The 44,242-nt window shown below is 48.5% G+C and carries 34 protein-coding genes and 1 pseudogene; 7 read left to right on the forward strand and 28 right to left on the reverse strand.

The window, feature by feature from the left end; genetic code table 11:
• Positions 1-260 precede the first annotated feature (260 nt).
• From argC to lpxK, 3 genes are all read left to right on the forward strand, one after another.
• A complete protein-coding gene (argC, locus tag J4G07_08390) occupies positions 261-1,430 on the forward strand; it encodes an N-acetyl-gamma-glutamyl-phosphate reductase (protein ID MCE2414008.1) in 1,170 nt (389 codons plus the stop codon).
• On the forward strand, positions 1,390-2,604 hold the full coding sequence (lpxB, locus tag J4G07_08395; GenBank protein MCE2414009.1) for a lipid-A-disaccharide synthase: 1,215 nt from the start codon (positions 1,390-1,392) through the stop codon (positions 2,602-2,604). Before argC ends, lpxB begins: the two co-directional genes overlap by 41 nt.
• Before the next feature lie 89 nt (positions 2,605-2,693).
• Positions 2,694-4,004: a tetraacyldisaccharide 4'-kinase gene (gene lpxK / locus J4G07_08400; GenBank protein MCE2414010.1), complete on the forward strand. Its 1,311-nt coding sequence runs from the start codon at positions 2,694-2,696 to the stop codon at positions 4,002-4,004.
• On the opposite strand, the gene J4G07_08405 is transcribed toward lpxK, so the two are convergent.
• The 28 genes and pseudogenes from J4G07_08405 to tatA all read right to left on the reverse strand — a co-directional run bounded on the left by J4G07_08405 (position 3,954) and on the right by tatA (position 38,948).
• On the reverse strand, positions 3,954-6,479 hold the full coding sequence (locus J4G07_08405; GenBank protein ID MCE2414011.1) for a hypothetical protein: 2,526 nt from the start codon (positions 6,477-6,479) through the stop codon (positions 3,954-3,956). The two genes, lpxK and J4G07_08405, sit on opposite strands and share 51 nt — an antisense overlap.
• Before the next feature lie 180 nt (positions 6,480-6,659).
• Entirely contained in the window at positions 6,660-7,520 is an 861-nt protein-coding gene (locus J4G07_08410; GenBank protein ID MCE2414012.1) for a sugar phosphate isomerase/epimerase, read from the reverse strand.
• A gap of 138 nt (positions 7,521-7,658) precedes the next feature.
• Entirely contained in the window at positions 7,659-11,168 is a 3,510-nt protein-coding gene (locus J4G07_08415; protein ID MCE2414013.1) for an AAA family ATPase, read from the reverse strand.
• Between the two features lie 157 nt (positions 11,169-11,325).
• Entirely contained in the window at positions 11,326-12,042 is a 717-nt protein-coding gene (locus tag J4G07_08420; GenBank protein MCE2414014.1) for a tetratricopeptide repeat protein, read from the reverse strand.
• 186 nt (positions 12,043-12,228) lie between these two features.
• The gene (locus J4G07_08425; GenBank protein ID MCE2414015.1) at positions 12,229-13,671 is read right to left on the reverse strand and encodes a trypsin-like peptidase domain-containing protein; all 1,443 of its coding nucleotides are present in this window, start codon (positions 13,669-13,671) and stop codon (positions 12,229-12,231) included.
• A gap of 34 nt (positions 13,672-13,705) precedes the next feature.
• Positions 13,706-15,085, reverse strand: a complete 1,380-nt coding sequence (locus J4G07_08430) for a M28 family peptidase (GenBank protein MCE2414016.1) — start codon at positions 15,083-15,085, stop codon at positions 13,706-13,708.
• Between the two features lie 39 nt (positions 15,086-15,124).
• Entirely contained in the window at positions 15,125-16,015 is an 891-nt protein-coding gene (locus tag J4G07_08435; GenBank protein MCE2414017.1) for a Crp/Fnr family transcriptional regulator, read from the reverse strand.
• Between the two features lie 348 nt (positions 16,016-16,363).
• Positions 16,364-16,969, reverse strand: coding sequence for a hypothetical protein (locus tag J4G07_08440; GenBank protein ID MCE2414018.1), 606 nt, complete (start codon positions 16,967-16,969; stop codon positions 16,364-16,366).
• Between the two features lie 694 nt (positions 16,970-17,663).
• Complete coding sequence (locus J4G07_08445) at positions 17,664-18,527, reverse strand: DUF4435 domain-containing protein (protein MCE2414019.1); 864 nt, start codon at positions 18,525-18,527, stop codon at positions 17,664-17,666.
• 8 nt (positions 18,528-18,535) lie between these two features.
• Complete coding sequence (locus J4G07_08450; protein MCE2414020.1) at positions 18,536-19,831, reverse strand: AAA family ATPase; 1,296 nt, start codon at positions 19,829-19,831, stop codon at positions 18,536-18,538.
• 232 nt (positions 19,832-20,063) lie between these two features.
• Positions 20,064-20,327 (reverse strand): annotated as a pseudogene (locus J4G07_08455) (site-specific DNA-methyltransferase).
• A gap of 195 nt (positions 20,328-20,522) precedes the next feature.
• Positions 20,523-21,245, reverse strand: coding sequence for a glycosyltransferase family 2 protein (locus tag J4G07_08460; protein MCE2414021.1), 723 nt, complete (start codon positions 21,243-21,245; stop codon positions 20,523-20,525).
• Positions 21,246-22,253 (reverse strand): MoxR family ATPase, encoded by a 1,008-nt coding sequence (locus J4G07_08465; GenBank protein MCE2414022.1) that lies wholly within the window; start codon positions 22,251-22,253, stop codon positions 21,246-21,248. It lies immediately after the preceding gene.
• 127 nt (positions 22,254-22,380) lie between these two features.
• Positions 22,381-25,392, reverse strand: coding sequence for a DUF3857 domain-containing protein (locus J4G07_08470; protein ID MCE2414023.1), 3,012 nt, complete (start codon positions 25,390-25,392; stop codon positions 22,381-22,383).
• 121 nt (positions 25,393-25,513) lie between these two features.
• Positions 25,514-26,005 (reverse strand): cyclic pyranopterin monophosphate synthase MoaC, encoded by a 492-nt coding sequence (moaC, locus tag J4G07_08475; protein ID MCE2414024.1) that lies wholly within the window; start codon positions 26,003-26,005, stop codon positions 25,514-25,516.
• Between the two features lie 17 nt (positions 26,006-26,022).
• Positions 26,023-27,660, reverse strand: coding sequence for a xylulose kinase (locus tag J4G07_08480; GenBank protein MCE2414025.1), 1,638 nt, complete (start codon positions 27,658-27,660; stop codon positions 26,023-26,025).
• Between the two features lie 37 nt (positions 27,661-27,697).
• On the reverse strand, positions 27,698-28,660 hold the full coding sequence (gene trxB / locus J4G07_08485; protein ID MCE2414026.1) for a thioredoxin-disulfide reductase: 963 nt from the start codon (positions 28,658-28,660) through the stop codon (positions 27,698-27,700).
• Between the two features lie 89 nt (positions 28,661-28,749).
• On the reverse strand, positions 28,750-30,945 hold the full coding sequence (locus J4G07_08490) for a hypothetical protein (protein MCE2414027.1): 2,196 nt from the start codon (positions 30,943-30,945) through the stop codon (positions 28,750-28,752).
• Between the two features lie 218 nt (positions 30,946-31,163).
• Positions 31,164-31,955, reverse strand: coding sequence for an Ldh family oxidoreductase (locus tag J4G07_08495; GenBank protein MCE2414028.1), 792 nt, complete (start codon positions 31,953-31,955; stop codon positions 31,164-31,166).
• The gene (locus J4G07_08500; GenBank protein ID MCE2414029.1) at positions 31,952-32,116 is read right to left on the reverse strand and encodes a hypothetical protein; all 165 of its coding nucleotides are present in this window, start codon (positions 32,114-32,116) and stop codon (positions 31,952-31,954) included. Before J4G07_08500 ends, J4G07_08495 begins: the two co-directional genes overlap by 4 nt.
• A gap of 110 nt (positions 32,117-32,226) precedes the next feature.
• Positions 32,227-33,063 carry a methyltransferase domain-containing protein gene (locus J4G07_08505; GenBank protein ID MCE2414030.1) on the reverse strand — a complete coding sequence of 279 codons (837 nt, stop codon included), beginning with the start codon at positions 33,061-33,063 and terminating at the stop codon, positions 32,227-32,229.
• Entirely contained in the window at positions 33,060-33,896 is an 837-nt protein-coding gene (locus J4G07_08510; protein ID MCE2414031.1) for a methyltransferase domain-containing protein, read from the reverse strand. The genes J4G07_08505 and J4G07_08510 overlap by 4 nt, the downstream gene beginning before the upstream one ends.
• 93 nt (positions 33,897-33,989) lie before the next feature.
• Positions 33,990-34,391, reverse strand: a complete 402-nt coding sequence (locus tag J4G07_08515) for a cupin domain-containing protein (protein MCE2414032.1) — start codon at positions 34,389-34,391, stop codon at positions 33,990-33,992.
• A gap of 76 nt (positions 34,392-34,467) precedes the next feature.
• A complete protein-coding gene (locus J4G07_08520) occupies positions 34,468-35,241 on the reverse strand; it encodes a LamG domain-containing protein (protein MCE2414033.1) in 774 nt (257 codons plus the stop codon).
• 50 nt (positions 35,242-35,291) lie between these two features.
• Positions 35,292-36,944 (reverse strand): CRTAC1 family protein, encoded by a 1,653-nt coding sequence (locus J4G07_08525; protein ID MCE2414034.1) that lies wholly within the window; start codon positions 36,942-36,944, stop codon positions 35,292-35,294.
• Between the two features lie 24 nt (positions 36,945-36,968).
• A complete protein-coding gene (locus J4G07_08530; protein ID MCE2414035.1) occupies positions 36,969-38,333 on the reverse strand; it encodes a tetratricopeptide repeat protein in 1,365 nt (454 codons plus the stop codon).
• Positions 38,311-38,631 (reverse strand): carboxymuconolactone decarboxylase family protein, encoded by a 321-nt coding sequence (locus tag J4G07_08535; GenBank protein MCE2414036.1) that lies wholly within the window; start codon positions 38,629-38,631, stop codon positions 38,311-38,313. Before J4G07_08535 ends, J4G07_08530 begins: the two co-directional genes overlap by 23 nt.
• A 104-nt stretch (positions 38,632-38,735) precedes the next feature.
• Positions 38,736-38,948: a twin-arginine translocase TatA/TatE family subunit gene (gene tatA / locus J4G07_08540; protein MCE2414037.1), complete on the reverse strand. Its 213-nt coding sequence runs from the start codon at positions 38,946-38,948 to the stop codon at positions 38,736-38,738.
• Between the two features lie 409 nt (positions 38,949-39,357).
• On the opposite strand from tatA, the gene J4G07_08545 reads away from it, so the two are divergent.
• The 4 genes from J4G07_08545 to J4G07_08560 all read left to right on the forward strand — a co-directional run bounded on the left by J4G07_08545 (position 39,358) and on the right by J4G07_08560 (position 44,072).
• On the forward strand, positions 39,358-39,906 hold the full coding sequence (locus J4G07_08545; protein ID MCE2414038.1) for a hypothetical protein: 549 nt from the start codon (positions 39,358-39,360) through the stop codon (positions 39,904-39,906).
• 125 nt (positions 39,907-40,031) lie between these two features.
• Positions 40,032-41,618 (forward strand): phosphoglycerate dehydrogenase, encoded by a 1,587-nt coding sequence (serA, locus tag J4G07_08550; protein MCE2414039.1) that lies wholly within the window; start codon positions 40,032-40,034, stop codon positions 41,616-41,618.
• 143 nt (positions 41,619-41,761) lie between these two features.
• Complete coding sequence (locus J4G07_08555; GenBank protein ID MCE2414040.1) at positions 41,762-43,168, forward strand: hypothetical protein; 1,407 nt, start codon at positions 41,762-41,764, stop codon at positions 43,166-43,168.
• Positions 43,169-43,223: 55 nt separating this feature from the next.
• Entirely contained in the window at positions 43,224-44,072 is an 849-nt protein-coding gene (locus tag J4G07_08560; GenBank protein MCE2414041.1) for a phytanoyl-CoA dioxygenase family protein, read from the forward strand.
• Positions 44,073-44,242 lie beyond the last annotated feature (170 nt).

A 44,242-nucleotide genomic window follows, 5' to 3' on the forward strand; every position in this document is an offset into this window, starting at 1 on the left:
CACTATTTTTTCATGCCCTAAATATCTTTTGACTGACAGCCGATAGCCGATAACCGATGGCTATTATATCGCGTATACAGTGGTCTGTCAATTTATTTCTTTGGATGCAAATCGGGCTTATAAAGCCCCCCCACAAAAACGCCTCGCGCGAATTGAATGGCTCTGGGCGTGCCCCTGCAATAATTTGACATTTCGCTCAAGATGTGCTAAAATTCCTATAGAAAATTAACACCTTCATAAAAAATATAGAGTGAGACTAAATGATGAAACTTGGAATTATTGGTGCATCGGGGTATGGTGGTAGTGAATTGTTACGCTTTCTTGTCAACCACCCTGGGGAACTTGATATTACACTCTGCACGTCCGAGACCTATGCAGGCCAATGTATTGACAGTGTTCTACCCAACCTTCGCGGGTTTCTATCGTCCAAATTTGAAGCCTTAGATCTCGACTCCCTCAAAGAGAGAGTAGATGCCGTTGTGCTCGCCGTGCCACACAGAGTAGCGATGTCTTTCGTGCCACAGATTTTGGCACAAGGTTTACGCGTCGTGGATTTCAGTGGAGATTATCGGTTTGAGGATGCCGAAACCTACGAAGCCTGGTATCACGCCGAACATACGAGCGCATCACTGATGCCACAAGCAGTATATGGGCTACCGGAGCGTTACCGCGATTGCATTCGCACCGCCCAACTCGTCGCGAATCCTGGATGTTACCCAATGAGTGCTATACTCGCGGCTCTGCCGTTAGTGGCACATGGCGGGGTGGAATTGGACTCTATCATCATTGACTCGAAATCGGGCATTTCTGGTGCCGGTCCGAAACCGAGTGAAAATACACACTACCCGAATCGAGAGTCCAATTTTGTCGCTTACAAAGTTGGTGTGCATCAACATACACCAGAAATTGAACAGGAGTTGAGTGCCGTCGCATCTGAACCGGTTCGCGTGACGTTCACACCACACCTTGTCCCGATGACCCGCGGTATCCTTAGCACTGTTTATATGCGTCTCACAGAGGAAATCTCCACAGCAGAAGCCCTCGATATGTACGCACAGTTCTATGAGAATGAACCGTTCGTTCGGGTGCTTCCAACCGGTACATATCCGCAAACGAAGGCTGTCCTTGGTAGCAACTATTGCGATGTTGGACTTGAAGTGGATGCGCGGACACGTCGTATCGTCGCAATGGCAGCAATTGATAACCTCGGTAAAGGCGCAGCAGGAGCCGTTGTACAGAATCTCAATCTGATGTTCGGTTTCAAAGAAACTGACGGACTGAAGGTGCTTAGCCGTCAGCTGTCGGCAGGCAGTCACAAAAGCGTGAAATTTGGGTTACAATCGCCTCCCACAACCTCTGTTCTGATAGTTCCGAGGACCGATAGTCGTTATGCCGAAGATTATGATTGTTGCTGGAGAACCCTCTGGTGACTTACACGCTTCTCACGTTGCACGCCAACTCACAACACTTTGTCCCGATATAACACTCTTCGGCATGGGCGGCGACCAGATGGAAGAAGCATCGGTCACACTCGATTTTCATATCCGAGATTCTGCTGTGATGGGCTTCGCGGATGTTATCACTGTCCTGCCGATGTTCCTTCGGAAACAAGCGCATCTGAAACGGCGTATCCGTGAGGAACGCCCCGATGTTCTTCTCCTCGTGGACTTTGCAGAGTTTAATATGCCGTTAGCTCAGTTCGCCCGGAAACACGGTGTTCCTGTTGTGTATTACATTCCCCCAAAAGCGTGGGCGTGGCGTGAAAACCGGGCACGGAAGTTGGCAAAATGGGCTAACGTTGTTGCCGCGATCTTCCCATTTGAAGCAGAATTTTACCGAAACGCGGGTGCAAATGCCGAATTTGTTGGGCATCCACTTGTTGATTTTGCACAGACATCCCTCACCACACAAGCCGCACGCGAGCATCTCAATCTATGTGAAACACAAGACACTGAGATTACGGCGGAGGCACGCCATCACGATGATCGTGATCGCGGGACCTCCGATCCTGTTATCGGATTGATGCCGGGGAGCCGCCGTTCGGAAATTCGACACATTTTGCCGGTCATGCTAAGTGCAGCGGCGAACATCGCTCAGGTCTATCCAAGCGCCCAATGGGTCCTCCCGTTAGCACCAGGGATTTCACACGAACTCATTGCGAAGTACCAGCAAGAGCAAAATTTGTCAGGACTGCAGGTTCCACCCATCAAAATTGTAGAAGATGCAACTTATCCGGCAATGCGTGCTTCCTCCCTGTTGCTGGTTACCTCTGGCACAGCGACACTCGAGGCGGCATGTATCGGCACACCGATGATTATCGTCTTTCGGACCGCATCACTTAACTGGCACGTCGTCAGGTCGTTGACTCCCTTGGAACGAAGCGGACTTCCTAACCTCATCGCAGGACGAGACATTGTTCCAGAACTCCTGCAGACAGAACTGACACCGACCACTTTGACGGAAATGGCTCTTGATTTTTTGCAGGATTCGCAGAAACGGGAGACACAACGGGATGCACTCCAAAGGGTACACGCACAACTCGGCACTGCTGGTGCAGCTGAGCGCACGGCGGAATTAGTGTTAGATGCTGCAAAAAGTCTGTAAAGTGGTCTAAAGTGCCTAAAGTTGTTAGGAAATCATCTTTCAACTTTACAGATTTCGCAACTTTAGTACACTTGCAAACTTTATTCACTATGAAACTCACACACACCCGCGATCTTCGATCGCTACAGCAGAGAATTCTCGCCACGCCTCTACGCTTTTTATTAGTTCCATTGAGTTGGCTCTACACCGTAAGCGTCCAACTCCGGAATATCTTCTATACATGCGATGTGCTTAAAGCACGCAAATTGCCCTGCCGAGTCATTAGTGTCGGTAACATTGTTGTCGGTGGGACAGGTAAAACCCCCGCTGTTATCGCGATTGCGAAACATCTCCAGAGCGAGGGAATGCGCGTCGCGATTCTGTTGCGTGGGTATAAACGTCCTGTTCGCGAAAAAGTGACAATCGTCTCAGACGGCGAAAAAGTGTGTGCTTCCGCTATAGAAAGCGGCGACGAAGCGTATATGATGGCGAGATGCCTCAGCGGCATTCCGATTATTGTAGGTAAATGTCGCTATCAGGCAGGTCAGGTCGCACTTGAATGTTTCAACGTAGATGTCTTGCTCTTAGATGATGGTTTCCAGCATCGGCAGCTTGCCCGCGATGTCGATATTCTCACTATTCCTGCGACACATCCCATCGGAAATCCAGAGAAATTGCTACCCGCGGGAACCTTACGTGAGCCACCCCCCGCCCTACGACGCGCAGACCTCATCTTACTGACACATGCAAACACACCTAATGTATCCGCACAGGCGAAAAAAGTAGTGAAAAGATTGGCACCGAACGCGCCTGTCTTGGAAAGCATTCACCAACCGACACATTTCTATCCGTTAGCCATCAGCAATCAGCGGAATAGCAGTCAGCCCTCGGCAGTCAGCCCTCGGCAAGAGACTGGAAGGGAAGGCAGGAGGGATGGAAGGATGGATGCCCAATCTTCCAATCCGAAGATCCTTCATCCAAACGCCGATAGCCATACCTCTGAAAGCCGACCCCCGATGGCTGATAGCCACACTTTTGATATTAAAGAACTCAAGGGAAAACGGGTTCTCGCAGTTTGTGGGATTGGAAATCCGGACGCATTTGTTGCGACCCTCATCCGATGCTCAGTTGCGAGTGTGGAACTACTGGCATTTCCCGACCACTATGTCTATACGGAAATCGACAAGCAGCAGATATACACGGCTTTTCAGGAAGCAGGAGCAGATCTGATTGTCACAACACAGAAGGACGAACAGAAATTAGTAAGATTTGTAGATAACTGGGGACTGCCGATAGTCGTTTTAGCGATTGCGTTGGTTATTACGGAAGACAATGAGGCGTTCAATGATGTGTTACTGGGGGCAGCAGCGCTAAGCAGTCGGACGTTGCCGATCAAGCCATTTAACGGAAAAATGGAGTAGGTTTTCCATAATTTTATCGTTGACTTGGACATCTGCTTCCGTCTCGTTTCTCAAGCTGGTGACAATGTATAACCCTTTCTGAAAAGGTAGGAGTAAAAGCGCGGAGGCATTTTCAGATCCGTTCTTTGGAACCCCGGTAGCAGATGTGTGAATTTTCGCGAGAGATGTCCATTTTCCAAGAGGATCCAACCACATATCATCCAGTCGAACAAAAGACTGATCTTGCATCTCTGCCTCGGTATGATTCCCATTAATCGGATTCGGATATTGGAAAATACGTGAGCGTTTCCCTTGGAGTGTGGGTGAGAGTTCATAAGTCTCTTCACATTCAACGCCGGTCAGAGGTTCTGGAATCCAACCTGTGCCGCGGCGCTGTTTGGTACTGGCTTTGACATCTTGTCCAGAAACGATGACGATCCCGCCTTGGCTGACGAAATTTTTAATTCGATGTTCAGTATCTATGTTTAATCGATAGCCGGATTTGTAAATCTCACCGTTGCCAATCCATAAAATATCAGTCTTTGCCAACCGATCGGTTCGCAAATTTTGAACAGCGTTGTAAATCATGTGGTGATCCTGAACGTATTCAAAACGTTCAAGGACTGGAAACTCGACAGAAGATGTATTCCCAGTCAGTGCCATGAGTTTAAAGGGCATCGCGATTTGTACTTCCGAACGTTTTACATCAGGCATTCTGGAAAGCCCGTTTCCTGATTTCCAAATTGCAGCATTTATGCCCCTCACAATTCGATTCCGCATCCGTTTTCGCTTACGTGTTCGCTGCTCCGCCGTGTTGAGGTTACGTGGTTGCGGATAAACAATCGGTGCTAACGCGGCGTGCCGAATTGGGTTGCTGTGTATCTGCTCAATAAGGGAAGCGTGCGCTGTAATCCGGGCGCGATTTATGGGGAGAAGCCGCTTGTAGATAGGGAATCCATGACGGAGTTTGTTATCAAGACGGAGAAATGCACTTTCAACGTCCCATCTTCGGCTATAACTCACGTCAATTGCCTTTAGATCAATACGTTCTTCATTGATATTTGTCACATACCCGTGAACAACGTTTATACCGTGGATAGCATTGCCATCTTTGTCTGTAATAGCGATGTTCTCTGTATCACGCATGTCTAAAATAGTATCTGTTAAACCGGTAAGACTGAAAAGTTCAGGCTGATATTTTTCTGCGCTTTCAACAATTGTGCAGTAGCGGCGCGGGAAAACGATATCCGCGTCGCGGAAGGAGCGAAACTTGAACCAAATTTTCTTGTAATTGTTTATGGCGCGCGTGTCTCGAACAGCGACGCGCTCGAACGGCTCTACATTATGTTTGATGACAGGATTTACTTCAAGTCTTTGAACACTGAAGGCACCGATATGGTATTTATACTCATAATCTTTTTCCCATTTCGGTGAGTCCTCTGTCAACCGAATGCGTCCGAGTTGGATGGTATAGGGTGTATTGTTTTCAAAGATGATTTCATTGCCTACTGCACGGCATCGCAAGCCGCGGTCGTCCCGACGGTTGAGTTGCGCGAGATCCTTCTTAAATTCATGTTCATATTCCCATTCGTCTGCATACCCGTTGTTGTCCTTATCTTTTACATCCATGAGCGCAATATGTTTATTATTGTAGTCTTTGAGGATAGCCGTGTACTCAGCAGTATGTTCACCGAAACGAATTCGAACTTTGACACGTGTCCCAATCAAGCGTTCGATTAAACGTTCATAACTCTCCTGCTCCAGGTAGCTTGTAGATTCTTCTTCCAAGCTGCCGATCCTTTTTTCCAAATCGCCGCCACCCGCTTCATAAGCCTCAGTGTACCGCTCTAACCGCTTGTTCGCCCCTCTTGTGAAACTGCTCCATGCCATGCTAATGGCTTCCTTCAACGCCTCGTTGAGAGCAATGAACATGTTCCGAATTTTTCGCCCAATTTTGTAGATGAGAGGCGGATGGTAGATGCGCTCAAGCTCCCACGCGCGTTCTCTAAGTTCACGCTCATTCATCGAATCATGGTAACGGATGTAGGCGACAATCCCTTCATCACGTTCTTCATTGGTAAAAATATAACTCGGGGCATGCCCGCGTTGTCGGGATTCCTCAGAAATAATCTCCATGCCTGTGAATTCCAGCCGCATGGTGCCTCGGTACCGCCTGCCGTCTTTCATCTGAAAAACAACGTACTTATTCAGGAGCTTCTTAAGAAGTTTGTCCTTTTTAAAAAGCCTGATTATATATCCAACGCTACTGATGATAAAAACAAGAAGGATGACACCGACGTAGACCTGTGTGTTTGACCACCAACTCCGCGCCTGTTTTTGTACCTCCTCAACGACATTGGATTCTTGTCCGAACGCTGAGTGCAGAAGTATGAAAAAGATCGAAACAAGAATTAAGCAGGCTATTTTCCCTACAGAGATTTCGCCCCTACGCGGTGGAGAGAGGAATATGAATGTATTTAGAAAGTTTTTCATCATCAAGACTCCATTTTTTTTACAGAGATTTGACCCCTAAGCCCCATTATCAGCGGGATAGGGTTGAAGAAAACCTCTTAACCTTAACCATCAACTTGAAGAAACACCCAAGCAAAAACACTCCGTTATAAATGTTAAAGCACGAGTTGATGGTTAAAACCGATGCCTGACAACTGACAACCCTTAATAAATACGAACGCCGTTTTCGGCGGCAATTTGCCGAACATTCGTGTTCGCGAGTGGGATTTTCTCCGCGGGGAGATGTTCTATCAATCCGTAGCCATCCGGATAAAGTGCCTCGAAACGCTTTAACGCCACACCAAGTGCTAATTCACCCTCACCGGGGACCTCCTCATTGAGATGGAGTACCAAACCGTTCTCCACGCTGATGTCTTTGATATGCGCCATCGGTGCGATCGGTCCCATGATGTCAAAAATGTGGTTAAGCCGTGTTTCGCTCTCATAGACCTGTCGGAGTGTTTGAAAATGATTGACGAAATCCATGACGATACGAAGCCTCTCAGAACCGACACGATCCACGACTTCCCGACACGTTTCAGGGGAATCCATAATTGAAACGGCATGCGTTTCCATAACAAGGGTCAGCTCGTGGTGTTCCGCATGTTCTGCGATGGGTTTCAAAGTGTCAATCAGACGCTCCATCGCTGCTGGCAGATGGTTATCTCGATGAGATGTCCAAGCACCATCGGGATTAAGACTACCCGCACGAAATAAATAATGCTGCGCGTTGAGAGAAGCAGCCGTCGGCATGCCGCGTTGGACGCTGGCGATACCTGATTTTCGGATATCGGCATCTGGATGAAAAAGGCACTCTTCGTAAGTTATGCCGAATTGCACAAGGTCAAGTTCCGCGGTTTCTAACATTTGCACACAGCGGGGGATAGCAGCCGGCGGTACAGATGGGATCTCCGCACTGCGGAAATGGAAACTTAAACCGGTAAACGCTAACGCTTTGATTTTTGCGATCTCATCCGATGTGAGGGTGCAAAAGTCCCCACAGAGTCCAACAACACCAAGTCTCATGTTTTTAATTTTCCTTGCGGAGGAACAACGGACGTTAGGACTTTTGCGTGCGTTCCTCTAATCCGCCTGCGTGTTTTTGATAGGGTATTTATGCGTATTGTTGCAGGCTACCGTTTTGGTTCATCGTTGCAAACGCAGCTACTTTGTGGTTTCCTGCAGCGTCTCTAACAGCTGTTTCGCCTGTTGGAGGTCTTTCGTATCAAAACCTTCCGAAAACCATAGATATATCGGTCTCAGTAAATTGTATGCCTCCCGATAGCGATCTTGTGTCCACCATAATTTGCTCAAACTGAGAGCGGCTCGGAGTTCCCAAGATTTTGCACCTTGTCGGCGCGCGATCGCTAATGCCTCCTGAAAATAGGATTCAGCCTTTGTGATAGTAGAAGTCGTATCCTTCTTGCCAACTGTTTCAGTTGCTTTACCAAGAACGAGGCAAAGTTCGCCTTTCCGCCGGGTGAGTTCTGCATCATAGGCACGCTCGCCCGTTCGTGTGACGACACTCAATGCCGAATCAAGTGTTTGTAAGGCTAATGTATACTGTCCTGCGCGTTGATATGCTTGTGCGAGGAGTGTGAGAAAGAGTGGCAGTTGTAATTCAGCTCTTGTCTTTTCCCATGCCGCAATTCCCTTACGTATCATCGAGATGCCTTCTTCAGAGTGATTCAGCTCTGTGAGTGCCCAGCCCTTCATCACCGTTGCGGCGGCTTCCCAAAGGGAAAATCCGTGTTCTTGACATATCTGTAACATCTGCGATGCGGTGGTCTTCACTTTCTCTACTTCATCTTCATGTTGATAGAGCACAGCCTTAAAATGGAGCAATACAGCGTCACTAAAAGGATGGTTTCTATCCTCCCCAATCTTTGCGGCTTCGGCAAGTCGTTCTTCCGCCTGCAGAGGGTAGCCAAGGCACCATAACAGCGGTGCAGAATAAGCGAGTAGTGTCGTCCCAGGATCCGCTACGAAGTGTAGAAATGTAGGAACCGGGTGTTGCTGCGGTTGATAGAGTTCAATTCCTGCCTCAAGATGTGCCAAGGCATCTCTGAATTCACTTAAATAGTAAAGTGTCGCGCCAAGGGCTCGGTGTGCCTCGACCTCAAAAGCTTCATCTCCGGCTTGCTTGGCAATTACAAAGCACTGTTCACCGAGTTCACGTGCGGAGAGGAATCGTCCGCGTACGAGATGAGAGAGCCATAATCCGAACAGAATCGGAAAGCGGAGATCCTTTATGCGATCAAGCGAAGTATCAGTGTCCTCTCCTAAGGTCGGTTCCATACTTTCAAGGGTTTCCAAGAGTTCTCTTGCGCGCGTATAGGCGACCTCGACTTCCGGTGCGGCATACCCTTTTGTTGCAATCAACGCGCTCCCAAGAATCGTCTGTAGTTCTAATTCTTGCTGAGCAGTAGATTCCAACCTCCGTGTACTCGTGTGAGTCGAAAGTTCCGCAAGTGCCGCAAGTCCCTGCGTGATATGGCGAATACCTTCCACGTTTGCGGAACGCTCAAGTGCGCGTTGTCCAGCACGGTGCCAATAGTCAACCGCTTTTTCAGGCAGACCTGCTTCGGTATAATGATATGCGACCAACTCCGGCTGAAAACCGCCACCTTCTCGCAACACTTCTGCAATTTGTTGATGGTACTGCTGTCGCCTACTCCTGAGCAGAGATTGATACGCTGTTTCACGCAGGAGCGGATGTCGGAACGTGTAGCGTAGCTGGTTGTCAGCAGCTTGGTTTCGATTGAGGATGTAGGCATCTACGAGTTTGTTCAACTCACTTTTCAGAGAGGCGAAATCGGTGAAAAAACGATTTCCCAGTTCAAGTCCAGATGCGATCTCGTGTAATAGTTCTGCAGTCCATTCCCTTCCAAGCGTTGCCCCGAGTTGGACGATCTCTTTCGCAGCACCGAGTTCGTCTAATCTCGCTGTCAATAAATCCTGTAGCGTTACAGGGACTTCCATTGTTTGAGAATGTGGGTCTACCGCATCGGAGACTTCAGAAGCCAACGTCAATGGATCCCCCTCAAGCATCATCTGGGTGAGTTCCTCAACAAACAGAGGAACGCCCTCGGTCATTTCGACAATCCGTGTCAGCACCTCTGATGGGAGTGCTGTGTCTCCTGCGACGTGCTGAATCATCTCATGCACCTGCGGAGGCGTGAGGGCAGTCAACGTCAGCGCATTTGCCCATTCTGGGTGTAGAAGTTGCTCCAGCACTTCTCTATCATGGTTGTTAGGTGTCAGTTGTTGATTGTCAGTTAAAGCGAAATCTGATTTAAGCAACCCCGTAGGGGTGACATCTCTGTAAAGTTGCGTATCGGTGCGACAGGACAAAACTACGAAGATCCGAGCATTTTCGATCCTTGTAATCAAGAGCGTCAGAAATTCTATACTGGAGGGATCAATCCAGTGAAGATCTTCAACGACAAAAAGTATCGGTTTTTGTTCAGCCATCTTCATCAGGACTTGAACGAGCACGTCCAGGGTTTGCTGTCGGCGTTGTTGGCGTCCCCAGCCTGATGGATATGTGTCCTGTTCAACCGGCCTACCATAGGGACGCGCGCCTACACCGGTTACCGTTTGTTGTTGGACCTCAAAAGGTATTTCCAATAATTCTGCGAGAAGTGGTAGTGTCTCTGGCGCATGCTCTTGTCCTTCACTATCAGAATCAGATAGCGATGCTGTATCGCTTCCTATTGTCGGAATGTTGTAGTCGCGGAGTAAACTCTCAAGTTTGTCAAGGCGCGTTTGTGCCGTATCGGTGCTGGAAAACTGCACAACGTGCTCTTGGAACAGCGAAAGAATAGGATAGAGTGGACTGTTCTGGTAATAGGGGGAGCATCTGCATTCCATTGCCACCGCATCTGGATGATCCTCAACGTATTCGTGAATGACTTGCAAACATCTTGACTTTCCGATGCCAGCCTCGCCTTCAATCAGCAACGCTTGTCCTTTAGATGCAAGTGCCTGTGCCCATCCGTGCTTGAGTGATTCGACCTCGTGTTCCCGCCCGATCAAAGGGGTTAGTCCACTTTCGCTGGCAATATCCAATCGACTTTGAGCAGGAATTTCACCTGACACTTGATACACATTCACGGGTTGTGAAATGCCACGAAGTGGGAAAGTACCGAGTGCAGCGGTCGTAAAAAAACCTTCAACCAGTTGATGTGTTGTATCGCCAATGACAATGCTGTTCGGTGTTGCTAACTCTTGCATTCTCGCTGCGATATTTGGCGTTTTACCGACGATGTCAATTGCTTCTGGAGATTCTTCCGCTGATATATGCCAGACGACAACAAGCCCTGTATCAATACTCAGTCGGACACGGATTTCCACGCCAAAGGTGGCTTGTAGATACGGGTTCAGGGTCTCAATAGCGGCAACGATACCTAAAGCGGCTCGAACGGCGCGGTGTGCGGTGTCTTCGTGTGCAATTGGGTAACCAAAATAAACGAGGATACCATCACCAAAGTAACGAGCGATATGTCCGCTTTGCGCTAAAACCACCTCCATAATACATGTCCGGTATACTTCTAAAAGGTTTCGAAGTTCTTCGGGATCCAATTTTTCAGTGAATGCTGTGGAGTTGACAATATCACAGAAAAGGACGGTTAACTGGCGACGTTCTGCCCCATGCGGTAATGCTTGTTCCATTACAGCAGTATCTACTACTGGAGTTTGGCGTGAACGTGTGCGGCTTTCAAGGGACGTTCCACATTCACCGCAAAATTTGAAAAGTGGATTCAAGAACCCACAATTTGGGCAGTGTTTGTGATGCATAATTTTTTAATGCCTGACGACTAACAGCCATTTACTTTCTGAACTGATTCAGATACTCTTCCAACTCGGCATCCCGCGGATCTAATTTGTATGCCTCTTGATAATAATCAAGCGCCTTATCGGTTCTGCCTACCTTCATGTAAAATGAACCAAGGTTGCGATAAGCGACACTATGCGTAGGTTTCAGATCCAAAGCACGGATATAATGGTCGCGAGCGCGCAACATATAGATTTTTGTCTGTCCAATGAGAATGTTAAGCGTTGTTTCGTTTTCCCAACGCTGTCTATATACTTCTCCGCCGAGTGGTTCTGCCTCTTGTTCAAGCGCGTCAGCGACGGCTTCGTCTCGTGTTTTGAACGTAATAGCACCAGAACCTGTTTTGTCGACAGCGACTTTGAGTTCTGCGACTGCCTCATCAACGGATTCTTCTCTCAACTCCTTCTCCCACGAGGGCCAACTCGGTCCTGCATATTTCAGACCTTGCTCGTAGTAGACGGTGCCAAGGTCATTATAGATTTCAGCGTTTTCAGGACGCATCTTTAATGCTTCGCTGTAAAGCTCAATGGCTTGTTGGTATTTCCCGGCGTTGAACGCATCGGTGGCATGCGTCCTGAGCTGCTTGAATTCCTCACTTTCCAAATTAACGGCGATTCCCAATTCTGGCTTGTCTCTGCCGAAGAAGTAAATGCCACCAATGAGCAGGATAGCAAGACAAACGGCGATAAGTGTCGGTAGTTGCAATTTCATCTTTTTAATTTACCTTGCGGATAAAGGACGCGGGTTTGGAACTTTATTCCTTTTTGTGTTCGAGCCGCCCTCCATTTCATTACGGGCTACGGTGATATGTCTATAGAAATATGGTATATCCAAGCAACTGCCCCCCGTAGGGCTCTATCTATCAAGAGGCAGGAACTTGGGCTAATTATAAAACACTTATCTCCGCCGATTGTTTCTATTAAAAAAAGTGACGGGAACGGCTTGATAGACCCCGTCTCGTTCAAAATAGACTTGTGCTCTACTTTGGGTACGGATATGGTCATCAACAATTTTGAAAATTTCAAGCGAATGAATTGCGGTATCGTCAATTTGGTAGATAAGATCTCCACGTTCCAGTGCGTCCGCTAACCCACTGTTTTTCTCGACGTGTGTGACAATAACACCGCGCTGCCCATATTTCTGTGCCATCGCCTTATCAGGTTGGGCAAGCGTTATTCCCCAGCCGCGGGGTGCATAATTCCATTGTAGCGTTTTCAGCGTGAATTCGGTCTGTCGCCTTTTCCCACGGCGGATGAACTCACACTGAACAGATTGATTGAGTGGAAGCAAACGCGTGCGTGCGTTGAAGTCTTGTTCGTCCTTTATCCGTTGTCCTGAAATCGCGAAAATGACATCCCCGCGTTTAATGCCCGTATCAGTAAGAGGGCTGCGTTTCCCTATTTCTGACACCAAAACCCCGGTGTTGCGCGACATCGACAACTTTTCTGCCAACTCTTCGGTTACAGGTTGTACCTCCAAGTCGAAGTAAGGTGGAATAACGCTGCCGTACTCAGTAATCTGATGGACGACCCGCCTCGCCTTATTGACTGGAATCGCAAAACCAACACCTTGTGAGCCACCACTCGTTGAACGGATAACGGTGTTTATGCCGATAAGTTCGCCGTGGATGTTCACCAAGGCACCACCGCTGTTGCCAGGATTAATGGAAGCATCTGTTTGAATCAGATCTTCATGATACAAATCTTCGACAGTGAGCATGCGCCGTGTCGCACTCACGATACCAACTGTGACCGTGGGTTGCGCGTCGCCGAGAGACAAACCGAACGGATTTCCGATTGCAACGACCCATTCACCGATCAGAAGAGAATCTGAGTTTCCCCACTGTATTTCTGGTAAGAATACCCCGTCTGTCTCGACCTCCAAGAGGGCAAGGTCTGAGAAAAGGTCATATCCGACAATCTGTGCTTCAAATTCCCGTCCATCAGAGGTAGTGACGGTAATCTTATCGGCATCTCTAATGACGTGATGATTGGTCAGGATGTGTCCCTTCTTATCAACGATAACGCCAGAACCGACCTCTCGCAAGGCGCGTTTGCGAGGAAGGGTAATTTCGCCCCAGAACCATTCGTCAAAGGAGGTGCGCGTTTCAACACTCCGGACGGCACTGATATTGACGACTGCGGGGCTCGCATTCGCCACTGCTGTAACAAGTGCGGTGCGCCGCGATGCCGCGACTGCGTCGCTGGCGAGGTTTCCGAACCTCGCTTCTCTACTGGACTCTGCACTATAGGCTCGGTGCCAAGTTCCATCCACAATCACCGCGAGAATCAATAACAATAATAGGAGAGGACGACTATAACGACAACATGAATGTAGCATAATTCCTTTTGCCGTGACGGACATGTTCCGAAACTTAGCGGGTTAGTTTGAGCGAGATGCGATATCCCTCTAACCCTGGATCAGTGTCAACAATCTCTTGAACCGCTTCCGACGTTCGGCGTTTGGCGGGAAAATCATCGGCATTCGCACATCGGAGTGCGACTCTTGCGCCGACTGCACTCGCAGCCCGTAGGTTCTCCAATTCCACCTTGTCGAGTGTGTCATAAGCGGTATGACCGAAACCCCTACCCCCAGGTGGTGCCTCTGGATCGCCCATGTGGCTTGAAGGGACACCCTTGAGAAAAAACGGGAAATGGTCAGAGTAGGAATGGACCTTTTGTCCAACCGGCATTTCAGCGTGCATCTGCTCACGAGCAGTGTTAAAGAAGGCATCCAACGCATCCCAGCGATGAAGGACAATGCCCTTACGACTTGAACCGCCTGCCGCATCCATATTGAGCATGAACCGAATATTGTCCAACTCCGAGGCGTGCGCATCGACATAACGGAACGCGCCGGTAAGTCCAATTTCTTCCGTTCCGAAAGCGATGAAACGGATTGTACACCTAAGCGAATCGGCGGAATAAGCAGATAGCACACGAGCGGCTTCTATGACGGATACCATTCCTGAAGCGGGGTCGTGCGCGCCTTGTGAAATATCGTGTCCGTCGTAATGGCATCCCACAATCACCATCTCCTCGGCGTTCTCATTACCGGGTAAATCTGCGACGACGTTCCACGAGGTCCGTGGTTCATTGATGTCCGTTGTCTGGAGTTTCAGTGTTACCTTTCCGTTTTCTCGTGCGATTAACCGTGCCAAGAACTCGCCATCTTCTTTACAAACGGATATGCCGGGGATGGGCGCGCGTCTGTTATTTTGCAGGCTTCCCGTTTCGGGTCCGACACCCGGGTGTTCACTGACAAAAATGAATCCACTTCCGCCCGCGAGCACGGCACGTTCAAACTTCTCCTTACGATGTACCCATCTTCCGAGATCAGGCGGTGAGGCACTCTTCGCCATAACCAGTTTATCGGTAGCGGTATCACCGAGCGCGGCGTACTCGTCAGGGCTTCCACATCCGACAGAGACAAGTTCCGTGGTGATGTCGGCAGCCGGGCAATACGGTAGCGAGATGCAGTGCAGTGTTCGACGAATCGGTTCGATAACCTCAAGCGTCGCCGTGCCACGCGTCCAGCCAGCGTAGGGATATGTTTCAAGTTTGATATTCTGAAGTCCATAACGTTTGAAACACGCAGCGATGAAGTTTGCGGCTTCATATTCCTCCGGCGTTCCGGCGAACCGAGCACCGTATTCATCACATAGGACTGTCAGGTTTTCCATCACTTCTCGCGAAGTGTAGATATCACCGACCATCTGCTGGTCGAGCTGCAAATAAGGGTTCTTCTTGCTCATAAATTTTTAATTTTACCTTGCGGAGGAATAACGTCCGTTTCAACTATCAACGGCGTTCCTTAAATCCGCCTGCGCCGATGTTGCAGGCTGCGTGTCTGGTAGAAAGTTAGAATCCGACTGAGTTTGAAGAGGTGGTAGCGTTTCCATCCGTGCGTTGGCAATCTTTTTCAGTTGCCACGGATCAAGTATCTGAATCTGCCGAAACCGTTTCTTTATTATCTGGTGGTGTTTAAACTGATTGAGAAGTGTTTCCATCTTCTCGACGGAAATACCGATTAATTGTGCCAATCGCCGCGTCGAGAGTTTACGTCCGACACACCGCGCATTGCGACCCATCGCCGTGCGTCTGTGTTCCGGTGCCTCGGCACAGTTTTGTAACAGAAGTGCGAGTCGCGACGCTGGGCTTCGGAACGCAATGTTCAGGAAAGGGTTCGTCAGTCCCCGACGCTGTTTCTGACATGTAGTTACGATATTATAATTCGCAGGTTCCGCCGAACGCTGACGTAAATACCTCTTTAGAAGACTTCCTAACGTTCTCTGTGGCGGCATTGCTAAATGCGGTTTTCGTTTCAAAAAATACTGGAAGTTCTGGACACTAACAACCCCGACAACAGAAGTCTCAGCAAATGTCTCAGCGGTGACGTTCGAGGCTGCGTCGTTATCTTCCCATTTGACCGCCCCAAAGAACTCGCCGGGTTCCAACACGTCTAAAGTGATCGCTTCACCTTCAGGTGGAGTCTGATATATCTTGATGTGACCTTCCTTCAGTAGGTAAACGCCTTCGGCAGAGAGCGTGTCTCCGTGTTTTAGCTGGACGAACGTCGTTATGCGTGCGAGCGCGTCGGCATCTGCTTCGGAGACCAGGTCTCGGAAGATGTCTATCTGTTTAACGCACCAGAACCTTTCTGGGATTTTTTGTTGTGTGACCATATTACGATTTATTGTAAAACTGACAAATAAGTAACCTCTCAATAGGTGCGAAAACCTACAAACCCGCTGGCGAGGTTTCTAACCTCGCCTCTTTAAAGTGTCTCATTAATTCTAAAACCTACCATAAAATGTGACGGACGTTCGTCTATTAGGACGTTTTATCCAGCGAATTGTGACGTACAGATGTCAAGTGAGCCGTGGGAATGTGACGTTATTTTGCTTTTTACTTTCGGGGCTCGTCTGAGGCTCTTGATTTCTGTCGTTCTTTGCCCTTAATTATACCAGTACGTTGCCGATAAAGCAAGGAAAATAAGATGCTTTGAAACCGCGCCGCTTCCAAACGCACGCTCACGCCTTTTGCGCCACCATACTGGCGAGGATACCAAGAATTTTGTCGCACTGCGCGATTTGGTAGGCTGCCATGTCAAGTTGAAGTTTCTTTCCATCCAACTTAAGGAATACCCAATCTATGCCTGACGTAAGGGCACCATAGATGCAAGAAGTGTCGTTTCCCGCTTCGGCATTAAAGCGTTGGGCGGCGATCATCTCTGCGACACACTGCCCAAGCCCTATTGTCAAATTATCCCTTTTCGCTTCAACCAGAACGATGACGGGTGCCTCCAAATGGAATTGGGCAGGCGACAGACTTACCAGAAAATCGCAAACGCCGGTCAAGCCGTTTTCAGCATCAACATTAAAGTCAATCCCCGAAAAAAAACTGATGTCGCGGTCGAAGTGCTCCCAGAGTTCAACGAGAACCGCGGAGACGATCAGTTCTGATTTTGCCTTCTCAGTGCCCATCGCAAAGGCTAATGGCACATTTCGTGCCAGGGTCGTCGCAAGATGTGTGCTCGGTTCGACCGGTTCTGCCTCGGCGAAAATGCCGGCGGCATTCACTTCTTCTAACTGAAACGCTTTTTTTACTGTTTCTAAAGTCCAATCACTATATGCCATGAGAGGAAGCCTCCGTCCCGTCAGAATATGATAGAATTACACCACAAAATCACCTAAAATGCAAATCTTTTTTCTTACAATTCCGAAAGCTATTCAGTTTCCGGTTTTTTCAGGAAGTGCTGGCACGGAAAGCGGAGTATATCCTGCTCCTGAAAGCGAATGAGAAACAGGTAGGACTTACGCATGCTGCTCTTTTGTAGCATAGACTGTTAGTCTGTGTCAACAAACCGTCTCTCTTTTTTTGGGCGGGGAAATTCCATCTCACAGCGCGTGCTATGGTCAAAACTGCGTAAGGCCTGACGGGGATGTTTCAACTGAAAAATTCCGAAAAATGTTACACTTTTATAACATTTTGGTTGTGACGATTATCGGTATAGAACTCAATGGTTGTAGGCGTTTTTGTTGTTGATTCCTAAAGTAAAAAAAATAATTTAGCGGAAAGTGTAACATTTTGATTGTCAGAATCAGGATTTACAGGATTCAAGGATTTGCAGGATTATTGTGTATTTTGGGTATTATGTTTCACGTCGTTTGACGAGATTCCTAAACTTTATTTTAGTATACATTATTTATGATAACATATTTGATTTGGAAATGCTAATTTGTTTTTATACGGTTTAGAGGGTATTGATAGGAACAGCAGGACTGGGGTTACTGTCGGAGGTACTGTTTGGACGTGCGATGAATCGCACGACTACGAATTGGTGTTTGATTGAGTTTGACCATTACTTGCTTGGCGTATGCGTTCTGCTTCCCGAACTGCTTTACGCAATCGCCTTTTCAAGCTATTATGGTTGCGGGTTTTCACCAGTTGCCAGACGACTCTTGAGAGATAGAGTCTGATTTCGTCATTTGGAATGCTTTTACCGACTACCTTACTTATAAAACGTCTCATGATGCCAAAGGCGAGGTGTCCGGGAAGTAAGTTGATGAGGCACTGGTCTCTTAAATATTTTTCAACCAAATTTTTTGCGTCATCAATGCCTTCTATGTCAATACCCTCAGCAGCTGCCTCTTGCTGTTTTTGAATTTGATTGTCTTGGAAGCGTGCCTTGAAAAATCTGTCCGGGGTCTGGAAAAAGGTCTTCTGTCCTGTTTTTGAACGCTGATGTGCTACATCCAATATGAGCCAATCCTTAAATTTTACTTCAATATCCTCAGCAAAATCCTTAAATTCATCGCTTGCTAAGGGTTCTTCCAAACTATCCTCTGAAGGCACACGATCGCGACAGAATTGTTTTATTCGCTCTTCCTCAAAAAGATAATTTTCATAAGAATGTCGATGCAGCAAAACGATTCGCCTATGTTGACTGCGAACGCGCTCTAAAATGTCGTAATGTCCATCCAGAATAACAACATAAGGATAGTTGTCTTGTCCAAGAAACGTTGCTAACTTTTCACACTCCGGTTTTCCATTTTTCGCTTTTACTCGACAATTATAATTTTGGAGAATCGCATTATAGAAGGGAATGTCGGTGTACCCCTCAACATAAACAAGGATTTCTGAAAAAAAAAGATATTCTGCGGATAACCCCGATGGGGTTCGGGAAAACGACATTAACTTTCTCACACCAACTCTATCACTTTATCCTGAAATTTGCCAACAATATCGGGGGAGTGCATGGCGACGATTATCTGTTTCTGTCCGCCGAGTGTTACCAGAGATTCCAACAGTTTCTCCTGCCAAGTGACGTGGAGTGACAATTCCGGTTCATCCGCGATATAAACCACTGGCTCATCAACCTTAAGTAAAGCTTCAGTGAGTAAAATTAGAATCTGTTTTTCACCTGAAGAGAGATAGTGCCAATTTAGGTCTGAAGACGAAGGAGAGTCAATTTTTAAATTACCATTCTCATCAACCTTAACGAACGTACCATTCATGAACGAATTAACAGTTTCTCCATGACTGCTCAAAAACATATTAACAATTTCTTCATAACGTCGTAAAGGTGCGAAGATTTTCTCTCTATCTTCTTCAAGTTTCCTCGCATATTCCACCATAGTTTTCGTTCGATCAATAAGCGGAAGCACAAGTATGTCCTCCATTCCAAAAACACCAGGATTTTCGCGAATACGTTTCACCACTTTCTCTGCAGCAGCAAAATGCTCATTAATCCTATTGTGTATCTGTTTGTTTAAGAGCCCGGATGCTTCAAAAGCTCTAAGTAATTGAACCTTTTCCGCTTCCGTTGGCAATGAAGGAGTCAAATCCAGCCGATCAAACTCTTTACTATAAAGAATTATCGATAGGACTTGATGTTCAAATGCCTTGTAACGTTCAGAAAGTTGCGCGTTTAAACGAGAGTGATAGTGGAAGAGTTCTTCTAACAATTCCTCAAGTCGTAAGTCGACCGACTCCAAATCCTGTGTTCTGGTATATCGTTCTTCTTCATTTTCTCTTACAGGTAAACGACGGTTTACAGGAAGCCAAATCAAAGAAACTGAGGCAGTTAATTCGCTATCAAGATCCTTTGATAGCATGTTCCTGATAACGTTATCTCTTTGATGAAAATACTGGAGAGAGGAAGGAATGGGCTTTCCGTGAAAAAAAAAATTGGTAGGGAACCTTTGTTCTTTCGGCCCTACTTTGAGTTTCAAAAATTCATCTCCAATATCAAACCTAATAGTGCGGACAGAATTACCTTTGAAACTTCTCAGTCCGATTTTTACATGCTCAAAGCTAACCTTTAAGATACTGAGTAGATCGCCTGATAATATAGTATGGAGGAGATTCAAAATAGTGGTTTTGCCAGAACCGTTCGGACCTATCAGTACATTCACATCCCTGTTAAAGGTTAGATCGATGTCTCGGTAACCCCATAAATTAGTTATCTTAAGAGACTCAATAAAATATTTACGCATGACACGTCCCCTGTTGTTTAACGACAAACCTTTAAAAACTTTTAATCCCGCCCTGTTGCAATCAATTGCTAAGATTATAGCACATTTGACCAGAAAAGACAAAAATTAGATTGTAACGCTGGAACAGCATGCCTCACTCGGCATCCAACCGAGCGGATATTTCCAGAAATCCATTCTCACTGAATACCAATTGGAAGATGCCTTGCCGTCTGGAACCGTCGCAGACGACAGTAAGCAATTTTTTGAGCAAATGCAACCTCGGCCACATCATACATAGCCATTTGTCATGTCGTTCCAAGTCTTCGTTATCAACGGGTGCATTCTCGGTGAGCCATTGCTGCATCAGTGGGCTGTTTACATTGTCGTTGTAAACCCAACCCTCGTTGCCGGTGTTGTAGGGTGGGTTGGTGTAGATGCATTTGACACGGTTGGCATAGCGCGGGAGTAGTGCTTTGAGGGCATGCAGATTGTCGCCGTGGATGATGAGGTTGTCGTCTGTGTCGGTTGGATTGCAGTGAGAGTTATTTGCAGGTTTACCATAAAAAATATTATAGTGATCCCTTCAATTATACACGCTTATAGTTTGATTGTCAATCCTGAAATTCACTGAGAATAGATCGCGATTCGGAGATCGCTCCTACTGAGAATGGCGGTCAGCGGTGTAGTTATTTTTATTGCCGTTGGGTAAGTTCTATGCCAAAAAACGGTGGTAGATAAGGGTTGTGAGGATTTTGTAACCCGCTTTGAGAGTACCAGTGAAGGTGCCAGTGATTTTAGAGACCCCAATTCGCTTGCGATAGCGAACCGGAATTTCACACACAGGGATTCCCTGTTTCGCGGCTTTGAGTTGCATCTCGACCGTCCATCCGAAGGTTTTGTCCTGCATGTTCAAAGCGAGAAGCTGCGGGTACCGGATCGCTCGAAAGGGTCCTAAATCTGTATAACGCACGCCGTAGAGGCACTTTATCAAGAAACAGGCAAGCCAATTGCCGAACCGCGCTTGGGGTAACAACACATCACGTGCGCTGTCCGCGCTTCTCGCTCCAACGACAAAGGCGGTGTTGCCTTCAAGTATCGGGTGGAGGAGCTGCGGCATGTCTGTCGGATAGTCGCTATAGTCGCCATCAAGAAAAACGACGATATCCGGCTCGGTCGTCGTGACCGCAGCAATTCCGGCGAGACAAGCGGATCCATATCCGCGTCGGGGTTCTGTTATGACCCTTGCCCCGTTTCGGCTTGCGATTGCGGCGGTGTTGTCCGTGCAGCCGTTGTCAACAACGATAATTTCTTGGACTGCGGCTTCGGTTTTTCCGTCAAGAGTCCGTACGGTCTTTGGAATATCGGTGATGACTTTGGCAATGGCGTTTTCCTCATTGAGGACTGGAATGATGACCGAAATCTTTTGTGATGGCATCTACAACCTTGCAGCGGGTTCCTGCACTGTGTCGAGTAGACGTTGGATGACGGTGTCGGAGTCAATACCTTCAGCTTCGGCATGGAAATTGGTTAAGACGCGATGGCGTAGCACCGCAGGTGCGACAGATTTCACGTCTTCACAAGAAGCGTTGTAACGACCTCGTAGGATCGCTCGCGCTTTCGCGCCTAAGATGAGATACTGCCCGGCACGCGGTCCCGCGCCCCATCGGACCCATTGCTGGATGAAATCGGGAACGTCCTCCTCTTTTGGACGGGTTGCGCGCGCAATTTTCACGGCGTATTGCACGACGTTGTCGGCGGCAGGCACACGCCTAACAATTTTATGGAGTGCCACGATCGCCTCACCGGAGAGTGCTGTTTCGAGTTCAGGTTCCTCTGCGCCAGTTGTTGCTGAAACGATGTCCGTCTCCTCTGATTCTGTCGGGTAATCTATGACGATTTTGAACATGAACCGGTCTAACTGCGCTTCTGGAAGTGGGTATGTTCCCTCCTGCTCGATCGGGTTTTGCGTGGCAAGCACAAAGAAGGGTTGTTCCAGATGGAATTCGTTCCCACCGGCGGTGACGTGGTGTTCCTGCATCGCCTCTAAGAGTGCGGCTTGTGTCTTCGGCGGTGTCCGATTGATTTCATCCGCGAGGAGGATGTTCGCGAAGATGGGTCCCTGAATAAATCGGATCGTGCGATGTCCAGTTTTCCGGTCTTCTTCGAGGACATCGGTTCCTGTGATGTCGGCTGGCATTAGGTCGGGGGTGAACTGGATTCGCTTGAATTTGAGATTCAGAATGTCTGCCAAAGTTCTAATCATGAGGGTTTTGGCAAGCCCTGGGACACCCTCTAATAAGCAGTGTCCTCCAGCAAAAAGTGCCATCAACATCTGATTGATAACGTCCTCTTGCCCAACGATTACCTTTTTGAGTTGCTCTAAAATCAGCTCTTGGCTTTTCATCAACTCTTCTATTGCTTGAACTTCTTCTGTTGCTGGCATTTTTTAAATTATGGCCTCCTGGCTGCCCTCCACTACGTTTCGGGCAGGTTTTCGGTCAGTTTCAACGGAGTTTGGAAATCTATGCGGTAAATCTTCAAAACAACTGATGGTTTCCGATAGCCGACGGCTATTGTGTCAATATGAATCGTTTCGGTCCTCGATTTGAGGCGATTCTGACGACCTCTTTGAGATGCTGAATGTTGTCCGGTGTGACCCTCGGGGTCAAGAAACGGATCGTTTGATGCATCTCCGCTTTTCGCTTGGATTGCGAATAGCGGATCTGTATCTCTGCGACCTCGGTATTCAACGTCTGCTCCTCAGGAACGGTATCAATCCGAAAGGGAGCATCCGTGCTGACACTGATCTTGTCCTCAAGCGTTAATGCCTTACCAATGACGGCGGGATACATCCGGCGTTCCTCGCTCAGTAACTCGGCATAAGGGTGCTTGACGATCGGTAATTCAAGGACAAATTGACTGCCGATCGCGTACAAATACTCCTTACATGTCCATGTAACGTCAACCTTCAATTCGCCGTCCAACTTTGAAAGTCCAGAGACTTCGACCGCCGTCACCTTGGCACGTTCGTCCAATTCTAACGCTTTGTGGAAAAACTCCGCTTTTTCCTCAGAAGTCTGCAGATGTGAAAGTTGGCTTCGGAGTTTCATGTTAAAAATCCCTGTTACCGTCAACGCTTGGCGAACAGAGACGCTCATATCCTTTTTCACCGCTACGCGGGTGTGAACGCGCTTCAGATTCGATGTTGCATCGATGGATGGACTTTTCTGAAAGAGGTAAAGCCTATTTTCCATTGCATGGCTATTGTCAGTCGGCGGTGGACTATCGGTCTCCGAACCCTGACGGTTCTCTGTCAGAAACTGTGGATTGATAATCAGTGCCCACCTGTCTTGGTCGCCCGCAGGGAAATCCCCAAAAGCGCACGTCTCTGCTGTCGGATCGAGCCAGATGAATTCATCATCTTGGTTTCCGCTGTCAACAGCGAGGATCATGTGGTTGAAATAGGCAAGTGAAGGCACTGCCTCGACCTCCGAACCACCGTCTGGAAGATGGGCGTTAACGCCGCGCGTATCGCCAGCGGAAATGAGAACAGGATAGGAATTAATACCTACGGATGAAAGCATCGTAGAGAGGAGTGTCGTTTTGTCCTTGCAATCCCCTTTCCCGACTTTCAGAACGAAGTCCGCTGGATACGGCTTAATTGCCCAGATACCGAGCTCATAGCCGAGATACTGGATGTTCGTTGCGACGTATTCGTAAAGTCGTTTTACTTTCTCCTTTCGGGTCCAGGCACCGCTGAGGATTTTCTCGGTCTTTTTCGTGATTTCTGGTGTAATGGTGTCCTGCTCCCGAATGAGCGTCGCATACCATGTCACTAATTTATCCCAAGAATCAATTGAGGAGATACTAATGCTATAAGCGAGATCCTGAGGAGCAGGCATCAGGTATTCCTCTCTCAAAGGCGGGACATTTTGCACTTCAAAGGTATAGGTGCGGATGTAGTTATTCTCGGTAATTGTGGGTTCAATATTAAGAACAGAAGCACTTGATTGTAAATCTGTTGTAACCTCCGGCGCACCTGAAACCTGATAATAGAGTTCCTTCTTCTTCGGGATATGGACGGTGAACCGATAGTATTGCACGGGTTGTGAGCCTTGGAAATAGACCTTACGCCAAAACTCACCCCGCATAACATGCCCAAGATTGTTCGTGGAATACGCATAATCTATGATACAGCCATCGGAGATTTCTGGAAGTGAAAAATACATCAAGCGTGCATCGACGTATAAACCTGCGTCCACAGCACTCGGCGGTGGGATATTCGTTACCACATCAGTCAAATCGAGTTCCACAACTCTGCCATCAGGCGTAACTGTCCGGGCATGATGGATCGTGACATCGTCTTTTCCACGCATATAAGGGATGCTAATTTCGCCAAGAGCCGCGCCATCTTCATTGAAGATTTTGGCGACGCGCCGTGTGGAATAGATATAACGACTCTTTTCATCAATGTCCACATCAACACTTTCCCAAAGCACGACAGCACCGTCTTCAGGATAGTCCTTTTCAGAGGGTGCCGTGTCAATGGCTGCTTGGATGACGTTCTCATCCGCTTTGCTGATATAGTCGTAGGGCAGTGACGATGGACGGTTCTCAGTGTTGTGAATGGCAGTCGAAGTCTCTGAATTCTCCTGTTCATGCGCTTCGGGTGATTCCGTAGGTGGCACGTCGGCGAAGATTTCATCAGATTCAGGTGCCGATCGGGGGCTTGGGAGGACTGTTCGACGGGTCCCTAAGAATGTTTTTGCGGCGAGTGCGCCATCCTCTGTCTCTTCTACACCCGCGCTCTCAGGGTCAATCGTTAGGTTTCGAGTGGCGTTTCCATCGCCATTATCATCGAGATGCGGATGTTCAGATTGAATCGTTCTGTTGTTCTCATACCATTCCTTCGTCCGCGTCTGCAGCGAGAAGAACGCTTCTAAGAGTGAAATGTCTCCATCGATATTTATATCGTTATCTGCTGTAGAGAAGGCATCAACAAAGACGTCGCCGAATCCTGCCTGTAGTGAATAGCCTTCATTTGGTGAACTTGAGGTGAGGATTATACGTCCCGGTGCACTGAGTTGCGACACAAGTCGTCCACTATAGGGGAAGCCAAAGATTAGAATCTGATTCTCAGCAGGAATACTGTTAATGAGTGTCACATATTCCACTTCGGTAATGTCCCGTCCCCGCAGATTAAACTTCGCACTACCTCTACCGGTGCGAGATGCGTGCCCCAGCATGAACAGCAGAAATCGATCCGATGGTTGCACAGTCTTGACAAGTTGATCGAATGCGGCTAAAACCTGTTCGCGATTCGATTCCGCGTCAACGAGTTCCAATGCTCCGTGTCCACTTTGGTCTGTATCGCCTATATCTTCAAAGAGAAAAGTAATCTGGTCGGGCGAGTAGCCGTATTCATCGGTGAGCAACTGATGGAACCGAGAGGTGGCACCCCAGAACGCGTCGTAAAAGGATTTTTCACCCGCAACACCGCCAATAATCAGGACGTGATTGGCGGCAAAGGTGGTTGTAGAAATTAGACAAAGGGCAAGGATAATGATAAATATCTGACGCATAAGGGTTGTCGGTTATCGGCTGTCGGCTGTCGGTTACGTCTTTTGTAACACAATGCCTATTGACGAGCTTCTAACCGCTCCTCGTTTTCACGTTTGTGTCGTCGTTATCAGAGGTCTCTTTTTACCGACTATCGACGACTGGTGACTGATAACTATTCTTACCACCTGTTTTTTTGACAAGCCTGACATCACCGATAACCATTTCCCTGTCCACTGCCTTACACATATCATAAACCGTCAAAGCAGCGACGGATACGGCAGTGAGTGCTTCCATTTCCACGCCTGTGCGCCCCACAGTCTGGACTTCTGCTTCAATTTCGACCTGCGGCACGTCATCTGCGATAGCGAGTTCAACGCGAATCGAAGTCAATGCGAGAGGATGACACAGCGGGATGAGTTCACCTGTGCGTTTCGCTGCCATGATCCCCGCAAGCCGTGCAACCTCTAAAACATCACCCTTCTTCATACCTTGTTCAGCGATGAGACGGAGTGTTTCAGGACGGGCAGTAATATGCCCATGGGCGATGGCGATGCGCAGTGTTTCGTCTTTGCCACCGACATCCACCATTCGGGTGTTGCCTTTTTCGTCAAAGTGCGTTAGTTTTTCTTTCATTTTTTAATGGTTGACTGCTAATATTCTTCCATAATTTTTTCGTATTTTTCCCGAAACTGCTGGAGGTATTTACCTTCACCATGATAGGCAGCAATGTCTGCAGGGTGCGGTTGGATCGGTTCACCGCGCTTTAAGACGGCAGCACTGAACGCCTCAACATCAAAAGGCTGTGCCTCCATACCGGAATCCGCATCAAAAAGTGCCTTGACACCTGCAACAGCCGCACCGAGTGCGGCACCACCTTTCTCTACCGGAAGCGTCGGTCTGTTCCAGATTCCAGCGACACGTCGCATGATTTCAGGACTTTCTGTTGCACCGCCTGTTACATACAACGGTTCCTGTGTCTGTTTTGTGAAGACGGTAGAGTAGATGTAAACCGCGGCGAGGCTCGTTTCAATAATACCCGCATAGTCTTCCGCTAATGTCGATTGTGCGGTGGCGTGGATTAACGCAAACGCCCCGGAGACAGGGAAAGACTCCGTCTTCGGTTGCCAAAACGTCATAAACTGTCCGGGGGTAACGGTCTGCAACGCCGCTTCCGCAGGCGCGTATTCCTCTTTCGCCAAGCCGTAATGACTCCTCACGGCATCCCATACCATCGCACCGTTCGTGCGACATCCAAACATAAAGGGACGGTTGATACCGTCATACATCGCGTTAGCAAATCCCTCTGGATCAAGTGTATCACCGTCGGTTGATACCATATTGACGAAACTGGTTCCAAGGCTCAGTAAATCTCCCGCAACAGGCACCTTTGACTGTGGGTTGTCCCCAGAACCGGCGATCACCGCGCAACGACCATCGAAGCCATATTTCTCTATGTAATACGCCGCGAGACTCCCCACAATGGAATCTGGACGTGTGAGCGCGGGCAATTTCGATTGGAGTGCTTCCACACCGCCCGGTAAGCCATCAGCGGTTGCAGTCAACAGGGCGGAATCCCACACCTTGCCTCGGTAGTTCATGAGCGACATCCCACATCCGTTTCCATAATCTATAGGCACGTCGGCATTACCTGTCAGCACTGCTGGAATGAAACTGCTAATCAATTGGACTTTTGCTGTCGCGGCATAGCATTCGGGGAATTGTTCTCCGACACGGCGCACAACGGCACCTGTGAAGCGGAGCGGCGCGTCCGAACCAGATAGGTCAATCATCTCCGATTTTCCGCCGACCCCGTTTCGGACAGCATCGGTTTGTGAAGTCGTGTTCGCGGTCATCCAGATGGGTGCATTCGGATACGCAAATGCATCTTTTAGCAGGATTTGTAAGTCGCGAGTATCTTCATTAAAGTTCTGGAAACTTGCGAGTTGCGCCAAAATCGCATCTGCATCTCGGTTCAAATAGACATGCCCGTGTTGCTGTCCTGATGTGTTGATGAGGAGGATGTTCTCAAGTGGCACGCCTGCCTCGCGCATGTCAGCAAACAGCGCGTCAAGTGAGGCGAGATACATCAGCGGTGGCTGTTCGGCTTCACCTTCCTCTCTCGGTGGCAAGATATAATCCTCTCCGATACCGAATTGGTTGAGACGGGTATCGGCGCGATAATCAAGCGAATGCTCAAAGCATTTTTCCGCTGTGTCTATGTCAATGACGACAGCAGATAGGCTTTGTGTGCTTGAATCTAAACCGAGAGCGAGTTTTTCTCTTGGCACAAGTTTCTCCTATACATCCGGCAATCAAGGATTGCGTTTAATTCCCCGGATAGGCGCGGTTTTCTAATTCTGCGATGAATTTCTCAGCGGCGATAGCGGCTGCGGCACCGGCACCCGCAGCGGTGATCGCTTGACGGAAGACATGGTCATGCACATCACCGGCTGCATAAACACCGTTTATGTTCGTGCGCTGCATTTCATCCACAATGATATACCCTTGCTCGTCCATATTTATGACATCTGTAAAGAGCTCTGTGTTCGGAATATGTCCAATAAAGATGAATACACCGTCAATCGGGAAGGGTTGCGTTTCACCGGTTTTAACGTTTTTGAGGGTGGCACCAGTAACTTTTTCTCCATCGCCATTGATCTCCTCAACGACGGTGTCCCAGATAAACTTAATTTTATCGTTTTTGAAGGCACGTTCCTGCATAATTTGGCTCGCGCGGAGCTGATCGCGGCGGTGGACGATATACACCTCAGAGGCGTACTTGGTTAGGAAAATGCCCTCCTCCAACGCAGCGTCCCCGCCACCAACGACAACGAGCCGTTGATCTTGGAAGAAGAACCCATCACACGTCGCGCAGTAGGAGACACCGCGTCCGCCATATTCCTCTTCACCCGGAATATCGAGCGTGCGCGGTGAAGCACCTGTCGCGATAATCACGGATTTCGCACGGTATTCTTTCTCGTAGGTGGTGACGGCGAATGGGTGTTGCGAAAAATCAACCGCTGTTACGGTGTCAAATTTGACTTGGGTGCCGAACCGCTCCGCCTGCTCTTGCATACCTTGTATAAAAACTCCCGCCTCGTTACCGAAGAAGCCGGGATAGTTTTCCAAGTCAAGTGTTAAAGAGAGTTGTCCGCCGAGTGCCTCTCCTGTAATCAGGATAGGTTCAAGCATCGCACGTGACGTATAGACACCTGCGGAAAACCCAGCGGTGCCACCGCCAATAATCACGATATTTCGATCTTCTATGTTGTTTGTATGAGTATCCATAATTTTAATTTTGTGCTAAGCGTTAAACGACACTGTTAGTTTCATAAGGATTTTCGATGAGTTCCACAGTAAGAGCAAACGGAGGCACGTCAATTATCCATCACTTCTCGAACCTCACGGGCGGCATCCCACTCCCATAAAAGGATCGTGCCATCACGTCCAGCACTCACGAGTGTTTTGCCATCTGGTGAAAATAGCAATGTGTCCACCAGTGCTGTATGCCCGTCGAGGGTCGTCAGTTGGTCACCCGTTTCTAAATCCCAGAGTTCTATTCTGCTGCCAAATGATGCCACCAGCACTGTCCGATCCGGTGAAAACACTAATCGTCTCGCCCCGCGCGGTATCTCCTTGAGACCGATCTGTCTATGCCGTCCGAGCAGACGTGTGCCTCTGTAACTACCGATAGCAAGTAATCCCTTATCCGCAACGTATGCGAGTGCGGTAATAGCATCTCGAAACGAGATACTGTTCCCATCGATCATCGATGCTGGATCGTCTCCTTCAAGGAAGGGTGCCAACGGGACTCCTGTCTCTGCATCCCACATCTGAACCTGTCCATTCATTGCCCCGCTGATCAGTTTCTTTCCGTCTGGCGTGAATACCACGGCACTGACTTCCGTGGCGAGGTGATGAAGCCCGTGGAACGGTAATCCGAGCGGTAATTCTTCATTACCGTTTTCATGGACAGGAACATTTTCGGTGAGCGGGATATCCAGAAAAACGTCCTTGTCTGTAATAGTTGTGTTCCACACGCGTATGTTCCCGGAACCCCCTAAGGCGATCCTTTTCCCATCTGGAGAAAACGCTAATTTCGTATCCCTCGGCGCATGTCCTTGTCGACTTGTGAAAGTCGCGAGTTGATCTCCTGTTTTGACATCCGTTAGGACCACTTGGTTCTCGCCCATGTGCGTCATTGTAGAAAGCGATTCACCCGTACCCGGGTAAAAATATATCCTACCCGTTGCGGAGATACTTGCGAGTTTTGTGCCGTCCGGCGAAAAGGATGCTCCTGATAACATGTCCCCACGTTCTGGGATCTCGATATCCGTTCTTTCCAAGGTTGTCAGATTCCAAAGTGTAATTATTCCGTTAAACGCAACACTCGCAAGCCTCGAACCGTCCGCCAAGAATGACACGGCTTTCACCGACTCCGTGTGTCCTGTAATATGCAAGGGTAAGGCTTCCTGCGTCTCTGTGCTCCAGAACCGAACCGTGCCGTCTACACTGCCACTCGCCAATATCCGACTGTCTGGTGAAAACCTTAAAGCAACGATACCACTGAGATGTCCCTGAAACGTCCCGAGCAAGGCACCGCTCGTCGTGTCCCATACATGGACTGCCGTATCCGTATCACCACTGGCGAGCATGCGACCATCAGGAGAGAACGCCAACGCATTTATCCAACCTATATGCTGTTGCAGCACAACCGGTGCCTCGGTCCCCGCGGTATCCCATAAACGCACCGTTGTGTCTTTACTGCCACTGGCGAGTCGCGTACCGTCGGGTGAAAATGCTAAAGCCAGCACCTGCCTGCTCCTATCCACCGGCAATGGAGGGTGTCCATGCCCACCTCTAGGCACTTGATCTTGTACTAGCGGTCCCGGGACCGGCATTGGTGCGTCTCCATCTGTAAAAGACGTTCCTTTCTCGCCGGTAGTTGTATTCCACAATGTAATCGTTCCGTTCTCTCCACCAACCGCAATTTTATCATGTGTGAGCGCGTAACTCTCATACCCCCGCCGACCGCGCATCCGTTCCACGGATCTGCCTTCTATAGCCGTAACACCTCGCTTCCCAGTTTCAACATTTAATCTGTTGATCGCGCTTCCCCATCTATCCAAACCGATAAGCATTTTGCCAGCTGAAGAAAAACGTATATCCCTCCCAGCGTAAAGACCGTCCAGGCGTGAGACCTCCTCGTGTGTCGCTGTGTCCCATACTTTGAGCGTATGTTCACGAGACCTGCCGCCTCCATTGGCAAGATAGCGTCCGTCCGGCGAAAATGCCACCGATTGACACATCCCTCGGAACATAGCGATCTCTTTTCCTGTCGCCATATCGTAAAGCCAGACCCCGATGTTACTACCCACCGCGAATTGTGTGCCGTCAGGTGAAAACGCGAGCGTATTAATCCCGCCTTTCCCCAAACGCGCTTTCACCGCTTTTGGGAGTCCCCATTTCGATACATTTTCTGCACCTACGTCGGCTTCCACATCAGCATCACTAACGCCACCTAATATGAGCAACACAATGAAAATGCCAGCAGTACCGACGATCATTCGCATAATATTCCTCTAATCTACCCGTCTCTTTTTGAGGAGGTTCTCTTCGTGGGAGGGGTTTTCAACCTCGAGGCATTCCGTGCTTGTAAGCGAGCTGTTAATCCGAAGAAATCTCCTAAGATAGCTATCAGCAAGAGGAAACCTTTGTTAAACGATATCCTCTTAACTGACTGCTGAAAGGATTTTTGAAAAAAATCCGACCTGACTGCTGACTACTTTATTTAAAATGGAAGCCGAATGCCAACGCGTTCAGCAACTATTTTCAACTGTTCCTGATGTTCTTCGCCAACGGGGATACCGATTTCAGCCCATTCCTGTTCGCGCTCCCACTCTAAACCGCCAGGTAGGTCGGATCGGTCATAACCGGGTGCGGGTTGCATTTGTCGTGCGTCTTGGATATGTTGATCGATCTCTGCTTTATACTCGTCAATCAGTCGGAATCGGGAAATGTCAATCGCGGCAATGAATGCCCCTTGATTGGCACCCTCCCAGATTTTTGGCGGATCCGGTGGTTTATCGAACAGCCAGATGCCCGCCATAAATCCACCGAGGGCATGACTCACATGGCTCAGTCCCAACATCTTGAAAAACGCGGCGGGAGTCTGTTCAAACGCCTCTTCCAAGGGGAGTTTGGCATCAATGCCGGTTGCCATATCGACAACGATAGGGGGCTGATCACCCGCAGGTATCGCGAAACTCATCGGCGAGGCTCCCGTCGCAGTGGCAATCGGAGCGTTCGGACCGTGTCGAAAACGGTGGCAGGAGACCGCAAATCCAGCGCAATCTGCTTCCAATGCAAGCCGTGTGTACTTGCCTGCACTCCCAAAGTGGAAGTGGTTCCGACTCGTCGCGGCACCGAGTCCCATCTCTTTGGCTTTTTTGACCGCTGCTTTTGCCGCATGATACGAGGCAAAATGTCCCATACCGCCATCGCCGTCGTAGACCTCCGTTGTCGGAGATTCATCGATGCATCGGACGTTTGGACGTGGATTTACTTTGCCGTCAAGCATCATCCCGACATATCCGGGTGTTTGGCGCGTGCCATGACTGAATACGCCGCGTAGATCGGCGCAGCGTCTTCTTCCGAGGTGCCTGCCTTCTGGAAAGCTTCACTGACGAAGCCTCTCATTGCATCTGGCATCACGCGGATAAATTCTTTCGGTACTACATTCATTTTTTTAATTATGCGCTAAGCGTTAACGGACAGTATTGGTTTCGCAAGGGCTTTCGATTCGGTTCTGCAAGCCGCCGTTGTTGGCTTACTGAGGGCATTCTTAAGACCTTTCATTCTCGGCTTGTGACTTTGCCGAAACGCGGAATTCCATCAACAATCCGATAGGACTGTTCGCACATTTTGCAATGGAGACTGTGTTCTTCCCACGTAATGTCGCCTTTACACTGCGGACAGACGAGAATTTCTTGCAATGTTTTCGTCTGGCGACGTTGGTTTCCTTTTGTCAAAAGCGATTTTACACGGGAAACGATGCTTCGCGGCACTGCACTTTTGAGAAACAGTAACCATTCATTATGTCTCGGAACATTACTATCTGATGCGACAAGCCTGTCAAGCGTATCGTGGCAATCCAAATCCAGTGCTGACTCATGTTCGAGAAGTATTTTATAGTCTATTTCATCTTCCCATTCGTACTGGACCAGGAAGAGGTTATGGTGTGTAATATGAAACTGCTTCCAATGCTTATCTGTTACCGCCAATCTGTGGAAAAGCTGCCCAAATTGGGAATTTTTTTCATTCTTCCGTAGCATCAAACAGCCATCAACCAAGTTGACGACCCAGTGGTGATAGTGCCATCCATAGATTCGCTCACCTATTTCAGATGGCGTTTCAATGTAGCCTCGGCATGCGACACGCATGAGTTCGGAGATGAATCGCCTCGGATCTTCAACGTGTTCCAACACATGCGAGCAGATGACATAGTCAAACGCCCGATCTGTGAACGGCAGGAACTCCCCATCCGCTTCCACCATCGGACGATCGGTAACGATTGCACCGCCGCGTTGTTCGTCATCCCCTATAAATTTATCACATAAGACATCCGCGCGTGCTTTCGGATTATGACCGCTCCCTATCTCTAAGACAAAATCGTCTGCGCGAATGTTCATTTTTCGACAACCATGGTGATATAAGGACTCAGGTGCGGAAACGCGCTGGCGATAATTCTACCTTTTATCCCAAAGCCAACGGCTTTCTTGACGATCGTGCACCCGTGCAACCGGAAAAATTGCGCGAGATCAATAGGGCTTGCATAATAAGCACTGTCGGCATCTCCACCGATTGCATCCGCCTGTAAGTCGGGTTCACGGTAAATGAAGTTCGGTGATTTTGACGAGAACCGCTTCTTTACACAAAGTCCACAGTTACGCATAAACTGTTGCAACGCTTGCTGCTTCGTTTCACCCCAGACGGGTCTGCCGGGTTTGCCAGACATCAGGTTCAGCCAATCAAAGAACGGGATTAAAGGGGAGCAAAGATTTGGACCCGAAAGCACAATTCTGCCGCCCTGGCACACAACCCGCATCATTTCGGTTAACGCCGTTTCTACATCGGGCAGATGTTCAATTAATTCGTTTGAACAGATGACATCGAAGGACTCGCTTTCAAAGGGGAGTTCCATCACGTCGCAAACCTGATAGCGGAGACTCGGATTTTCCCATGCTTGCGCGCCTTCAAGAAAGAGTGGAGAGATGTCGGTTCCGACAACATCAAAATCCGCCTGATTGAGCAGCCGCGCTGAAATACCGTTCCCGCATCCGAGGTCAAGTACCTTGGCACGAGGCGGTGCGTAGCGGATCACCAATTCTACGTAGTGTCGGAGATAAACTTCATCGTGTGCCGCGAGAAGTCCTTTGTAGGTTTCCGATGTCTCGTAGAACTCACGCATTCGGTCGCGAATTGACAACGATGTTTCAGGTGCTGACGTTCCAAGCATAGTCATCCAAGGCTCTCCGTGTGCCATTGAAAGAGGACGAGGTTACAAACCTCGTCAGCGGAGGAAGGTGTTTGTTAAACCTCAAATAAGGCTAACGGGTTACGAGCGGAGCGTATTCCACGGTGTCTGATCGTAAACATCAATAAGCTGATACCCCTCTTCACCTTTGCTGGGGCTGAGGGTAACAAACAACTTCGCTGACGCAGAGGAAACGTTAAAAGAGGCGTGCACCATGTCCGCTGGAATGAATACAGAATCTCCTGCGTTGAGCGTCTGCTTCTTATCTTCAAGCCACTGCTCTACACTACCCTCTATAACGTAAATTACCTCTTCTTGGTCGGGATGTTTATGGAAATCGTGTCCATATCCGGGGGAAAGGCTGACTTCCATAGCGACAATGTCTTTCCCACCTGTACTTTCTGGGCGACTGAGCCAACCGATTGTTCCCCAGTCGAGTTCGTCTCGTTCTACGTCTGCTGACGCAATAAATTTTCCGTTCATAACGCTATACACTCTCCTTTTCTTGTTATAAAGAGAGTGCGCGCTGAGAGATTCAAAGCGCGCACTCGGACGCATTTTATCGCTGTGAGGTCTTCAGATGTCCCCAAGTTGTAGCCAGTTTTTGGCGCGGATCAACGGCGAAAAGCTCGAAATGACCGCTCTCCATCTGTTCAATAACCTCTTCCTCACTGAGGGCGCGGTTCCAAATACGAACCTCGTCAATCAGACCGAGGAACTCGCGTTGTCCCTCGTGCGTTTTCCCGACGAGGACCTCCGCAGTATCGGCTTTACCCGGGGGAGGTGGCTTTCCGCCGAATTCACCGACATTTTCGCCGTTTATCCAATAACGATGTGTACCATCATCCACTTGGGCAACGACGTGTTGCCACTCCTCAAGAGCGACCTTCCCGTTACAAACACTTCCCGAGCCGCCAACGCTCAGATGCAGACATTCGCTGGGGAATTCAGTGTAGAAACTGTAGGAACGTGGTCCGTTACTCTTCGCAACGATGCCCTGCCACCGTTGTCCGCCTGGTCCCTGGTGGCGTTCGGTATTAATCCAAGCCATGACAGTGACGCTCTCATCAACAGTAAGGATCTCTTCATGTGGGACCACAACCCAGTCGCTTTCACCGTTGAGTTGTAGTGCCTTTCCGAATTTGCCCTCAACATGCTTCGGGTCGCCTACGATTTCTCCATCGTTCCCATAGAGTGAATGATCAATAGCAGTTTCGCCATCAATTTCATCGAAAGAGAAATAAAGGATCATCGAATCCTCTGGTTCGTTTAACGCGTAGGCAAAAGATGCCGTAAACGCGACAAGTGTTAGCATTATAAATAGGGTTTTCATTTTTCCTCCGTGGAAAACCTGCCTTAAGCAGGCGTATTTTTTAAAATTGACTAACGTATCGGAACGATCTGACTCCCTTCAACCGCCAGAAACCTACGATTGACGGGGAGGTGTGTCTCCCGGTCAATGAGTCCGCTGACCGCTTTACCAACGCCAAAATGGGCGCATAGGTCGTGGAAGGAGAGATAACTCCCGCCACTCTGTACCTCCCAATATTGGACGTGTGTTCCCGTGACGACTTTAATCTTGGCACCAATCCCAGAGCGGTTGCTTTTTTCTCCGACGACTTGGATCTGTATCCAATTGTTTCGATTCCCGACTGCGTTTTGGAGTAGATCTGGTCGTTGGTTGCAATTGGTAACAAGGATATCAAGGTCACCGTCGTTGTCGTAATCGCCGATAGCCGCACCACGACTCACCTTTTCCAGTGCCAAGCCATCCGTCTCTGATATGACAGTGGCGAATCTGCCATCGCCTAAATTCCTGAACAACAGATTCCTCTGCGGATAGGTCACATGCTTCTCAAGCCGGTTGATGTTGTCCATCAAATGCCCATTGGCGACAAAGAGGTCTTGGTATCCATCGTTGTCGTAATCAAAAAACTTGATACCCCATCCCAGATAGCCGTGTGTTACTTCTGCGATCCCTGATGTAATCGTATTGTCGGTAAAAAAGGTGCCATCATGATTATGATAAACGGTATTAGTTTCCGTCTGGTAGTTGCTGACGGTAAGGTCGAGCCACCCGTCGTTGTCATAGTCCCCGAAATCGGTACCCATACCGGCTTCCTCTTTACCCATATCATTATAGCACACACCTGAAATTAATGCAACTTCCGAAAAATTACGCAAAAAATTGTCGCTACCGTTGTTTTGAAACAAAAAGTTTGGATCCTGATCGTTCGCGACGTAAAGGTCGGTATCGCCATCGGCATCGTAATCGGCGAACGCTACACCTAACCCGTGCTGCGGAATTAGATTCGAGGGTCGGAACAATGCCGACACATCGGTGAAGGTCCCATCTCCATTATTCTTGTAGAAGGTATCGTGAACCGCTGGATACGCGTGCGGACCGCAATAAACGTGAACCCCGCGTTCTTCACACCGAATGTCGTTCTCTGGCGTATACGCGGCGTAATTCGCTACATAGAGGTCCAAGTGTCCATCGTTATCAACATCAGCAAACGCACAACTGGTGCCCCAGTTTGAATTGCCAATTTGGGCGTGTGTCGTCACATCTGTGAAGGTTCCGTCGCCATTATTCCGATAGAGTTGATCTTCACCGAAGTTGGTAACGTATAAATCTATGTCGCCATCGTTATCGTAATCACCGACAGCGGCACCAGTGCCGTAGGCACGACTTCCGACACCCGCCTTGGCGGTGACATCTGTGAAGGTTCCATCACCATTGTTTCTGTAGAGAACATTATGTGGTGTTTGACCTTGTTCGTTCTCCGTCTGAACCGCGCCATTGACGAGATAGATGTCGAGATCGCCGTCGCCATCATAATCGAAAAAGCCACCGCCGGATCCGAGAAACTCATTAAAGAGTCGCAACCCGCTTCTGCCGTCGGTATGCTGAAAGGTTATCCCCGCCGATTCCGTGACATCGACAAAAATCGGTTCTGCAAGCGCGATTGTGCAATATTGGAAACTTATAAGTGTGAATGCCAAAAGAAGATAGACGGATGGGATTCTATTCAAGTTGCTTTTCGGCATAAGGAATAATTAAAAACGCTTCTGCAAGTGTTCTAAGTTTTGTAATGCCTTCCGAGCGTCGCCATCGTCAGGTGCGATTTCTGTGATGTGTCGATAGACCTCTATCGCTTTCTGAAGATGCCCTTGTTTCGTGTAAATTTCGGCTAATCCATGATATGCCAAAGTAAGACCAGGCATCTTCTTTATAGCGGCTTGCAGATGTGATTCTGCCTTGTCAAACGCCTTCAGTGTGGTATAGAGCCACCCTAACCGAACATGCGCTTCCACAGCGTTTGGATTGAGTTCAATGACTTTTAGGAAGAACGGAATGGCGCGCTGGGGCATGTTGAGATCCATGTAGAGTCGCCCCAGTTTATCGTATCCAGTCGCCAACGCTGGACTCAGCCGAATCAGGCTTTGGTATGTCGTAATTGCCGCGGAGATGTGTTTGTGTGCCAGATGGACTTTCGCCAATTCAAGCCGAAGCGGCGTGTTCATTGGATCTTCTGCCAAAGCACCTTCAAGTGCGTAAGTCCGATCGTAATAGGTTTTCATTTGCTGGAACAGCTTGAGGTGTTCCGCCGCCGCGGCGGTATCACCAAGAAGTCGGTAAGCCTTCGCCAGATTGTAATAGGCACTCTGAACATAAGGTTTTCTCTTGATTGCCTGCTGATAATGTTCCACCGCTTGTTGCGGCTTCTGTTGCATGAGCGCGATTAAACCGAGCCATTCGTAGACTTCAGCGAAATTAGGATTGTGTGCGAGGGTCTGTTTGAAGGAAGAGAGTGCAGCGTCAAATTTCGCCTGATGTGTGTAGATGTAACCGAGACGATAATGCGGATCCGCATCCGTGGGATACCTCTGAACGGCTTCTTTGGCGTGCTGCTCGGCGATGTCCAATTTGCTCTGCTTGCAATAGATTTCCGACAACGCGAGGTGTGTTAACCCATAAATCCGCTCTGCTGTCAGCGCGTTTTTTGAATCTGTGATTGTGGCGTTTTGGGAACCTGTAAGTTGCGCCTCATTTAATAGCAAGTTTTGGCTTGCAAGCTGCGCCAAAAGGGTGTTAAATGTCTGAATCGCTAATTCCAATTCATCTTGCAATTTATAGACATTTGCCAGTTGGAAAAGCGCGTTCACATCTGTCGGATCGCGTGATAAAAACGATTTAAAGGTATCCACCGCTTGTGGATAGAGTCGAAGTTTGACATATTCAACGCCCTGCTGAAACGTTGCTGTCGTTTCGGGCCTGCTAACAGATGGCGTGAGACATAAGAGGATAGCCGTGAGGATTAATACCCGATACGTGCACTTTCCAAGCGTCAGGAAACGGCATTCATATCCGGTGTCGCTGTTGATTTCCTCGATTGAATTACGACTGTTTATCCACAACATCTTGTATCCAAGATAATGCCGCCATACTCGAAGACCAGCCGATAGAGGTCACGGCGAGTAGAGCTACCTGTTGTAACTCCTCAGGCGTAATGCCTTCTCGAAGGGCGCGCCGTGTATGGGAGTGGACTGCGCCTTCAGACTTCGCGCCTATCGCCAATGCAAGTTTAACAAGCCTCACGGTTTTCGGTTCAAGAGGACCAGCGGTCCCACACGCTTCACCCAATGCCTGATATGCTTTCCAAACATCGGGATATTCGTCAATCACATTCTGAAGAAAATCGGGTAATTTATCTGTCATTGTTAGTTGTCAGCTGTCGGTTGTTAGTTAAGAGTATAGAAGTCGCGATCGCGGCGTTTGCTCCTACAAGCCAAATGAGAACGTAGCGGAGGATTCGATGCGTTCTATCCAGTTTTCTCTTTTGGCGGTATTCCATTCTCTTGGTGTGCTTGTCCTGTCGATTCGGTTTCCTCTGTCTGTTCCTCATTGAGTCCTGCTTTAAAGTTCGTAACGCTCTTACCGAGTCCTCGCGCCAACTCAGGTAGACGTTTCCCTCCAAATATGAGTAACACGACAGCCAAAACAATCAATAATTCCCATGGACCAAGGCCTAACATATTTATGCCTCCATGTTTTTCGTAGTTCGTGCGCTGTGCGGATGCACGATGGATATTAGCGTATATATTACCACGTTGAAAAAAATATGTCCAATAGTTTTTAGTCCTCAACTGTCAGTTGTCAATTGGAGAGAGCACATCGTGAGAATTAAAAATCTCTGGAAAGGTTCTGCTTTCATCTTGATCTATTTTTACTGTTGTGTTATTGTATCAGGTATTAGGGCTATTCAGTTTTCGATTTTCTGTTGATTCTGTGGGATAAATAGCGACTGAGAGGTCGCTCCTACAGATCGAGATTCTACTTGGAAATCTGTTAGACCCACCTATCATTACCAAAGAGGTGCTTTTTGCTCCCATTGATGCACTTCGCGCTGCATTACATGAACCATCACCACCATTGGAAAAAGACTTGGAACCTCCTTTTCAAGCATCCACTATCCGTCGCTTGGTGCCGAACCCTGTAGATGAGAAAGTGATTGCAATACGGGAAGGGAAACTGAGTCCACTGGCACTAAAACGCCCGTCTCCGGTGCTATGTAAGTCCGAAAGTGGGGATTCGTCACGAGCGATTTCCACTGTGCATGTTATCGAACATGACGAAAAAACAGGCTGTCTTTTCGCGGTTGATGATGTGGGAAACTATCTAACGTTTCTCGAAATTCGTATATCGAAAGACCTATTGGATGCGTGGAGTATTGAGCAACAACAGGTTGCTTTAGGGAACTTTGCAAAAGCTTTACTGAACGCTTTAGAGAGCAAAAGCGAACTTTATGAAATCCCTACCAGACGGGTCCGAATGATAGGGCAGGCATTTGAGAGGCAGGAGGAAACACTTATTGCGGCAATTCAAGGACATCCGGGAGCTGTAAAAAATGAACTCAAGCGTCTCGTTGATTCAGGTGAGATTGTAAAGGCTGGACGGGCTGTGTACGCGCTCCCAGAGACAGAGACGCGATAGTCCTGAAGGAAAATGCCGGGTTATTGACAGGAAGTTTCTGACATGCTATAATTTAAGGATACCCTTGCAAGTGGAATACTACAAACAGCCGTTTTAACGCGATACGGGTGGAGGATTTTAGACGTATGAACAAGGTGCTGGTCAGCGACCTGCTGTCACAGCGAGGTTTAGATGTTTTGGCGGAGAGTGGTGATTATGAGGTGGATGTTAACCTCAACCTCTCTCATGAAGAACTCCTGGACCGGATTGCTGACTACCATGCCCTACTTATCAGAAGCGCAACGAAGGTAACTGCGGATGTTATTGACAACGCAAAGCGGCTACAGGTCGTTGGGCGCGCCGGGGTCGGTGTGGATAATATTGATGTGCAAGCCGCAACGCGAAACGGTATCTTAGTTGTCAACACACCAACAGGGAATACGATCGCAGCAGCAGAACATACGATTGCGCTGCTATTGGCATTGGCGCGTAACATCGTCCCTGCTGGGATTTCACTCCGAAACAGAACATGGAAACGCAACGATTTCATTGGGGTTGAGTTATACGGGAAGGTTTTTGGCACGATTGGACTCGGACGGATCGGACGAGAGGTGGCTCGACGCGCACAGGCTTTCGGGATGAAAATCATCGCCTACGATCCGTATATTTCAGCGAGTGCCGCGGAAAAAATCGGCATTCGGATTGTTGACCGGGAAACGCTCTTTCAAGAATCCGATTATATCTCCGTCCATACGCATCTCAACGCCGAAACGTATCATAGTGTCGGTGAGTCGGAGTTCACATTGATGAAGTCAAGTTGCCGCCTGATTAACTGTGCTCGTGGTGGTATTATTGATGAGAATGCCCTCTATCACGCCTTAAAAAATGGACAACTCGCCGGTGCTGCACTTGACGTTTTTGAAAGCGAACCGGCAACCGAAACCCCACTGCTGGACTTAGAAAATGTACTGGCGCTCCCACATCTCGGGGCGTCTACATCGGAAGCACAGGAACATGTCGCTGTCGAGGTAGCACAGCAGGTAATGAACGCGCTCCGCGGACAGCCCGTCGCGAATGCGGTAAATCAACCCAAAATTGACCCGAGGACACTCGATATTTTGGGCCCTTACTTAGAACTTGCCGAAAAGATTGGCAGCTTTCACGTGCAAATTGTTGAAGGACAGATCTCCGCGATTAAAATCCATTACAACGGCGCGCTCTTCCAGAAAGAAGACGTTACACCGATAACTGTCGCTTTACAGAAAGGGCTTTTGACACCTGTACTCACGGACGTAAATTATGTAAACGCGCCGTTTCTGATTAAGCAACGCGGCATAGCTGTTACAGAGACCAAGAGCGAGGCAGACGCAGATTTTGCCAACTCTATCGCGATTACGGTCACAACCGATAAAGGCGAAGCAATCATCGAGGGGACTGCTTTCGGCAAAAAAGACCTCCGCATCGTCCGAATAGATCAACTTCATATCAACGTGAGACCGACCGGTTATATCCTTCTCATCTACAATAGCGATCAGCCCGGAATGATAGGGTTAATGGGAACGATTCTCGGAGAGCACGGTATCAACATCGCCGATATGACTGTCGGACGTTCGCGCGTATCGGAACTTGCTGTAACGCTCATCAACGTGGATACGCCTGTGCCTCGGCACGTCTTGCAAACCATTGCTGAACAAAAGAAGATTGACTTTGTTAAGCAGGTCTTCCTGGCATAACCAAATGGCACGGAATAATTAAAGATTCTTTGTAGTATCGAAAACCAGGTCTCCCGTAATGAAATGGAGGGCGGATTTAAGGAACGTACTTGATACTTCAGACGCACGTTGTTTAACCGCAAGGAATAATTAAAAAATTAAAATTGGATGCGAAACAGAAATGTCTATTTATTAATGACGAAATTCCGAAGGCGAAACTATTTGAGGCAGAAAAACGGGAAATCCATCCCGATTGCAATACTTCTTGGCGTATCTCACCAGAGCCGTTCTGGATTTCCGAATCAGATTTGAGATGGTTTGAGGAACTCGGAACGCATCTTTTAAATTTCTATCGCGCCTGTAATCTACTCTATTCCCAAAGCGTGCGGGGTATTCAACCCGGTTGGGTGGCTGAGTACTTGGAACTCGGTAAACCTGAATCCGTTATCCAATATGGACGGATGAACCGTTTTAAGAGCCAACTCCCAGGTGTGCTGCGTCCCGACATTCTCCCTACTGGTAACGGTATGGCGATTACCGAACTCGACTCGATTCCTGGATTTATTGGGGGGACAGGGTGCTTAGCACAGCTCTACGCACAACTCGGCTATCGCATCATAGGTGGCAGCGACGGGATGGTGGACGGATATGCCGAAATGATCCGTGCCTTGGCGAAGAAGGATAACCCTACACTCGCAATCGTTGTGTCGGATGAATCGGAAGATTATTGGGCGGAGATGGTATGGCTCGCCGCAGCACTTTGTGAAGCGGGGCTGGAGACCCGGACCGTCAAACCGCACGAGGTAATTTTTACTGAAGATGGACTACTCGTCGAAACGATAGAAGGTAAGATGGAAGTTGATGTGCTCTATCGCTTCTATGAACTGTTTGATTTACCCAATATCCCGAAAGTGGAGTTAATGCTTTACAGTGCGAAGAAACGCACTCTTGTGATGACACCACCGCCGAAATCCTATTTGGAAGAAAAATTGTGTCTCGCGCTTTTCCATCATCCGACGCTCCAACCGTTTTGGAAACGCCACCTCGGTAAAAAAACCTACCCGTTCCTACAACAAGCTATTCCAGAGACATGGGTTATCGACGCTCGTCCCTTACCACCGCATGCTGTAATTCCCAATTTGGAGGTGGATGGAAACGTCGTAACAGACTGGCGGCAACTCGGTGCTGTGACGCAAAAACAACGGGAATTGGTCATTAAACCGTCAGGATTTTCTGAACTCGCATGGGGGAGTCGCGGCGTAGCGATCGGACACGATCTTCCTACGGAAGAGTGGGAAGCCGTCATCGAAAACAGTCTTGAGAATTTCGAGAAAAACCCGCACGTTCTCCAGAAATTCCACACTGCCGAACGGGTCCGGATGCAGTATTACGATTTCGACGCTGGTGATGTCCAAGAGATGGCATGCCGCCCGCTTCTTCGTCCATACTATTTCGTCGTCGGCGACACGGTAAGACTCGGAGGCATGCAAGCCGCAGTCTGTCCAGCCGACAAGAAAATTCTACACGGCATGGTGGATTCTATTATTGTGCCCTGCGCAGAAAGGCAATAAGAATAGCAATCAGCAGTCAGCGGTCAGCAGACAGTAAAGAAAGGTAGTTTTAGTCATGCAATTAAATGAGAAGCAAATCGCGGAATTCCGAAACAATGGATATCTTGCCATTGAAGGGTTTTTCGATCTCATTGAGGCGAAGGCACTCCGACTGGAATTGGAACGCATCTACGACACTGAACTCAAAAACGGAACGGGTATCAATTGCGCGGTGCAAACAGACGGGACCAAGCGAGATAATGCGGGTGAACGACAAAACCTACAGGTAATTCCCCTCAACAACCGAAGCGATTTGCACAAAGCGTTGCCCTTTCATCCGAAGGTCATCTCCGCTGTCCAGCATCTTATCGGAGATGAATTCATGTTAGAACTGGATCAAGCGTTTTGGAAACCGCCTAAAGTCGGTATCGGCACGAGTTGGCATCAAGATAACGCCTATTTCAAAATTGCCGACCCGTTACGGGGCACTGCGATGTGGATTGCTATTCACGATGCAAACGTTGAGAACGGGTGCATGCACGTCATACCGGGCAGCCACCGAGAGAGTTACGAACACTATCGCGATCCACAGAGTGACCACCATATTCGGTGTGATCCGCCCGAAGAACGTGCCGTCCCGATCGAGTTAAAGGCGGGTGGTGTGCTTTTCTTCTGTTACGGCGTAGCACATTGCACAAAATCGAACCTCACCGATAAGGAGCGCGCCGGCGTTGCCCTTCATTTCCTCCACAACGACTTTGGTGGTAGGGAACTTTGGGAAAATAACAACACCACCAAACCGATGCTTCGCGGTCCCCTTGCAACCGGCGGAGAAGCCGAGTTCGGCGAGAAATTTGAAGGCAGATGGGAAGAACTCATGAACGCCGTGCTCGCGTCTGATTATAGTAAGCCTAAAAATATGTAGAAAGTTTTCAACAAACAAGCACCCCATCACCGCTGGCGAGGGTGTTTTTGATAGGGGTATTTGCTTGGGTGTTTCTGTGGATTTCCCCTATTAGTTTGTCAACGTTATTTTGACTTTTTGTAGGTGTTTTTGATTGGGTATTTCCTGCAGGTAGAACGGAGTGAAACCCG

The organism is Candidatus Poribacteria bacterium, assembly GCA_021295715.1.
GTDB lineage: Bacteria > Poribacteria > WGA-4E > WGA-4E > WGA-3G > WGA-3G.

Coding starts and splice junctions, on each gene's coding strand:
- J4G07_08530 (MCE2414035.1), bottom strand. CDS start 38,333: ATGTTGTGGATAAACAGTCGTAATTCAATCGAGGAAATCAACAGCGAC.
- tatA (MCE2414037.1), bottom strand. CDS start 38,948: ATGTTAGGCCTTGGTCCATGGGAATTATTGATTGTTTTGGCTGTCGTG.
- trxB (MCE2414026.1), bottom strand. CDS start 28,660: ATGGATACTCATACAAACAACATAGAAGATCGAAATATCGTGATTATT.
- J4G07_08430 (MCE2414016.1), bottom strand. CDS start 15,085: ATGAGCAAGAAGAACCCTTATTTGCAGCTCGACCAGCAGATGGTCGGT.
- moaC (MCE2414024.1), bottom strand. CDS start 26,005: ATGAAAGAAAAACTAACGCACTTTGACGAAAAAGGCAACACCCGAATG.
- J4G07_08405 (MCE2414011.1), bottom strand. CDS start 6,479: ATGATGAAAAACTTTCTAAATACATTCATATTCCTCTCTCCACCGCGT.
- J4G07_08470 (MCE2414023.1), bottom strand. CDS start 25,392: ATGCGTCAGATATTTATCATTATCCTTGCCCTTTGTCTAATTTCTACA.
- serA (MCE2414039.1), top strand. CDS start 40,032: ATGAACAAGGTGCTGGTCAGCGACCTGCTGTCACAGCGAGGTTTAGAT.
- J4G07_08465 (MCE2414022.1), bottom strand. CDS start 22,253: ATGCCAGCAACAGAAGAAGTTCAAGCAATAGAAGAGTTGATGAAAAGC.
- J4G07_08445 (MCE2414019.1), bottom strand. CDS start 18,527: ATGTCGTTTTCCCGAACCCCATCGGGGTTATCCGCAGAATATCTTTTT.
- J4G07_08495 (MCE2414028.1), bottom strand. CDS start 31,955: ATGATGCTTGACGGCAAAGTAAATCCACGTCCAAACGTCCGATGCATC.
- argC (MCE2414008.1), top strand. CDS start 261: ATGATGAAACTTGGAATTATTGGTGCATCGGGGTATGGTGGTAGTGAA.
- J4G07_08450 (MCE2414020.1), bottom strand. CDS start 19,831: ATGCGTAAATATTTTATTGAGTCTCTTAAGATAACTAATTTATGGGGT.
- J4G07_08420 (MCE2414014.1), bottom strand. CDS start 12,042: ATGAAATTGCAACTACCGACACTTATCGCCGTTTGTCTTGCTATCCTG.
- J4G07_08520 (MCE2414033.1), bottom strand. CDS start 35,241: ATGAAAACCCTATTTATAATGCTAACACTTGTCGCGTTTACGGCATCT.
- J4G07_08515 (MCE2414032.1), bottom strand. CDS start 34,391: ATGAACGGAAAATTTATTGCGTCAGCAGACGTAGAACGAGACGAACTC.
- J4G07_08425 (MCE2414015.1), bottom strand. CDS start 13,671: ATGCTACATTCATGTTGTCGTTATAGTCGTCCTCTCCTATTATTGTTA.
- J4G07_08490 (MCE2414027.1), bottom strand. CDS start 30,945: ATGCGAATGATCGTCGGTACTGCTGGCATTTTCATTGTGTTGCTCATA.
- J4G07_08415 (MCE2414013.1), bottom strand. CDS start 11,168: ATGGAACAAGCATTACCGCATGGGGCAGAACGTCGCCAGTTAACCGTC.
- J4G07_08440 (MCE2414018.1), bottom strand. CDS start 16,969: ATGGCATATAGTGATTGGACTTTAGAAACAGTAAAAAAAGCGTTTCAG.
- J4G07_08460 (MCE2414021.1), bottom strand. CDS start 21,245: ATGCCATCACAAAAGATTTCGGTCATCATTCCAGTCCTCAATGAGGAA.
- J4G07_08560 (MCE2414041.1), top strand. CDS start 43,224: ATGCAATTAAATGAGAAGCAAATCGCGGAATTCCGAAACAATGGATAT.
- J4G07_08505 (MCE2414030.1), bottom strand. CDS start 33,063: ATGAACATTCGCGCAGACGATTTTGTCTTAGAGATAGGGAGCGGTCAT.
- J4G07_08410 (MCE2414012.1), bottom strand. CDS start 7,520: ATGAGACTTGGTGTTGTTGGACTCTGTGGGGACTTTTGCACCCTCACA.
- lpxB (MCE2414009.1), top strand. CDS start 1,390: ATGCCGAAGATTATGATTGTTGCTGGAGAACCCTCTGGTGACTTACAC.
- J4G07_08535 (MCE2414036.1), bottom strand. CDS start 38,631: ATGACAGATAAATTACCCGATTTTCTTCAGAATGTGATTGACGAATAT.
- lpxK (MCE2414010.1), top strand. CDS start 2,694: ATGAAACTCACACACACCCGCGATCTTCGATCGCTACAGCAGAGAATT.
- J4G07_08435 (MCE2414017.1), bottom strand. CDS start 16,015: ATGGTCACACAACAAAAAATCCCAGAAAGGTTCTGGTGCGTTAAACAG.
- J4G07_08500 (MCE2414029.1), bottom strand. CDS start 32,116: ATGAATGTAGTACCGAAAGAATTTATCCGCGTGATGCCAGATGCAATG.
- J4G07_08510 (MCE2414031.1), bottom strand. CDS start 33,896: ATGACTATGCTTGGAACGTCAGCACCTGAAACATCGTTGTCAATTCGC.